The 55,941-nt window shown below is 59.3% G+C and carries 56 protein-coding genes (2 of these 56 cut by a window edge); 27 read left to right on the forward strand and 29 right to left on the reverse strand.

What is annotated here, in order from left to right:
• Positions 1–487, reverse strand: partial view of an ABC transporter permease gene (locus CTT34_RS03110; protein ID WP_368027059.1) — the 5' portion only. Its footprint begins 473 nt before the window's first position; only the first 487 of its 960 coding nucleotides appear in the window; it begins with the start codon at positions 485–487; its stop codon lies off the left edge, out of view.
• Entirely contained in the window at positions 484–2,019 is a 1,536-nt protein-coding gene (locus CTT34_RS03115; RefSeq protein WP_159341118.1) for an ABC transporter substrate-binding protein, read from the reverse strand. The genes CTT34_RS03110 and CTT34_RS03115 overlap by 4 nt, the downstream gene beginning before the upstream one ends.
• 207 nt (positions 2,020–2,226) lie before the next feature.
• Here CTT34_RS03115 and CTT34_RS03120 point away from each other — a divergent pair, with 207 nt between their 5' ends.
• From CTT34_RS03120 to CTT34_RS03145, 6 genes are all read left to right on the forward strand, one after another.
• Complete coding sequence (locus CTT34_RS03120; RefSeq protein WP_159341120.1) at positions 2,227–3,000, forward strand: pseudouridine synthase; 774 nt, start codon at positions 2,227–2,229, stop codon at positions 2,998–3,000.
• A gap of 8 nt (positions 3,001–3,008) precedes the next feature.
• Positions 3,009–3,857 carry a tRNA cyclic N6-threonylcarbamoyladenosine(37) synthase TcdA gene (tcdA, locus tag CTT34_RS03125; protein ID WP_159341122.1) on the forward strand — a complete coding sequence of 283 codons (849 nt, stop codon included), beginning with the start codon at positions 3,009–3,011 and terminating at the stop codon, positions 3,855–3,857.
• Complete coding sequence (locus tag CTT34_RS03130) at positions 3,854–4,072, forward strand: DUF1653 domain-containing protein (protein WP_159341124.1); 219 nt, start codon at positions 3,854–3,856, stop codon at positions 4,070–4,072. The genes tcdA and CTT34_RS03130 overlap by 4 nt, the downstream gene beginning before the upstream one ends.
• 167 nt (positions 4,073–4,239) lie before the next feature.
• Positions 4,240–5,148 (forward strand): MBL fold metallo-hydrolase, encoded by a 909-nt coding sequence (locus CTT34_RS03135; RefSeq protein WP_159341126.1) that lies wholly within the window; start codon positions 4,240–4,242, stop codon positions 5,146–5,148.
• 29 nt (positions 5,149–5,177) lie between these two features.
• Positions 5,178–5,606, forward strand: coding sequence for a protein tyrosine phosphatase family protein (locus CTT34_RS03140; protein ID WP_159341128.1), 429 nt, complete (start codon positions 5,178–5,180; stop codon positions 5,604–5,606).
• A gap of 69 nt (positions 5,607–5,675) precedes the next feature.
• Positions 5,676–7,409: a SulP family inorganic anion transporter gene (locus tag CTT34_RS03145; protein WP_159341130.1), complete on the forward strand. Its 1,734-nt coding sequence runs from the start codon at positions 5,676–5,678 to the stop codon at positions 7,407–7,409.
• A 52-nt stretch (positions 7,410–7,461) separates the two neighbouring features.
• Here the strand turns inward: CTT34_RS03145 and CTT34_RS03150 are convergent, their stop codons facing one another.
• The 6 genes from CTT34_RS03150 to CTT34_RS03175 all read right to left on the reverse strand — a co-directional run bounded on the left by CTT34_RS03150 (position 7,462) and on the right by CTT34_RS03175 (position 12,919).
• The gene (locus CTT34_RS03150) at positions 7,462–8,883 is read right to left on the reverse strand and encodes an FAD-dependent oxidoreductase (protein WP_159341135.1); all 1,422 of its coding nucleotides are present in this window, start codon (positions 8,881–8,883) and stop codon (positions 7,462–7,464) included.
• The gene (locus CTT34_RS03155) at positions 8,883–9,830 is read right to left on the reverse strand and encodes a polysaccharide deacetylase family protein (RefSeq protein ID WP_254436446.1); all 948 of its coding nucleotides are present in this window, start codon (positions 9,828–9,830) and stop codon (positions 8,883–8,885) included. The genes CTT34_RS03150 and CTT34_RS03155 overlap by 1 nt, the downstream gene beginning before the upstream one ends.
• 4 nt (positions 9,831–9,834) lie before the next feature.
• Positions 9,835–10,788, reverse strand: a complete 954-nt coding sequence (locus CTT34_RS03160) for a polysaccharide deacetylase family protein (RefSeq protein ID WP_159341136.1) — start codon at positions 10,786–10,788, stop codon at positions 9,835–9,837.
• A gap of 15 nt (positions 10,789–10,803) precedes the next feature.
• On the reverse strand, positions 10,804–11,469 hold the full coding sequence (locus tag CTT34_RS03165; protein WP_159341137.1) for an isochorismatase family protein: 666 nt from the start codon (positions 11,467–11,469) through the stop codon (positions 10,804–10,806).
• A gap of 71 nt (positions 11,470–11,540) precedes the next feature.
• Positions 11,541–12,461 (reverse strand): isocitrate lyase/PEP mutase family protein, encoded by a 921-nt coding sequence (locus tag CTT34_RS03170; RefSeq protein WP_159341138.1) that lies wholly within the window; start codon positions 12,459–12,461, stop codon positions 11,541–11,543.
• 44 nt (positions 12,462–12,505) lie between these two features.
• Positions 12,506–12,919, reverse strand: a complete 414-nt coding sequence (locus tag CTT34_RS03175; RefSeq protein ID WP_159341139.1) for a nuclear transport factor 2 family protein — start codon at positions 12,917–12,919, stop codon at positions 12,506–12,508.
• Positions 12,920–13,090: 171 nt separating this feature from the next.
• On the opposite strand from CTT34_RS03175, the gene CTT34_RS03180 reads away from it, so the two are divergent.
• From CTT34_RS03180 to CTT34_RS03205, 7 genes are all read left to right on the forward strand, one after another.
• Positions 13,091–13,897 carry a GntR family transcriptional regulator gene (locus tag CTT34_RS03180; RefSeq protein WP_159341140.1) on the forward strand — a complete coding sequence of 269 codons (807 nt, stop codon included), beginning with the start codon at positions 13,091–13,093 and terminating at the stop codon, positions 13,895–13,897.
• 146 nt (positions 13,898–14,043) lie between these two features.
• Positions 14,044–15,477: a 3-isopropylmalate dehydratase large subunit gene (leuC, locus tag CTT34_RS03185; protein WP_159341141.1), complete on the forward strand. Its 1,434-nt coding sequence runs from the start codon at positions 14,044–14,046 to the stop codon at positions 15,475–15,477.
• Complete coding sequence (gene leuD / locus CTT34_RS03190) at positions 15,474–16,112, forward strand: 3-isopropylmalate dehydratase small subunit (protein ID WP_159341142.1); 639 nt, start codon at positions 15,474–15,476, stop codon at positions 16,110–16,112. Before leuC ends, leuD begins: the two co-directional genes overlap by 4 nt.
• A 113-nt stretch (positions 16,113–16,225) precedes the next feature.
• Entirely contained in the window at positions 16,226–16,699 is a 474-nt protein-coding gene (locus CTT34_RS18390; RefSeq protein ID WP_254436447.1) for a type 2 periplasmic-binding domain-containing protein, read from the forward strand.
• A complete protein-coding gene (dctP, locus tag CTT34_RS18395; RefSeq protein WP_254436448.1) occupies positions 16,606–17,223 on the forward strand; it encodes a TRAP transporter substrate-binding protein DctP in 618 nt (205 codons plus the stop codon). Before CTT34_RS18390 ends, dctP begins: the two co-directional genes overlap by 94 nt.
• Before the next feature lie 61 nt (positions 17,224–17,284).
• Positions 17,285–17,791, forward strand: a complete 507-nt coding sequence (locus tag CTT34_RS03200) for a TRAP transporter small permease (RefSeq protein ID WP_159341143.1) — start codon at positions 17,285–17,287, stop codon at positions 17,789–17,791.
• Positions 17,791–19,104: a TRAP transporter large permease gene (locus CTT34_RS03205; protein WP_159341144.1), complete on the forward strand. Its 1,314-nt coding sequence runs from the start codon at positions 17,791–17,793 to the stop codon at positions 19,102–19,104. Before CTT34_RS03200 ends, CTT34_RS03205 begins: the two co-directional genes overlap by 1 nt.
• Before the next feature lie 79 nt (positions 19,105–19,183).
• Here CTT34_RS03205 and zigA read toward each other — a convergent pair whose 3' ends face one another.
• The 4 genes from zigA to CTT34_RS03225 form a co-directional block, all read right to left on the reverse strand.
• A complete protein-coding gene (gene zigA, locus CTT34_RS03210; RefSeq protein WP_159341145.1) occupies positions 19,184–20,410 on the reverse strand; it encodes a zinc metallochaperone GTPase ZigA in 1,227 nt (408 codons plus the stop codon).
• 133 nt (positions 20,411–20,543) lie between these two features.
• A complete protein-coding gene (locus CTT34_RS03215; protein ID WP_159341146.1) occupies positions 20,544–20,819 on the reverse strand; it encodes a TIGR03643 family protein in 276 nt (91 codons plus the stop codon).
• Between the two features lie 132 nt (positions 20,820–20,951).
• A complete protein-coding gene (locus CTT34_RS03220; RefSeq protein ID WP_159341147.1) occupies positions 20,952–21,566 on the reverse strand; it encodes a class I SAM-dependent methyltransferase in 615 nt (204 codons plus the stop codon).
• Positions 21,567–21,764: 198 nt separating this feature from the next.
• Positions 21,765–22,127 (reverse strand): helix-turn-helix domain-containing protein, encoded by a 363-nt coding sequence (locus CTT34_RS03225; protein WP_167520870.1) that lies wholly within the window; start codon positions 22,125–22,127, stop codon positions 21,765–21,767.
• Between the two features lie 511 nt (positions 22,128–22,638).
• Here CTT34_RS03225 and CTT34_RS03230 point away from each other — a divergent pair.
• Together CTT34_RS03230 and CTT34_RS03235 are read left to right on the forward strand one after the other, a co-directional pair.
• Positions 22,639–25,440, forward strand: coding sequence for a bifunctional diguanylate cyclase/phosphodiesterase (locus CTT34_RS03230; RefSeq protein ID WP_159341149.1), 2,802 nt, complete (start codon positions 22,639–22,641; stop codon positions 25,438–25,440).
• 207 nt (positions 25,441–25,647) lie between these two features.
• Positions 25,648–27,399 (forward strand): PilZ domain-containing protein, encoded by a 1,752-nt coding sequence (locus CTT34_RS03235; protein ID WP_159341150.1) that lies wholly within the window; start codon positions 25,648–25,650, stop codon positions 27,397–27,399.
• Between the two features lie 95 nt (positions 27,400–27,494).
• Here CTT34_RS03235 and CTT34_RS03240 read toward each other — a convergent pair whose 3' ends face one another.
• Entirely contained in the window at positions 27,495–28,439 is a 945-nt protein-coding gene (locus CTT34_RS03240; RefSeq protein WP_159341151.1) for a helix-turn-helix domain-containing protein, read from the reverse strand.
• 212 nt (positions 28,440–28,651) lie between these two features.
• On the opposite strand from CTT34_RS03240, the gene CTT34_RS03245 reads away from it, so the two are divergent.
• From CTT34_RS03245 to CTT34_RS03270, 6 genes are all read left to right on the forward strand, one after another.
• Positions 28,652–30,058, forward strand: coding sequence for an ethanolamine ammonia-lyase subunit EutB (locus CTT34_RS03245; RefSeq protein ID WP_159341152.1), 1,407 nt, complete (start codon positions 28,652–28,654; stop codon positions 30,056–30,058).
• 1 nt (position 30,059) lies between these two features.
• Positions 30,060–30,902 carry an ethanolamine ammonia-lyase subunit EutC gene (gene eutC / locus CTT34_RS03250; protein WP_159341153.1) on the forward strand — a complete coding sequence of 281 codons (843 nt, stop codon included), beginning with the start codon at positions 30,060–30,062 and terminating at the stop codon, positions 30,900–30,902.
• Positions 30,903–31,033: 131 nt separating this feature from the next.
• Positions 31,034–32,467, forward strand: a complete 1,434-nt coding sequence (gene eat / locus CTT34_RS03255) for an ethanolamine permease (RefSeq protein ID WP_159341154.1) — start codon at positions 31,034–31,036, stop codon at positions 32,465–32,467.
• A gap of 96 nt (positions 32,468–32,563) precedes the next feature.
• A complete protein-coding gene (locus tag CTT34_RS03260; RefSeq protein ID WP_159341155.1) occupies positions 32,564–33,088 on the forward strand; it encodes a CIA30 family protein in 525 nt (174 codons plus the stop codon).
• A gap of 83 nt (positions 33,089–33,171) precedes the next feature.
• Positions 33,172–34,938 carry a bifunctional isocitrate dehydrogenase kinase/phosphatase gene (aceK, locus tag CTT34_RS03265; RefSeq protein WP_159341156.1) on the forward strand — a complete coding sequence of 589 codons (1,767 nt, stop codon included), beginning with the start codon at positions 33,172–33,174 and terminating at the stop codon, positions 34,936–34,938.
• 32 nt (positions 34,939–34,970) lie between these two features.
• Positions 34,971–35,684, forward strand: a complete 714-nt coding sequence (locus tag CTT34_RS03270; RefSeq protein WP_159341157.1) for an SIR2 family NAD-dependent protein deacylase — start codon at positions 34,971–34,973, stop codon at positions 35,682–35,684.
• Between the two features lie 44 nt (positions 35,685–35,728).
• Here CTT34_RS03270 and bioA read toward each other — a convergent pair whose 3' ends face one another.
• From bioA to bioB, 6 genes are read right to left on the reverse strand one after another with little or no spacing between them, the layout of a single operon-like run.
• A complete protein-coding gene (gene bioA, locus CTT34_RS03275) occupies positions 35,729–36,997 on the reverse strand; it encodes an adenosylmethionine--8-amino-7-oxononanoate transaminase (protein ID WP_159341158.1) in 1,269 nt (422 codons plus the stop codon).
• Complete coding sequence (gene bioD / locus CTT34_RS03280) at positions 36,994–37,716, reverse strand: dethiobiotin synthase (RefSeq protein ID WP_159341159.1); 723 nt, start codon at positions 37,714–37,716, stop codon at positions 36,994–36,996. Before bioD ends, bioA begins: the two co-directional genes overlap by 4 nt.
• Entirely contained in the window at positions 37,713–38,498 is a 786-nt protein-coding gene (locus CTT34_RS03285) for a methyltransferase domain-containing protein (protein WP_159341160.1), read from the reverse strand. The genes bioD and CTT34_RS03285 overlap by 4 nt, the downstream gene beginning before the upstream one ends.
• Positions 38,495–39,214 (reverse strand): alpha/beta fold hydrolase, encoded by a 720-nt coding sequence (locus CTT34_RS03290; RefSeq protein WP_159341161.1) that lies wholly within the window; start codon positions 39,212–39,214, stop codon positions 38,495–38,497. Before CTT34_RS03290 ends, CTT34_RS03285 begins: the two co-directional genes overlap by 4 nt.
• The gene (gene bioF, locus CTT34_RS03295; protein ID WP_159341162.1) at positions 39,211–40,356 is read right to left on the reverse strand and encodes an 8-amino-7-oxononanoate synthase; all 1,146 of its coding nucleotides are present in this window, start codon (positions 40,354–40,356) and stop codon (positions 39,211–39,213) included. Before bioF ends, CTT34_RS03290 begins: the two co-directional genes overlap by 4 nt.
• Complete coding sequence (bioB, locus tag CTT34_RS03300; protein WP_159341163.1) at positions 40,343–41,431, reverse strand: biotin synthase BioB; 1,089 nt, start codon at positions 41,429–41,431, stop codon at positions 40,343–40,345. The genes bioF and bioB overlap by 14 nt, the downstream gene beginning before the upstream one ends.
• A 171-nt stretch (positions 41,432–41,602) precedes the next feature.
• Here bioB and CTT34_RS03305 point away from each other — a divergent pair, with 171 nt between their 5' ends.
• On the forward strand, positions 41,603–42,364 hold the full coding sequence (locus CTT34_RS03305; protein WP_159341164.1) for a tRNA-uridine aminocarboxypropyltransferase: 762 nt from the start codon (positions 41,603–41,605) through the stop codon (positions 42,362–42,364).
• A gap of 5 nt (positions 42,365–42,369) precedes the next feature.
• Here CTT34_RS03305 and CTT34_RS03310 read toward each other — a convergent pair whose 3' ends face one another.
• The 8 genes from CTT34_RS03310 to def all read right to left on the reverse strand — a co-directional run bounded on the left by CTT34_RS03310 (position 42,370) and on the right by def (position 50,763).
• Positions 42,370–43,275, reverse strand: coding sequence for a DMT family transporter (locus CTT34_RS03310; RefSeq protein ID WP_159341165.1), 906 nt, complete (start codon positions 43,273–43,275; stop codon positions 42,370–42,372).
• Positions 43,272–44,525: a TraB/GumN family protein gene (locus CTT34_RS03315; RefSeq protein WP_159341166.1), complete on the reverse strand. Its 1,254-nt coding sequence runs from the start codon at positions 44,523–44,525 to the stop codon at positions 43,272–43,274. The genes CTT34_RS03310 and CTT34_RS03315 overlap by 4 nt, the downstream gene beginning before the upstream one ends.
• Before the next feature lie 34 nt (positions 44,526–44,559).
• Positions 44,560–46,008, reverse strand: a complete 1,449-nt coding sequence (locus CTT34_RS03320; RefSeq protein ID WP_159341167.1) for a TrkH family potassium uptake protein — start codon at positions 46,006–46,008, stop codon at positions 44,560–44,562.
• A 48-nt stretch (positions 46,009–46,056) separates the two neighbouring features.
• The gene (trkA, locus tag CTT34_RS03325; RefSeq protein WP_159341168.1) at positions 46,057–47,430 is read right to left on the reverse strand and encodes a Trk system potassium transporter TrkA; all 1,374 of its coding nucleotides are present in this window, start codon (positions 47,428–47,430) and stop codon (positions 46,057–46,059) included.
• Between the two features lie 111 nt (positions 47,431–47,541).
• Complete coding sequence (locus CTT34_RS03330) at positions 47,542–47,748, reverse strand: dodecin (protein ID WP_159341169.1); 207 nt, start codon at positions 47,746–47,748, stop codon at positions 47,542–47,544.
• Between the two features lie 45 nt (positions 47,749–47,793).
• Positions 47,794–49,125, reverse strand: a complete 1,332-nt coding sequence (gene rsmB / locus CTT34_RS03335) for a 16S rRNA (cytosine(967)-C(5))-methyltransferase RsmB (protein ID WP_159341170.1) — start codon at positions 49,123–49,125, stop codon at positions 47,794–47,796.
• On the reverse strand, positions 49,122–50,114 hold the full coding sequence (gene fmt, locus CTT34_RS03340) for a methionyl-tRNA formyltransferase (RefSeq protein ID WP_159341171.1): 993 nt from the start codon (positions 50,112–50,114) through the stop codon (positions 49,122–49,124). The genes rsmB and fmt overlap by 4 nt, the downstream gene beginning before the upstream one ends.
• 136 nt (positions 50,115–50,250) lie before the next feature.
• A complete protein-coding gene (gene def, locus CTT34_RS03345) occupies positions 50,251–50,763 on the reverse strand; it encodes a peptide deformylase (RefSeq protein ID WP_159341172.1) in 513 nt (170 codons plus the stop codon).
• A 176-nt stretch (positions 50,764–50,939) separates the two neighbouring features.
• Here def and CTT34_RS03350 point away from each other — a divergent pair, with 176 nt between their 5' ends.
• The 5 genes from CTT34_RS03350 to aroE all read left to right on the forward strand — a co-directional run bounded on the left by CTT34_RS03350 (position 50,940) and on the right by aroE (position 55,578).
• The gene (locus CTT34_RS03350; protein WP_159341173.1) at positions 50,940–51,986 is read left to right on the forward strand and encodes a LysM peptidoglycan-binding domain-containing protein; all 1,047 of its coding nucleotides are present in this window, start codon (positions 50,940–50,942) and stop codon (positions 51,984–51,986) included.
• A 33-nt stretch (positions 51,987–52,019) separates the two neighbouring features.
• A complete protein-coding gene (gene dprA / locus CTT34_RS03355; protein ID WP_159341174.1) occupies positions 52,020–53,141 on the forward strand; it encodes a DNA-processing protein DprA in 1,122 nt (373 codons plus the stop codon).
• 48 nt (positions 53,142–53,189) lie between these two features.
• On the forward strand, positions 53,190–53,747 hold the full coding sequence (tsaC, locus tag CTT34_RS03360) for an L-threonylcarbamoyladenylate synthase type 1 TsaC (RefSeq protein WP_159341175.1): 558 nt from the start codon (positions 53,190–53,192) through the stop codon (positions 53,745–53,747).
• 70 nt (positions 53,748–53,817) lie between these two features.
• Positions 53,818–54,750: an oxygen-dependent coproporphyrinogen oxidase gene (gene hemF, locus CTT34_RS03365; RefSeq protein ID WP_159341176.1), complete on the forward strand. Its 933-nt coding sequence runs from the start codon at positions 53,818–53,820 to the stop codon at positions 54,748–54,750.
• 9 nt (positions 54,751–54,759) lie between these two features.
• Positions 54,760–55,578, forward strand: a complete 819-nt coding sequence (gene aroE / locus CTT34_RS03370) for a shikimate dehydrogenase (RefSeq protein ID WP_159341177.1) — start codon at positions 54,760–54,762, stop codon at positions 55,576–55,578.
• Between the two features lie 69 nt (positions 55,579–55,647).
• Here the strand turns inward: aroE and CTT34_RS03375 are convergent, their stop codons facing one another.
• Together CTT34_RS03375 and CTT34_RS03380 are read right to left on the reverse strand one after the other, a co-directional pair.
• Positions 55,648–55,905 carry a hypothetical protein gene (locus CTT34_RS03375; protein WP_159341178.1) on the reverse strand — a complete coding sequence of 86 codons (258 nt, stop codon included), beginning with the start codon at positions 55,903–55,905 and terminating at the stop codon, positions 55,648–55,650.
• 18 nt (positions 55,906–55,923) lie between these two features.
• A protein-coding gene (locus CTT34_RS03380; protein WP_159341179.1) for a M48 family metallopeptidase crosses the window boundary here: on the reverse strand, positions 55,924–55,941 show its 3' end. Its footprint extends 786 nt past the window's final position; only the last 18 of its 804 coding nucleotides appear in the window; its start codon lies off the right edge, out of view; its stop codon occupies positions 55,924–55,926.

A 55,941-nucleotide genomic window follows, 5' to 3' on the forward strand; every position in this document is an offset into this window, starting at 1 on the left:
ACAGCCCCACGGCAAAAGCGGGCAGGGCGCGCAAAACGCTGGCGGCCACTTCACTCACGCGATCCAATACGCCACCGGGTTTGCGCCCTGCGGCCAGGCCCAGCGGTGGGCCAATCAGCAGCGAGAGCAGCACCGCGATCACGGCCAGGCTGAGCGAGTGGCCTAGCTGGTGGTAAAGCTCCTGTATCACCGGGCGGCCGCTCACCAGCGAGCGGCCTAAATCCAGCTGCAGCAAGTCCCACAGCCAGCCTGCATACGCGCTCAGCCCCGGCTGGTCGAGCGCCAGCTCCGCCCGCACGGCTTCCGCCGCCGCTCCGTCGACCATATCGTGACCATAGCGCCCGGCCGCAATGCGGTAGGCCATATCCCCCGGTAGGGTGCGGGTGAGAACGAAGGTCAGCGTGCCAACTAGCCACGCCACTAACCCCGCCTGAAAAAGCCGCGACAGCAGCAGGTGGCTAAGCCCTTGGTTTGCGCGTGAGATCACTCTGCCCACTCCAGTTGGTCAATGCGGTAGCTGCGCTCTAGCGGGTCGATAGAGAAGCCCTCCAACTGCTGGTTCACCGCCGCCGTCTGCTGATACCAGGCGATGGGAATGAGCGGCATTTCTTGATGCAGGCGTTCGGCCACGAGCGGCGCTAGATCCATAAGCGTCTGCTCATCGGTGGCTTGGCGAAGGGTGTCGAGCCACTGAGCAACGTCTTCATCGCGCCAGTTCATGGTGCCCCAGTCGCCGCCCATGGCGTCTGGGTCGCTGCCAATATCGTCTAGCAGCGAGCCCAGCGGGTTCGGTACCAAGCCATAGTTGCGGCCCGATAGACCCACTTCCAGGCTGTCGTCGTGGTGGCCAGAGGGAATCTCGCTGGCGTTGGTCACAGCGACTTCCAGCGCCACGCCAATCTCCTGCCACTGGCTTTGCAGGGCGGTGGCCACCAGCGGAAGCTCAGGACGGTCGGCGTAGGTGCGCAGGGTCAGCGCGAAAGGCTCGCCATCGCGCTCCAGCATACCGTTGCTGCCCGTCTGCCAGCCGAGTTCTGCTAGCAGCACCTTGGCGCCCTCTACATCTTGGGCAGTGCTGGCCTCTAGGCCCAGGTGCCACGGCCCTAGGCTGGCTGGAAAGAGTTCAGCCGCGGCAGCCTCTGGCGTGCGCAGCAGGCCGGCGGCAATGCCTTGCCGGTCAATCGCCATGCTCAGCGCTTGGCGGGCGCGGGCATCGTCCAGTAACGCGTGTCCGGCGTTGAGCTTCAGCATGATCGTGCGCGGCAGCGGTTCGCTATGCAGCGTTAAGCGGGCATTGCGGGAGAGCCGCGCTTGGCTGGCGGGGTCGATGGTAAACACGATATCCGCATCGCCGCTCTCCGCCATTAACGCGCGGGTTTCGCCACGGCTCACGGCGAGATAGCTGGCGCTGGCAATGGCGGGCGCGCCGCCCCAGTAGTTATCAAACCGCGTCACGGTCAGGCGTTGGGGCGGGCTTAGCTCCTCGACTTGGTAAGGGCCGCTGCCGATCATAGCGACGACATCGCCCTGCGCATCGAACGCAGCTTCCGCGAGAATCAGCGCCGTCGAGTGGGCCAGCAGCGCAGGCAGCGGCGAGAAGGGGCTATCAAGCGCGATCACCACGTCACGTCCATCCGCGCTCATTTGGCGAATGGGGGCGCTGTCGAGAATGCCGGGCTTGGCCAGCGCGGCTTCCAGGCTCGTCAGCACCGCGTCAGCCGTAACCGCGCTGCCGTCATGGAACGTCGCGCCTTCACGAAGGGTAAAGCGCCACGTCAAACCGTTATCCGATACCTGCCACTCAGTGGCAAGCCCCGGGGCAAGCTGGCCGTCGGCATCGGTGTCCACCAAGGTTTCCGCTACGCGCATACGGCCAAATACGTAGCCGGAGGTGGCTGGGTTGGCGCTCTTGATTTCCCAAGGGGCGACGATATCCAGCCGTTGGTCAGCCGCCCAAAGCGAAGAGGCGGTCGGCAAAGCAAGCAGTAGGGTAACCCCCGCAGCGAAGGCGCGCTTCATAAGGAACTCCTGATGGGTTTAAAAAGTTATTTTATAACGTAACGATTAGCTTGGGTAGGTTTGTGAATGTCATTCTCATTTACCCAGTGGATGACATTAGCGCGCCAAGTCGCGACAATAGCCCGCGATTCCACATCTCTGTTTTATGCCCCTTTTTCACGTTTCTGTTTCATGCCCAAATGCTCTGCCTATGTATCAAGGAGTTCCATGCAGCCACTCAACATCCTTTATCAGGATGAGCATCTTGTAGCGGTGCATAAGCCGTCAGGCCTGTTAGTGCACCGCTCAGCGCTGGCGCGTGGGGAAACCGAGTTCCTGCTTCAGCGCCTGCGCGACCAGCTCGGCAAGCGGGTCTACCCGGTGCACCGGCTGGACCGGCCCACCTCCGGCGTGATGGTGTTTGGCCTCTCCTCCGAGGCGGCCGCCCTGCTGAGCGAAGGGTTTAGCGAACGCCAGGTAGAGAAGCGCTACCTAGCGGTGGTGCGCGGCAAAGCACCGGAGCAGGAGCGGTTGGATTACCCGTTACGGGAGGAGGACGGCACGCGGCCCAAGGCGGAAATGCCCGCCATGCCCGCGATGACCGATATTCGCCGCTTGGATAGCGTCGAGCTGCCGGTACAGGTAGACCGCTACCCCGTCGCGCGCTACTCGCTGGTGGAAGCACGGCCGCTGACTGGGCGACGGCACCAAATTCGCCGCCACTTATCCCGCCGTGGCTACCCGATCATTGGCGACGCCAAGCACGGCAAAAGTGTCCACAACCGCTTTTTTGCCGAGCAGCTGGCCGCCCCGCGGCTGCTGCTCGCCGCGACCTATTTAGCGTTTGATCACCCGCTGCTGGATAAGCGCATTCAGCTCAGCTGCGCCGTGGATGAGACGATGAAAAATCTGTTCGAGCAGTTTGGCTGGCAGGGGCATTTACCTCTAGATAGCGTGCGAACGCCGCCCATTGCCACGCCTTCTGCCCTGCAAGCACTGTGAGCCTGCCCATGTCATTGAATGAATCCACGACGTCTTCTAGCGATTATGACTTCCGCTTTGGCGGTATTCGACGCCTCTACGGCCAGCGTGCGGCGCAGGCATTTCGCCGTGCCCATGTGGTGGTGGTTGGGGTTGGCGGCGTGGGCAGTTGGACGGTCGAGGCGCTCGCCCGCTCGGGCATCGGCAAGCTTACGCTGATCGATTTGGACGACGTGTGTGTCTCTAACGTCAACCGCCAGCTCCACGCGCTGGATGGCACGATTGGCCAGCCTAAAGTAGACGTGCTGGCCGAGCGCTGCCGCCTGATTGCCCCCGAGCTCGAGGTCATCGCGGATACCGCCTTCGTCACGCCCACCAATCTGGCCGAGCGCATTCCTGAGGATGCCGACCATGTGGTGGATGCCATTGATAGCGTGATTGCCAAAGCGGCGCTGATCGCTTGGTGCAAGCGACGCAAAATCCCGATTACCGTGACCGGCGCAGCGGGCGGACAAACCGACCCCACGCGTATTCAAGTGGCGGATTTGACCCGCACCGAGCACGACCCGCTGCTCTCCAAAGTGCGCTCGCGGCTGCGCCGGGATTACGGCTTCTCCCGCAACCCCAAGCGGCGCTTTTCGGTGGAGTGTGTCTACTCCGACGAGCAGTTGATCTATCCCGGCGCCGACGGCGAAGTGTGCCTGCAAAAGCCTGGCAGCAACGAGGTTACACGGCTGGACTGCGCCTCCGGCTTTGGCGCGGCGACCTTTCTCACCGGCACCTTTGGCTTCGTGGCCGCCTCCAGAGTACTGGAGCGCCTCGCCAAAAAAGCGAATCAGCCCGCCGCCACTCAAGCCATTCAAGAGGAAAACGAATGACCACTCCCGTTCCCGGTATTTACCGCCACTACAAAGGCAGCCTGTACGAAGTGGTGGGCACCGCCCAGCACAGCGAAAGCGAAGAGCCGCTAGTGGTCTACCGCGCGCTCTACGGTGACTACGGCCTCTGGGTGCGCCCGCTAGCGATGTTTACGGAGAGCGTGACGAAAGAGGGGGACACCCAGCCGCGCTTTGCGTTGGAGAAGGCGTTTTAGCCCGTATCGATTGCGCCACTAGTGCTCTTATGGATTGCCGCCCCCTGTTGTCAGGGAGGCGGCATTTTTATGGTGGTGATTGCTTATATTTCATAATAATCTATCTTTATAACAATAATTGGCGCGTAGGCGTCAAGCATACATACTCACGTATCTAGGAGATAAGCATGAAGACCTTCGCCCTATCTCAAAGCACCGGTGCGGGGTCACCCGACGTGGCGGGCTTTTTTGATCCGCGCACTTTCAGCGTTCAATACATCGTCAGCGACCCCGCTACCCAGCAGTGCGCGATTATTGACCCGGTGCTGGATTTCGACGAGAAATCCGGCGCAACGGCGACTTTCTGCGCTGATGCGTTGCTGAAATATATCAAGGAAGAGGGACTGACAGTGGCGTGGATTCTGGATACGCACCCCCACGCGGATCACTTTTCAGCAGCCCAGTACCTAAAAGAAAAAACCGGCGCGCCGACGGCGATTGGCCAGTACGTCACCCAAGTGCAGGCCCTGTGGAAGGAGATTTATCACTGGCCCGAGATGCCGACCGATGGCCGCCAGTGGGACACGCTGTTTGTGGAGGGCGATACGTTTGCCATTGGAGAACTCAGCGCCTGCGTGCTGCACTCGCCTGGTCATACGCTGGCCTCCATCACCTACGTCATCGGTGATGCTGCCTTTGTGCATGACACCCTGTTTCAGCCTGATTTTGGGACGGCGCGCGCCGATTTTCCCGGTGGGGATGCCAAGTCTCTATGGGACTCCATTCAGCAGATTCTCACGCTGCCGGACGATACGCGGCTGTTCACCGGCCACGACTATATGCCCGATGGCCGTGAGCCAACGTGGCAGAGCAGCGTCGATGAGCAGCGAGCCAACAACCCGCACTTGGTTGGCAAAAGCGAGGAGGCGTACATCGCCCTGCGCCACCAGCGGGATAGCGAGCTACCCATGCCCAAGCTGATTTTGCACGCGCTGCAGGTGAATACTCGCGGTGGCCGTTTACCGGAACCAGAAGCCAACGGCAAGCGCTATCTGAAAATACCCCTGGATGCCCTGGAAGGTGCGGCCTGGGATTGAGGTTATCCAAACCAAGAGGAGGTGTGGTCATGCAAACGAAGCCATTGGAGCCAAGCGTTGAGATCACCTCAGCGCTGACAGTGGATGAGTTGGAAGAGGTAAAAGCCCGTGGTTTTCACGCGGTGGTGTGTAACCGCATGGAGGGTGAGAGCGAGGACTTTCCCGACGAGGCGCGCTACCGCGAAAAGGCCGAGCAGCTTGGGCTTGCCTGGGTGCATATCCCCGTGAAGCCAGGCGAGTACAGCGAAGCTGACATTCGCGCCTTTGCTGAAGCGCTCCAGCAGCTGCCGCGCCCGCTATTGGCATTTTGCCGCTCAGGTAAGCGGGCCACGCACCTGTGGGCCTACGCCAAGCGTCAGCACGAGCAGTGCGATTTGGCGGAGCTGTTTGCGGCGGCCCATGCGGCAGGGGTTGACTTGGAAGATCAGCGCCATGGCCTTGAACGAAGCGCCCAATAAAAAGCGAAGACGCGTGAAACCCTAGTACGAAGGCCCCGTATCAGCAGATACCTATTATGAGACTGCATCATGATCATTGAGCGATGGGTGCCGCTAATCGGCTGGCTGCGAACGTATCATCGGGGCTTGCTCACGCGGGATGTGCTTGCCGCAGTCATCGTCACGCTGATGCTGGTGCCGCAAGCGCTGGCCTACGCCATGCTGGCAGGGTTGCCGCCGGAAATGGGGCTCTATGCCAGCATGCTGCCGCTGGTGCTGTACGCCATCTTTGGCACCAGCGCGAGTTTGGCCGTAGGGCCGGTGGCGGTGGCAGCACTGATGACGGCCTCGGCGCTGAGCAGTTTTGCCGCGCCGGGCAGCCCGGAATATATCGGTGCGGCGCTGGTGCTGGCCGCGCTCTCTGGACTGATCCTTATCGCCATGGGCGTGCTTCGGCTGGGCTTTTTAGTCAACTTTCTCAGCCATCCGGTGATCTCCGGGTTTGTGACTGCCTCGGGGATTTTGATCGCGATCAGCCAGTTGAAGCACCTTTTTGGGGTCGAAGCATCCGGCCATAACGTGGTGGAACTGCTGCAAGCGCTATTGGGCCAGTGGCAGCAGGTGAATGTCATAACGCTGCTCATTGGCCTTGGCGTTTGGGCGTATCTATGGGTGTGTCGCAAGCACCTGAATGGCTGGCTGACCAAGCTGGGAATACCTGCCAGTTGGGCAGGGTTAATGGTGAAAGCCGCGCCTATTTCGGCCGTGGTAGTGACCACGCTGTTGGCATGGGGTTTCCAACTAGAGCAGCGCGGGGTCGATTTGGTGGGCTTTGTGCCTAGTGGCCTGCCTGCCATGACGCTGCCGAGTCTGGATCAATCGCTGTGGCTCGGTCTGCTCCCGGCGGCGCTGCTGATCAGTTTGGTAGGGTTTGTAGAGTCGGTGTCCGTGGCGCAGACCCTGGCCGCCAAGCGCCGTCAGCGTATTGACCCTAACCAAGAGCTGATTGCGCTCGGCATGGCGAATCTTGGCGCTGGCGTTAGCGGCGGCTCGCCGGTGTCGGGCGGTTTTTCGCGCTCGGTGGTCAATTTTGAAGCCGGGGCAGCAACGCCGCTGGCGGGGGCGTTTACCGCGCTTGGGATTGTGTTGACCACGCTGCTACTCACTGACTTACTGGCCTTTTTACCCACCGTCACGCTGGCCGCCACGATTATCGTGGCAGTGGGGACATTGATTGATTTGCCTGCGGTAAAGCGGACCTGGCAATACTCCCGCAGCGACGGGGTGGCGATGGTCGCTACTTTGCTGCTGACCCTTCTGCACAGCGTGGAAGTGGGCATTATCAGCGGGGTGGTGCTCTCGCTGGGGCTACACCTTTACCGCACCAGCCAGCCCCATAGTGCGGTGGTAGGGCGGGTACCGGGCACCGAGCATTTCCGTAACGTGAAGCGCCATCAGGTCGAAACCGACGATCATGTCGCCATGCTGCGCATCGATGAAAGCCTCTATTTTGCCAACGCCCGCTATCTTGAAGATACCGTCATGGCGCTGGCCGCCCGCTCGCCGTCGATCAAGCACATTGTGCTCACCTGTCAGGCAGTGAATGTCATCGATGCTTCGGCCCTGGAGAGCCTGGAGGCGATCAACGGTCGGCTGAAAGACGCCGGTGCCATGCTCCACTTGGCCGAAGTGAAAGGCCCGGTGATGGATCGCCTAACGCACACGGCGTTCTACCACGAGCTCACCGGCCAAGTGTTCTTTACCACCTATGACGCTTGGCAAGCGTTGGCGCATCCGAGGTTGGATAGTGCGGTATCGGTTTGACAAAATGTGCCGCACACCACCCGGGAAGCGAGTGGTGTGCCATTCATGCAGGTTAAGGCAGTGCGGCGGAACTGAGCTTTAAGTGCAGCAGCTCGGCGGCGCTTTTGCCGGCCACTGCGCCCAGCACCACCGCACTCAGCAGCCCGTTGCCGGAAAGATAGCCACTGTCGTTGGAGCCCGACACCCCACGCGCCGCGCCACCTGCGGCAAACAGGTTCGGCAGCGCCTGCCCCTGTGTATTGAGCACGCGGGCCTTGCGATTCACTTCTAAACCGCCCTGGGTATGGAATAGTGCCCCGGTGACGCGAATGGCGTAGTAGGGGGCTTTAAGCAGGTTGGCGGGATCAAAGCGGCGGCCAAACGCATCGGCCGTTTGCTGCTCAGCGTGCTGCTGCATTTGGGCAAAGGTGGCTTGCAGTGCGCCAAGGGGAAGTTTCAAGCCAGTGGCCATCTCTTCCAGGGTTGAGAAGCTGCGTACTGCGCCGCTCTCCTGGGCGTTGCGGTAATCTTCGAACGCCTGGGCAGACTCATGAATGCGGGCATCATAAAGATTCCAGGCCACTTGCTCTGGCTGCGCCAGCACCTTGGCGGCCTGTTCGGAGTAGCCGCCGTGCTCATTGGAGAAGCGCTCGCCCTTGATGTTGACCTGAATGCCCCCTTGCATCATCAGTGCCCAGCTAATCAGCGTTTGATGAGGGGTGGCGAGCGAGCCGTGGCCTTGGCAGGCACCTAAGTCTTTGGTGCTCGCGCCCATTTCCTGACCCCACAGTAAGGCGTCATCCTGGTTGCCCTCGTGGCCGTAATACAGCGCGTGTCTCAGCGTGGGCAGATAACGTGCCACCAGCTCTGGGTTACCGCCATAGCCGTTGCAGGCCAGAACCAGCGCATCGCAGCCAATGCTTTCGCGGCTGCCGTCTGGGCGCTCCAGGGTGACGCCGCGCACGCGTTGGGTGCTGTCCACGTGTAGATCCACTACCCGGGCCTGGGTCAGAATGTCGATCCCTGCCGCTTCGGCGGCGTTAAGTAGCGCGCCCATCAACTCTTCCCCGGTGCGCCGGGGCGTGGCGTGCATGCGCAGGTGGCGGTGGCCGGGGTAGAGAAAGCCTTCCACCAGCTCAAAGGGCACGCCATGCTGATCCGCTAGCCATTCGATGGTTGGGCCGGATTGGCTGGCCAGCAGTTCGACGATGCTCGGGTCGGCCTCAAAGCCATTCTTCTTTTGAATATCCTCTGCCATGGCCTCGGCAGAGTCCGTGACGCCCAACTCATGCTGAAAGCGCGTATTGGCGGCAGGAATAAACCCCGACGACATCGCCGTGCTGCCACGGGGCAGGGCGTCGCGCTCTAAAACAGCCAGCTCAACGCCCGCTTCCTGGGCGGCCAGGGCCGCTACCAGGCCGCAGGCCCCCGCGCCGATAATCAGCAGCGGAAGGTGGGCATCAAAGCCTTCCTGTGTGTAGGGAATGATCGCCATTACGCCTGCTCCGCAGCTGGGTGGAAGGCATCTAGAATTTCACCCGCCGGGGCCTGCCAGATGTCCGGGTGCCCGCTGATATGCGCCAGCACGTCTTCCAGGCAAGCAATCCGGTGAGGCTGGCCGACCAACCAGGGGTGCAGGTTCAAGGCAAACAGTCGCCCGCCCTGCTCGCGGGACTCTTCCAGCAGAAAATCAAACGCGTCTTTTACCTGAGTTACCCAGGAATCTTCCGAGTGCAGGTTCTGGCTCATTACGAACTGATCTTCAATCTCGGTGGCCAACGGCATCATGGTCAATCTGCCGGTGTTGGTGTCACAAGCATACGGCATGTCGTCGTTCACCCAGTCGGCGCAGTACGCAATGCCGTTGTCTGCCAGCAGGTCCAGTGTGTTGAAACTCTGGTGCTTGGCGGGGCTTAGCCAGCCGCGAATAGGTTGGCCGGTCACTCGACGCAGGGTGTCCACGGAGCGTTTGACCAGCTCGGCTTCCTCTTCAATCGGTTGGCCGCCGTAGTGCAGGTGATCCATGTTCCAGCCGTGGGCGATAAATTCACCGCCGTGCTCTTTCAAGCGCTGCACCAAATAGGGCGTCTGCTCAGCTAGTTGCGCGTTAATCGCAAAGGTAGGCGTGATGTTGTGCGCGGCCAGCGCTTTCAGCACGCGATAGATACCCACCCGGTTGCCGTAATCCCGCAGCGAAAAGTGGCGCAGGTCCGGATAGGGCATGGTCATGCCGTTGGGTACTTTGAACGGCTCGCCGCGCTGGTTGAGCGGATAGAACTGCAGCGAAATATTGATCCACACCGCCAGGGTTTTACCCTCGGGCCAGGTGACCGGTGTACGTTCACTTAGCATCGACCATGCATAGCAGTCGTGGTCGTAGCCGTGGCGGCGCAAGGGGTAATCGAGGTAGTCGTCGTTGAGCGCCATGTCTTTGGATGCCATAGGATTAGCCCTCCCTGCGTGCGGTGGCGGCCTGGGCCTGGATGCTGTCGAGGGCGGCATCGTAATGGTGTTCGAGATAGTAATCGGCGATTTCTCTGCGCGTGGCGACCCATACATCCGGGTGCCCGGTGATGTACTCCAGTGCCTCTTCAAACGCCTTGATGCGATGGGGGCAGCTCACCTGATAGTTGTGAGTGGGAATGCACATCACCGTGCCGGACTCCGCGCCCTCTAAATACAGGCGATCAAAGTGGCGCTTGAGCATGGTGGCGTACTGACGCGGCTCCACTTTGTTCACCGCGTAGACGATGGTGTCGTTCATCTCCAGCGAGTAGGGCATGGAGATAAAGCGCTTGCCGGAGCGAACGCTCACCGGCGTTGGCTGATCGTCATGGAACAGGTCACAGGTATAAATCCCGCCTTTATCGCCGAATAGCTCTTCGCCCACTTCGGCAAATAGATCCAGAGTGCGCTCAGAGTGAGAGAGCGCAGGGGCCAGATAGCCCGCGCAGGCCTGGCCGGTATGGCGGTGAATGGTTTCCATACTGTCGCGAATCATTGCCCGCTCTTGGGCTTCGCTGAGCCCATAGGTGTAGCGGGTGTTGTAGATGCCGTGGCTAAAGAACTCCCAGTCGCGCTCTTTGCACATCTGGATAATCTCGGGATGGTGCTCGCAGAGCGCTACGGAAAGCGATACAGAGCCACGAACCCCGTATTTATCCAACAGGGCCATTTGGCGCTGGTGGCCCACCCGGTTGCCGTAATCGCGAATGCTGTAGCCGGGTACCGATGGGTGAGGGTGCGGCCACGGCTTTCGGCTCGGGTTCTGCGGCGGATCGAGTTCGTAATACTCGATATTAGGGGCGACCCAGAAGGCTACCTTTGCTCCGCCGGGCCAAGTAATTTTAGGGCGCTGGTCGTAGGCCCAGTAATCGTAAACGCCAAGTGACTCTTTCATCGCTAGCTCCTCGCCTTATGCATCGCCCTCAAGCCACGCCAGCACGTCAGCAACGGGCATGACGTCGGCGTATTTGAGGTGCAGGTCGGTCAGGTTGGCGTAGTGGTAGCTTTCGTGCTTATCGGCGACGCACTCCATCGGCACGATGGTGCGGTAGCCACGGGACAGGCTCTCCACGGCAGTGGCGCGAATGCAGCCTGAGGTAGAGCCACCGGTGATGATTACTGTGTCGACCTGGTGCCATACCAGCAGGGACTGCAGCGGCGTTTCAAAAAAGGCCGAAGGCATGCGCTTGGTGTAGATCACGTCGCGGCTGCGGTCGATTTCGCAGCGCTCGTCGAATTCGGCGCGCTCGGAGCCGTACTTGATGTTTTGCAGTGAATCGGGAGTGTCGGTGCGGGTGCCCCACACGCCCGCATCTTCGGCGGAGTCCAGAAAGGCGACATGAGTCCAGACCACCGGCCAGCCCTTCTCCCGGAAGCCGCGCGCCAACTGGTTCGTATACTCCAGCTGTTTGGGGTCGGTTTCGTAGGCGGTCTTGAAGAGATCGGTACGGGTGTAGGCCTTCTGGGGGTCTACATTGACCAGCACAGCTTTTTTGCCAAAGCCAAAGGGCACCCGCTGAGGGTTGGCCATCACGTCGTGAAAGATCTCTTTTGCCGTTTTATCGGTGGTCTGCATGGTTGTCTCCTGACTCATCATTGTTAGTGGCTAAGCGGTGAGCGCCTGGATGGTGCCTTGGTAGTGTTTGATTAGCGATTGTCGTACTGCTCGCCAAGCTCCAGCATCGCTTGGGTGCCTAGGTAGTCGTTGAGCTGTTTAAAGTCGAGCATCTGGTCACGGAAGGCGTCGGTGGTGCCGTCCTGTTTCAGCGTGGCAAAGAAGCGACTGGCCATGTGGGTAATCGCTCGCACCAACGCGCCAGGGAAAATCACCAGCGAGAAACCCAGCGCTTCCAGCGCCTGGGCGTTCTGCAGCGGTGTGTCTCCACCCTCGACCATATTGGCCATGATCGGCACTTTGCCTTTGAACTGGGCCATGATCTTGCTGATATCGTCGTCGGTGCGGATACCTTCGATAAACAGCATGTCCACGCCCGCTTCATAGTAAGCCTGGGCGCGCTCGATGGCGCTGTCGGTGCCTTCCACGCCTAACGCATCGGTGCGGCCAATAATAAGCGTGCTATCATTTTCTCGCGCATCCAGTGCTGCATGCAATTTACCGACCATTTCGCTCTTGGAAACCAGCGTTTTGCCACGCAGATGGCCGCAGCGTTTAGGGTAAGTCTGGTCTTCCAACTGAATGGCGTTGGCGCCTGCGCGCTCTAGCAGACGCACGCTGCGCATCACGTTCATGGCGTTGCCAAAGCCGGTGTCGCAATCCACCACTACGGAAAGATTGGTGCGTTCGCGGATATGCGACATGGCGGTGCAAATTTCGGTAATGCTCAAAAGGCCAATATCGGGCCGCCCCAGTTGGGTGTACGCCAAGCTGGCACCCGAAAGGTAGACGGTATCAAACCCAGCCTGTTCGGCCAGTGACGCGCCGAGTGCGTCAAACACGCCGGGAGCGACCACAATGGGGGGAGCCTGCAACAGCTGTTTAAGTTGAGCGGGCTGGTGTGAAGCCTGTGGAGAAGCAGCCTGTGGTGACGTAAGGTGTTGGCGTGTCATAGCGGTCTCATCATTGTTGGGTAAGCGTTTGCATCTGATGGGTATTAGCGGCGTACGAGCGCCAAGTCGTTCCACACTTCCTGGCGGGTAATCAGGCCATCGGTTAATTCAAAGCGGTCAATAAAGCGCACGCCGTTCGACGTGCTGCCATCCAGCCACTCCACTGATAATTCTCCGTGGCACACCACTACGCAGTGGTCTGCATTGGCACATCGTTGCTGGTCACTGCAAAGGTCTACTGCGTGAATTGTTTTGTGCACTTGGCGATAGCGTGCCTGTGCCCACTCCACAACTTCACTCAGTCGGCTCATGGTCGGCGAGCCGGGAAAACGGATGGTGACCGTTGCTGCCAGGTAGCGCTCGGCACGAGGCAAATCGCGGTCTTCCATGGCGCTTAAAAAAGCACGCACCTGTGCAATGCCATGGTGCTCTTTGGTTCCACTGTGCAGGTTAAGCATCGTCGACTCTCATGCTGCCGATTTCTGTAATAATGGCTTTCAAGCGGCAGTAATTGTGTTATTTATTGGCTGTTGATATGTATTATATGTAATACATTTTTATGTCTATTATTGTCCCTTCGTCAAGCCTGATACGAATTTTTTTGAACAACATCCTGAGGAGAGGCATGGATGAGTGAGGCACAACCCTCTGCGGTGGGCGGCACCAAATCACACCGGATTTATCTGCTGTTGAAAGATGCGATCTTGAGCGGACGGCTGCCTGCCGATAGCAAGCTGCCTGGGGAAAACAAATTGGCAGAACAGCACGGCGTTTCACGCGTGACTGTTCGAAGAGCGATGGAAGCGCTTCAAACCGCAGGTTTAGTGACCCGTAAGGCAGGGGTCGGCACGGTGGTGCTGGAGCAGCCGTTGGATGCCACGGTGATGACCGCCAGTGTGTCTAACCTGATGCCCAATATGGTCAAGATGAGTCAAGCCTCTCAGGTGCGGCTACTGGAGTTTGCTTATGTGCCGCCGCCGGAAATGATCCGTGAGCGGTTGGGCATGGCTCAGGGCGGAAAGGTGCAGCGTTCAGTGCGTGTGCGAATGGTCGACAATAAGCCGTTTTCTCATTTGGTAACCCACGTGCCGGAAACTATCGCCCTGCACTACAACGAGATGGATCTGGCGAATACACCACTGTTCGTGCTGTTGGAGCGCAGTGGCGTGAAGGTGGATCACGCTTCCCAATCCATTTCTGCGACGCTTGCGAGTCATGAGGTCGCTCAAGCGTTGGATGTGGCGGTTGGCTCGCCGCTGATCTCGCTCACTCGCGTGGTGTATGACGAGCAGGGGCGTGGGGTGGAGTATCTCGATGCGCTCTATCGCCCGGATCGTTACCGCTTCCAGATTGACCTTGAGCGAAACGGTGATGACAACTCTCGTTATTGGGAGCCGAAGGTTGGTGGAATGCCCACCGCTGGGAAAGACGAGTAGCGCAATAGGCTATATTTTTAATGTATTAAATTTAATACAGATTTAAAATTGTAAAAAATACATTTGACCTGTGTTGTCAAATTGCGCTAGTTGTATTGGGGTGGTGATGACAAGTCTAACGAAGGCCGAGGCAACGAGCGAAAACCATGAGTACCCCAACAACGCTGTTTGACAAAGTTTGGCGCGCCCACGAGGTCCACCGCAGTGAAAGCGGTCAAAGCCTGCTGTGGATTGACCGTCACTTTGTCCATGAAGGCTCCTTTCACGCCTTCAATAAACTCGCTGAGCGAGCCCTGCCCGTTGCCCGGCCCGATTTAACCTTTGGCATTGCTGACCATTATGTCCCGACGCTAGCCCGTGATTTGGCAGGCGTTGCTGATCCCAAAGTGCGCTCAATGATCGAGCAGCTCTCCCACAATACCCAGCAACATGGTGTGACGCTGTTTGGCCTGGATGACCCTCGCCAGGGCATCGTGCATGTGCTCGGGCCGGAGCAGGGGCTCACTCAGCCCGGGATGGTGATGGTGTGTGGCGATAGCCATACCGCTACCCACGGTGCCTTTGGCAGCATTGCCTTTGGCATTGGCGCATCAGAAGTCGCCCACGTGCTGGCTACTCAAACGTTGTGGCAAAGCAAGCCCAAGGTGATGCGCATCACGGTGGAAGGCCGTCTGGCCGAAGGCATTACCGCCAAGGATATCGCGCTCACCTGGATTGCTCGGTTGGGTGCCGATGGTGCACGGGGCTACGCCATCGAGTACGCCGGTGAAGCGATTCGCTCGCTCTCCATGGAAGCGCGCTTAACGCTGTGCAACCTCTCCATTGAGGGCGGTGGCCGTTGCGGCATGATCGCTCCCGATCAAACGACTTTCGACTATCTGCGCGAGCGCCCCTGGAGTCCGAAAGGCGATGCCTTCGAACAAGCCTGTGCGTACTGGTCCACGCTGCACAGCGACCCGGATGCTCCTTTTGACCTAGAGGTAACGCTGCATGCCGATGAGATTGCGCCGACAGTAACCTGGGGTGTTTCACCCGAAGAAGCGCTGCCGATCGACCGGGCGGTGCCTGATCCTGACCAGTTGAACGATCCGGCGAAAGCGCGCCAAGCCCGGGATAGCTTGTCCTATATGGGACTAACGGCGGGGCAAAAGCTCACTGATATCACCATTGATCGGGTATTTATTGGCTCCTGTACCAATGCACGTATTGAAGACTTGCGTGCTGCGGCGGCGGTGCTGGCGGGCCACAAAAGCCGCGTGCCCGGTATGGTCTCGCCCGGCTCCACGCTGGTGAAGGCTCAGGCAGAAGCAGAAGGGCTGGACCGCATTTTTATCGATGCCGGGCTTGAGTGGCGCCACTCTGGCTGCTCTATGTGTGTCGGGATGAACGGTGATCTGGTGGCGAGCGGCGAGCGCTGTGCTTCCACCACCAACCGCAACTTCAAGGGTCGCCAGGGGCCAGGGGCGCGTACGCATTTGATGTCGCCAGCCATGGTGGCCGCTGCCGCCATACACGGCCACTTAGCGGATGTGCGCCAACTAACAGTGCCCAAGCGGATGCAAACAGGAGCGCACTCATGAAGCCGATCACTGTATTAGACACTCTGGGCGTAGCATTGCCCACTGCGAATATCGATACCGACCAGCTTATTCCCGCGCGCTTTATGAAAGAGCCGCGCAGCGTAGGTTACGGCCAGTTCCTGCTGTACGACGTTCGCCATGATGAGCAGGGCACTGCCCATTCTGATTTTATTCTGCACCGCCCCGGTGGGGAGAGCGCAGAGGTGATGGTTAGCCGCCGTAATTTCGGTGCTGGCTCCTCCCGTGAAGCGGCGGTCTATGCGCTGGTGGACTACGGCTTTCGCTGCGTCGTGGCACCGAGTTTCGGCGATATCTTCGCCTCTAACGCCGTCAATAATGGCCTGCTGCCAGCGGTCGTGGAGGAGGAGGACGCTGAGCGTTTGCTGGCAGCCCTTGGCAATTCTCCTGCCACTATCTACGTCAATTTGGAGCAACAGATTATTCGGGTTGCTGAGGTGGAAGTGGGCTTTACGATTAGCCCGGTGTGGCGAACCAAGCTGCTGAATGGCTGGGATGATATCGATATGACTCGACAGCACGCTGACACGATCAGTCGGTTTGCAGCAGATTATGAGGAGCAGTTCTCCTGGGCAATTCCTAAGCCTCCAGAGAGTGACATCATCAGCAAGGGGTAAGCTCAGCACTCTAGGTATTTAAAAAAATAACAGCACGCTTGCATCAACAGGTTTCAAAAATAGATCAACACAACAACCGCTATAAAAGATCACCTTGTGCAGGAGACAAACGAATGAAAAAAGTAACACTCACCCTGGGCATGCTTACCGCCTTGGCTTCGACTCACGTATTGGCGGTTGATCAAATCAATGCCGTTCATGCTTTTCCGCCTTCCTTAATCTACACGCAAAGCTTTTTAGAGTTTGTTGATAAGGTAAACGAGCGCGGTGAAGGGGTGGTACAGATCAACGTGCGTGGCGGTCCTGAAGTGATTGGCCTTTCCGAGCAACCTGATGCGGTGCGTAATGGCGTGGTGGATATGGCGTATACCGCTGCCAGCTTTTACGCCGGTACCGTGCCGGAACGCGATGCCATGGTGGCGTCTAATACCAATGCCATCTATGCCCGTGAAAATGGTGGTATCGACCTGCTCAACCAGATCCACCAGGAAAAATGGGCACCTATTATCTGGGTTGGTTCGATAGCGGGGTCAGCTACAACCTCTACACCATTGACGAGCCTAGTATGGACGAAGAAGGCAATCTGAGTATTTCAGGCCTGCGCCTGCGCAGTAACCCTGTTTATGATGCCTTCTTCCAGGACTATCTGGGAGCGCAGCCGATTAGCTTGCCGACCACTGATGTGTATGCCGCCTTGGAGCGTAGCGTGGTTAATGCCACCGGTTGGACTCAGATTGGCCTGAAAGACCTCAACTGGGACCGTTTCCTGAACTACCGGGTGGACCCTGCCTTCTTCTCCACGGACATGGGCGTTATCGTCAACCTGGATAAGTGGAACCAGCTGAGCGAAGAGTCCCAGCAGATCCTTCAGGAAGTGGCAATTGAGCATGAGCGTGAAAGCGCTGAAAAACTGGCTGAGCTAGCCGAGGAACAGCAGGCGCAACTTGAAGCCGATGGTATGCAAGTGGTGACACTGGAAGGCGAAGCGGCACAGCGTTTCTCCGATGCGGCCCGTGATGCCACCTGGGAACGCATGCGTCGCCAGATGGAGCGTCATCCCATGGGGCTTGAGCACTACGATACGCTGATCGAAAAATTCAACGATCTATAAAACGTAGGGGGCGCCGAGTAATCGAGCGCCCCGTTTGTGTGGCTATTTTCCAGGGTTTCTTATGCGCTACGCACAACGCGGCTACCTGCTGCTGCTAAACGGCATGGCCCTACTGGCCGCCATCATGCTGGTCTGGCTGATGGTGGCAGTGGTGCTCTCGGTGATTATTCGCAACTTAGGGCTTCAGCCATCGGCTTGGTTCTTTCTTTCCACCGAGTACGCCATGTTCTACCTCACGCTATTAGGAGCACCGTGGTTGGTGCGCCAAAAAGGCCACGTACATATTGAATTGCTAACATCGGTGCTGCCGCCGCCCGTACTGAATGTGCTCAGCCGAGGCGTGTCGCTACTGTGCGTAGTGGTCTGCGGCGTTCTGGCGTGGAAGGGGTTGGACTTAGTGTTCATGAATATAGAGCGTACCGATTATGACGTGCGTGCTTACTTTGTGCCTAAGTGGATCTTGACCATTGTATTTCCCATCAGTTTTACACTGATGGCGATTGAGTTTGGCCGCTTTGTGGTCGGTCATGACATTCTTCACAGCGGCGAAGCGGGGATTAAAGAATAATGGAATGGTACTTTGCGCTCGCCTTTTTACTCTCGCTCATCCTGATCTTTATGGCGATTGGTACGCCCATCGCCCTGGCATTTTTAGCCGCCAATGTGATTGGCGCGTGGCACTTTATGGGCGGACAAACGGGCATTCTACAGATGCTCAACAACGGTTTTGGCGCGCTCTCTAGCTTCAACTTAGTGCCGATCCCGCTTTTCTTGTTGATGGGTGAACTGTTCTTCCGCACCGGTTTGGGCATGAAAATGTTCAATGCCGTCGACCAATTGATGGGCAAAGTGCCGGGGCGTTTATCTTACGTAACGGTCGTGGGCGGCACGGCATTTTCCACTTTAAGTGGTTCTTCGATGGGGTCCACCGCCTTGATGGGGTCGCTACTGGTGCCTGAAATGGAGCGCCGAGGGTATAAAAAGAAAATGGCCATTGGGCCGATCCTGGGCACTGGCGGTCTTGCGATTATTATTCCGCCTTCTGCACTAGCGGTACTATTAGCAACGTTGGCAAAAGTAGATATCGGTGCGCTACTGATTGCGGGTATCTTACCGGGGCTGACGCTGGCAGGTTTCTATATCGCCACTATCTTTATTCAAACGAAGCTGGACCCCTTGGCGGCGCCAAACTATGAGCTTGAACCGGTACCACTGAAGGCTAAGTTAAAACTGATAGTGACCGATATTCTGCCGATGCTGAGTGTGATGGTCGTTATTGTGGCGTTGATGCTGATTGGTTTTGCCACGCCTTCTGAGGCAGCCGCGTTTGGAGCGTTGGGCGTCATTATTTTGGCGTTTATCTTCCGTTGCATGACATGGGAAGCGTTCAAACTATCGGTCACCGGGGCATTAAAAGTCACCTTGATGGCCTACTTGATTGTGTTCGGCTCGGCCACGTTCAGCCAGTTGCTCGGTTTCTCAGGAGCTTCGGGTGGGCTGATTAGCTGGGCTACCAGCTTCGACCTATCGCCTATCCTAATGCTGCTGGCGATGTTTGCGGTGCTGCTGGTGCTAGGCACTTTCATGGAGCAGATCTCTATTATGATGCTGACCGTACCGATCTTCTTCCCGCTGGCTCAAGCGTTAGGGTTCGATCTAGTGTGGTTTGGGGTAGTGGTCTTGCTAGCGTTAGAGATCAGCTTCTCGACGCCTCCCTTGGGGCTATTGCTCTTCGTTATGAAAGGCGTTGCGCCCGCTGGGACCACCATGCGTGAAATATACTCAGCAGCGATACCTTATATTCTCTGCTCGATGTTGCTGGTGGCGGTGCTGATCGTCTTTCCCGGCTTGGCCACCTGGCTGCCCAGTATGTTGCAGTAAGTTGCATGCGGTTTATAAAAAGAGAGGCCTAGGCCTCTCTTTTTTTATGCGGTATCAAATAGCAGACAGTGAAGTCGATTCACTCCCAGGCTGGGAACGGATCGGGCAGTTGCTGCCATACTTCCATGCCCTCCATTAGTTCGGCCTCGCTGAGCAAACAGCCGTCCAGCGCTTCACGCATTCTGGGCTCATCTAGGTTTTGGCCGATAAATACCAGCTCCTGGCGCATATCGCCAAACGGCTCTTGCCACTTCTCCATAATGAATTGGCGATACTCTGGGTCCTCTGGCCAGTCGGCTTCAGGAATGGCTTTCCAGAACACTCCTGCCGGGCCGTGATGGGCAATGCCACCTGCCTGGCTCCACTGGCCCGCATAGCGAGGGCGAGTCGCCAGCCAGAAGAAGCCTTTCGAGCGCAGCAGGCCTTTGCCAAACCATTCGGCGTTTAACAGGTCGTGAAACTTTTGAGGGTGAAAAGGGCGGCGAGCGTGGTAGGCGAAGCTGCCAATGCCGTACTCTTCGGTTTCGGGGATGTGTTCGCCACGTAGCTCTTTCAGCCAGCCGGGCGCTTGCTGCGCGTGTTCAAAGTTGAACTTGCCTGTATTCAGCACTTTTTCTAGCGGCACGCCACCTTGGGTGATGGGCACGATGTCTGCGTCGGGATTGAGCGAGCGTAGAATCGCTTTCAAAGCCTCCAGCTCTTTCTCAGTGATCAGGTCGGTCTTGCTGATCAGTAGGACATTGCAAAATTCAATTTGGTCGACCAACAGGTCTGCGACGTTACGTTCGTCCTCTTCGCCCAGGCTCTCTCCGACCTCTTCAAGGCTTTGCGCTTCCTGGTATTGGGCGAGGAAGTTAGCCCCGTCCACCACCGTCACGAGAGTGTCTAGCCGGGCAACGTGGGAAAGGCTTTGACCACTCTCATCTTCAAAGGTGAAGGTTTCGGCGACAGGCAGCGGTTCAGAAATGCCGGTCGACTCGATCACCAGGTAATCAAACTTACCTTCACGGGCCAGTTGGCTGACCTCGACCAGTAGATCTTCACGCAGGGTGCAGCAGATGCAGCCATTGCTCATTTCGACCAAGCGCTCGTCTGCGCGGTTGAGCGCAACATCACTGTCGAGCGTTGACTCGCCTGGGCCGCCGCGTACCAGGGTACCATCGATATTGACGTCGCTCATGTCATTGACGATCACCGCCACCCGGAGGCCTTCACGGTTCGCCAGGATATGGTTGAGCACGGTGGTTTTGCCGGCACCTAAAAAGCCGGAAAGCACGGTCACGGGTAAGGGAGAAAGCAACGACATTGCCAAGACCTTTCATAGTATATGTTATGTGATAATATAACATTATTGGGGCGCTGAAAATGGTCTTCGCCTCTCTGTTCCTTCCTAATGAGTAAGATATTAGAAGAGAGAGTGGGACAATAAGACAGTGGCGTTAACGTTTGTACTGGGTAGGGCAGTAGCCTCTCATCACATCGGGCGAGCGAAGCGACTGATGTTTGGTAGTGCGGCTCGTGACCCGCTTGCGCCATAGGCGGAATGAGCCTGGGGTCATCTGGTAGCGCATGACCTCGATCACATCGGGTTCCCCTAAACCAAATAGCCGTTCGATCGCTTCAAAAGGCGTGCGATCTTCCCAGGCCATTTCGATGACGCGAGACTGTTCGTCCTCTGGCAGGCGACGAAAGCGCTTTACGGCGGCTTTGGGCATGGCGCGTCCTCATCATTGACGTTTTCGAATAGAGAGCAGGCAAACCCCAGTGCCCCACGGGTTGTGCAACGTAAGCTATACACATTAATTTTATTGTATAGGTTTTTGCAAGCGATGAGCAATTAAACAGCGCTATTTGACGGCGAGCAGGGCACGAAACAGACCGTTCATGAGTACCGGCTCGTCTCGCTGAATACGAAAGCCAGCATGTTGGATCATGGGGCTGGCTTGACGCGTGATATCGGTCGCAATGATCGAAGTGAATACGTTCAACGTGCGGCGCCCCCACCCGGCAGGTTGGGTGTCGGGTTGGAATTTATCCATGACGCACAGTTGTCCGCCGGGTTTCAGTACGCGATAGGCCTCTGCCAAACCCTGCTCAGGGCGAGGCATGACCGCCAAAATCAGGTGCATGATGACGACATCGAAGTGTTCATCAGGATAGACGAGTTGGGTGGCGTCCATGACATGACAAGCCACATCACGCTGATAGCGCTCGGCCCTGGCGCTGGCGCGCCGGACCATCGCAGGGGTGAGATCGGTCAGGTGTATTTCTAACTCGTGGGGCAAAAAGGGGAGGTCCAGCCCCGTCCCTGCTCCCACCAAGAGAACGCGCATACCGGGTTCCCAGTCCACATGGCTGAGCGCGACACGTCTTGGTCTGCGCAACGCGGGCGCTACAATCGCATCGTAGAGAGGCGCGTAGGCGCTGTAGCGAAGACGATTCCAGGAAGTCGTGTTCAGCATAGGGCCTCGCAAGGTGGGAGTGAGCTGGGCACCAGGACGGCGTCGAGTGTTGGGGCTGCCATGCTGAATGCAGCGCTCACTACCTATAGCACGAACCGTAGAGAAGCACCAAAGGTGCTGGCAACCCCGCCAGTCGCGTTGGGGGGAGCGGATACGTTAGGCAGTGATAGCTCAAAAGAGTCGGGATAGTCGTGTTGGTTACTCTTCGGTGGAGGAATCTTGTCGAAAACGCGTGGCCAAGCTTTCTATGAGTTCTAGCATCAATTGTCGATCATGCGGCTTTAGGGGGGCTAATAACGTTTTAATGCGCTGTGTTTGATCATCGACATGAACACTTGCTTGACCTAAAAGCTCGGCGGCTTCGCAATTGAAAATCTCGGCTAATTCTAATAAGCGGACGATGTTGGGAATGACACGCCCCCGCTCGATTCGAGAAACGGCTTCATTGCCAACCCCAAGGCGTTCGGCCACCTCTTCCTGGGTCAACTGGCTGCGTATTCGCTGTTTGGCAATGGCTCTGCCGATGTTGCTAGCTAGCCGTTTCTGTTCGATTTTATTCACACGATCCTCCATATAGCCCTGAATGGTTGGGGAACGGCCTATTGACATGAAGGACTGTTTAGGTTGAATATCAACCTGATAGGTTGATAATGAGCGGCGTAAACTGTTTTTTTGGCCGCGCGCGGAAAAAGCATATAAATAGTGCAGTTAAATCTATTTAAATCGGTCATCTAAAATAAATTTATGGTTAAGTTCATTAAAATTTAAAGGCCGTGTGTTATTGGCCTTAAGCGTTATTGCTTAAAGCATTTGCTTGAAAGATAGAGAGCGTGAGCTGTGCATCATGCGTTAAGCAATAAAAAAGACATGCCTTTTAAGCGCCGCTGCTCAAATGGCATCAATGGGCATAGGTAGCAAGGACGGGCGATGCTTTTTAAGGTGGCTGCTCACATGCAGCAGAGACAATCACTGTATGACTCAGGGATGATCACACAGCGGTCAATTCGGCTTTGATCAAAGCATTTGGCTTGCCAACGTGGCTGACCTATCAAACCCGAAGGCGCTTAATATCATGTCTCCTACGACGGCACCAGAAATTTTCCAACAGCTCGCCGAAGGATTGTCCCGCGTCAATAAAGGCGGGTTCTTTCACCATTTAGCCCACACCTTGGCGCATTTGCTCAGTGCCGACCATGCATTGGTCGCCAGTATCGATCGTAGCGGTACTGCGACGCCGTTGGCCATGTGGTCGGAAGGTGAATTCGTCGACGCCGCGCCCTATACACTTTCTGGCACCCCGTGTGAGCGAGTTAAGGAGCGCACCTGCTTCCACATCACTTCTCAGGCACGTGCCTGCTTTCCTGACGATGCTCGTTTGGCCGCGCTGTCCGTGGAAAGCTATCTCGGGGTGCCCATGGCCGATGCCTCGGGACACTGTCACGGTATTCTCGTGCTCATGCATTCGCGTCCGCTGCAGCTGCCTAACTACGCCAATGAGGTCATGCGCATCATTGCCTCGCTGGCAGGCGTCGAGCTGTCCCGTCAGCTCGTCGGACAGCAGGCCGATCAGCAAATCGCCTGCAAACAGCGAGCGCTGCGGCTGTTGAGCAGAGGTAATGACGCGCGCTTTCATGCCAGTGATGAAACATCGCTGCTTCAATCCGCTTGTCGCGTGCTGGTGGACGTCGGAGGGTACACGGCCGCTTGGGTGCATCACATCGTGCCTGGGATGGAGAACCCTGAGGGGGTGTTACAAGCCTGTGCGGATAGAGAGGCCGACGTTCTCGGTTGGTTGAGCCCCAAGCAACTGCTCGTAGCGGGCTATAGCCGCGATATCATCCGCCAAGCAATATCGCGCCGTGCCCCTGTGGTGTATAGACCGCAATGCGATCCCAATGCCTCGGGCAGTGATACCACGCTAGTGGCCTTGGAGGTCGCCGTGTTGGTGGCGCTACCGCTGATTTACCGAGGGCAGCTACTCGGTGTCATCACCCTTTACCAGAGCGACGATGCGCCCATGACCGCTGCCGAGGTACGTTTATTGAGGGAGTTGGCCGATGACATTGCCTTTGGTATCGACAGTCTTCGTCATCGTAAGGCCGAACAGCGTATCCAGCATGCCGTCACGCAAGTAGCCACAGCCGTTTCCGCACAGCACGGCGAAGCGTTCTTGACGCAGCTGACCGACCATATGGCCAACGCGCTAGCCGCTGATGTTGGCTTTATCGCCACGCTAGACGAGCAAGATCCCAACATCGCCAATGTCTTGGCGCTTTATGTCAACGGCGTTCGCCAGTCCGCGTTTAGTTACCATCTAGCAGGAGTGCCTTGCCAGGACGTTTTAACCCAGCGTGAGTGTATCGTGCATGAAAACGCCGGCATTCGCCTTCCAGTAGAGTCCAACGGTGCTCTGGCATGGGTGAATGCCTACGTTGGCCGACGGCTAGACGACGCCAAAGGTCGCCCCATCGGAATTATTGGGGTGATGTTCAAGGCACCGCTCTTCGAGACCCAAATCGTGAGCACGGTACTGCAAATATTTGCGGCAAGAGCGGCATCCGAGCTGGGCCGCCAACGGGATGAAGCGCGTATTCGTCAACTGGCCTTTCGTGATGCTGGGACGCAGTTACCCAACCGTACGGACTTCATGCAGTGTCTTGAAGAGTGCGTCAATGATCATCCGCCAACCCCTTTTGCATTGCTGCTACTGGATCTCAACCACTTCAAAGAGATCAACGACACCGCGGGCCACGATGTAGGCGACTTGGTGCTCAAAGAGGTCGCGCAGCGTTTTCGAAGCGTGCTGCCTGCTGACGACTATTTAGCCCGTCTGGGCGGTGACGAGTTCGTGGTGATCTGCCGGGGAGTTCACGACGATGTTAGCGCCATGCAAACGGCCGACATCCTCTGTGCCAGCCTGCATCAACCGATGGTGATAGAGCAGCACTCGTCCGAACTGTCCGTCAGCGTGGGGATCTCGCTATATCCCGACCATGGCCAGTCGGCTCAGGCGCTACTGAAGCATGCTGATATTGCCATGTACCAAGCGAAGCGTCAGAAACTCACGATGCGCACCTTTGAACACTGGATGGGCCATGCCGTCGCTCAGCAGCTGCATATTGCCAAGCGCCTAGCGATGGCGATTGCTCATCAGTCGCTCTACCTCCATTTTCAGCCGCAAGTCGATATGCGCAGTGGCCAACTCATTGGGGCGGAGGCGTTGTGTCGTTGGTGGGATGAAGAGCTGGGAGAGGTCTCTCCTGTGCAGTTTATCGCCATTGCCGAAGAGCGAGGCATGATTGCGGCGTTAGGGAACTGTGTCATCGATCAAGCCTGCCGCCAGTTAGCCGATTGGCAGCGCCAGGGTGTCGAGCTTCGAGGGCAGCTAGCCATTAACATCGCCGCCGATCAGTTCGAAGATAGCGATTTGGTGACGACGCTCCTCGCGAGTTGCCAAGCGCATGGCATCTCTCCTCAGGCGTTGAGTATCGAGATTACTGAAAGCGGCATCATGACGCATCCCGACGATGCCATTGCCATCACGGAAGTGCTCAAAAGCCATGGGATGGGGTTGTCGATTGACGATTTCGGTACCGGTTATTCCTCCTTGGCGTATTTGAAACGCTTTGCTGCGGACAAGATCAAGATCGACATTTCATTCGTACGCGACATGCTCACCAGCGAAAATGATCGCGCTATCGTGAGAACGATCATTGCGATGGCCAACGCGCTAGGCTTACAGACGATCGCTGAAGGCATCGAGTCGAAGGAGCAGTGTGAGGCCCTCATCGCGATGGGCTGTACCCAAGCCCAAGGCTACTTTTATGACCGACCTTTAACCGCTGACCATTTTGCGAATAAGTGGCTCGTATAGAAGTTTGAAAATGATTCTTTTTGTGATGTTTTCTTTGACCAGTGATTAGCACTCGCCTGCCCCATTGTCGATCAATACGTTTAATATTTAACGTTTGTTCACATTCTTTTTAAGTTTACAAAATAAAACATACACTTAGCCACCTAAGTATTAAAATGCAGTGGTAGGTTGCTACATTATAATTAAAAATACTTAAATGGTGGTTCTATGCCTGCTTCCGCTCCTGTACAAAACCCAACAGCTCATGTTGTACAATCGTTTCTTAAGCATCAGTATGAGATTTGTGTATATGCGAAAGACATGCCGTATGCTTTACAAGCGAATATCATCGATCTTAATGTCGAGGCCGGCCTCTTAGTTATCGAGGTAGAGTGTCACGGAGAAATTTTTAATAGTTATGTCCGAGATGGAAAAGTTAGTTTCGATATTGAAACGCTAAATCCACTAGATGGCTCAGTGAAAAACTCAGCGCTAACGCGTGATATTCATAGTGTTAGTAACATTCCTACAAAGGCCGTCAAAGTAGACAGCTCGACATATCGATTAGAGTGTCAACTGCCTAGCTCAGTGTTTTTGCTAGAGCAACGAGGCGCCGTTCGTATTCCTTTCATACTGGGTATGCGGGCAAAAGTGAGCGTCGAGGTGTATCTGGATGGATTGATCGTGGCGGGAAGTCTACGCAATATATCCGTGGGGGGATGCTTGGTAGATGTCGCGATTGAAGACACCGTCCCCATTACCGTCGGTCAGCAGCTTCCTGGCGTCACCATTGAGTTTCCGAATGGTGCCAGTTTCTTTTCCGAAGGAGTCATCAGACATATGCGTCCTTTTGGTAACCACGGATATGCAGCACTCGGAATCGAATATGTCAATTTAGAGCCTCATCAGACAGAAGAGCTTTTTTATATCGTGAACGAGGCAGAGCGAGAAGCCGCTTACCGCTCGGGTAGCAACGATCGCGTAGTTGGCCACTCTCCCTTATTTATACCTGGCGCAGTCGAAAAAGCGGCGATACAGCGTGAAGAAAAGGAACAAAAAAAGCGCCTGAGGCAGTCACCAATGCAGAGAGGCGTCTTGGAGCTGGCTCACCAGCTTCAATACTCTTTGATGTATATAAAAAGCCGCGATCACTTTCCTGAAAAGGTGATCTACGATTGCGCCGACGCCATCCTCTATTTGTTGAGACAAGATAGGAAAGCGCTTTTGTATGCGCTTGCGTTTTTACACAACGAGCCTGACTGGGTTCGGCAGGCTGTTCGAGTTGCGGTGCAAATGGCCGATATCCTGTTGATTAGGGACCCTCATTCCATACACGTCAGAGAGGCTGTGGTGGGCGCCCTGTTACATACCATGGGCAAACCGTTGCTGGTCAGTGAAGAGCTGCCCACGCTAAAAGCGAACATGTCGCCTCGACATAAAGAGATCCTAAAGCAGCATGTGGTGACCCTAAGGAGTAAGCTGCTGTCGCTCGGCTGGAAGCCAAGTGCCACCTGTGAAGATATTATGTTGCATGCCAACGAGTTATTGGATGGAACGGGGTATCCTTTCAATCTTAAAGGGTCACAGATATCTGATAATGTGCTTGTAGTGTCTATCATTAAAGCGGTGAGCAAGTTGATGTATGGAAGAAATGGTGTTAGGCCGCTGACACCGTTAAATGCGTATCGCTTAATTAGTGAGGCACCACAATGTTATGATAAAGCGACCTTGGTCGAGTATATTCAGTGCTATGGGCTTTACCCTATTGGAAGCCTTGCGAAATTTTCCGGTGGTTTTTTGGCCTGGATCATTGATATCGACGGTAAAGGTATGCCGATTAAAGTCAATGTCGTTAAAAACTTGGCTTTTATGGATACCAATATCGATAGTGTTTTAGAGCAAGGCGACTTTTCGCAAATTGGTCGACTAGAGGGCGTCGTCGACCCGAATGACTATGGTGTTATATTTCACAAGGTATAACGGGCTTATGGGGCTGCTGTCTCAGCAGCCCTTTTTTAAGAAGGTAAACAGTGTCGTCAATGCATCCATTCTCATATATAAGATAAACGGCGATGCTAGGCTGGCCCCTGTAGTGTTTGCGAAGGGCACTCACCAAACTGCTGTTTATAGTCGTGGGCGAATTGTCCTAAATGCCAAAATCCCCAATACGTTGCAATCTCGGTCACTGTTTGTGGCGGTTCAGCGGCGCGCAGGGCGCGCCGCACTCGGTTAAGGCGCGTCAGCCTCAAAAACTGCAATGGGCTAATGCCTAAAATCGTCGTAAAGCTATTTTGTAGCGTGCGTCGGCTCACATGGGTCAGTTCACACAGCGCGTCCATGGTGATGGGGGCGTCTACATGCGCGTCGACGTACTGCTTGACCCGGTCGACCACGGCTTTGCGATGCGCGTAGCTGGGAGGCAGCTCGCCACTGGGCTGTTGGGCATCTAAAAGCTCTAGCAGGCCGGTTAAAAGAATATCCTGATGCAGCTTTTCAGCAATGGCTCCCTGCTGTTGGCCTAACAGCCGCTCCAATAGAAACAGTAGGGCGCGCAGCGTGGCAGGGTTCACATGTCGGCGGGGCGCGGTCATCCACTGCTCATCCAGCGTGATGCCCTGGCGTTCGGCGGCGGCATGTAGTACTGGCAGACGTATCACCAGCCCGTAAATATCGAAGGCTTCCGGGGTCACCAATTCGAAATCGCGCCCGCCGGGGCGGCACATCACTTGCTGCGCGTCGAGCGGCTGCCCATTGATACGCGAGCCCGCTGGCCGGGTTGGAATGCCCAACCATAAAGAGTCCTCCCACACCCGGCAATCCTGACGCAGCGCTTGGCCGGTGTGCTCTTTGAACACCTGAATGGCAGGCAACGCAATTTCATCCAGCCGCCCATAAAACCGCCCTGGGGTCAGCTGATCATACTGCTGCTGCCAGCGGGTGAGGTTTTGCGCATGCTCATCGGCATCAAACGCTTCTTGAATGCACTTTTTTGGTGCGCTTTGGGTAGGCGTCAAGGTCATCACCAGCTCCTGACAGCGTGAATCAACCGCGTCCACGCCTTGTTGTCGTTATTAACCAGCTGTTTCTTATTGGTTTTTATAGCCTTGGTGTGTTTTGCCAAAACTCGATACTCCCCGTTAAGTGATAGCGCTATTGTGAAAACAAGCAAGTTTTGTTCCTCAACGCGCATACCGCGCCTTGAGTATCGAACAGGTAAGAGAAGGGAAGGCCCATGGCGCAGACCTATCACACCACGGTGGGGAGCCGCCGCTATCGCTTTAGCGGGCTCGCCGAACTGATGGCCAAAGCCACGCCGCCGCGCTCAGGCGACCGCCTTGCCGGGGTGATGGCAGAATCGGTAGAAGAGCGGGTCGTCGCCCAAATGGTGCTGGCGGAGCTGCCGCTTACCACCTTTTTGAACGAGGCGCTGATCCCCTACGAGCAGGACGAAATCACCCGTCTGATTATCGACGACCACGATGCAGAGGCGTTTGCGCCGTTGAAGCACCTGACCGTAGGCGATTTTCGCAACTGGCTGCTTTCGGACCACGCCACCAGTGAAGCGCTGGCCGCTGCCCGGCCCGGCATTACGCCGGAAATGGCCGCGGCGGTGAGTAAGCTGATGCGCAACCAGGACCTCATGCTGGTGGCGAAGAAATGCCACGTGACCACGGCATTTCGCAATACCATTGGGCTGCCGGGGCGGCTTTCGACCCGCTTACAGCCCAATCACCCCACCGATGACGTCACCGGCATCGCGGCGAGTATTCTCGATGGTCTGCTGTATGGCAGCGGCGATGCGGTGATTGGTATCAACCCGGCTACCGATAACGTCGCCCAGAGCATCAAGCTGATGCGCCTGATGGACGACGTGATCCAGAAATACGAGATCCCTACGCAATCCTGCGTGCTGACCCACGTGACCAATACGCTAGAAGCCATTGAACAGGGCGCACCGGTGGATCTGGTGTTTCAGTCCATTGGCGGCACCGAAGCCACCAACCGCAGCTTTGGGTTCGATTTGAGCACCCTGGCGGAAGCTGAAGCCGCCGCGCAAACGTTGAACCGAGGCACCGTGGGTCGCAACGTGATGTATTTCGAAACCGGCCAAGGCAGCTCGCTCTCCGCCGACGCCCACCACGGGCTGGATCAGCAAACCTGCGAAGCCCGGGCCTACGCCGTGGCGCGCAAGTTCAATCCGCTGCTGGTCAACACGGTAGTGGGGTTTATCGGCCCCGAGTACCTCTACGACGGTAAAGAGATCACTCGCGCTGGCCTTGAGGATCACTTCTGCGGCAAGCTCTTAGGTGTGCCGATGGGGTGCGACGTGTGTTACACCAACCACGCCAACGCCGATCAAAACGATATGGATAATCTGCTGACGCTGCTGGGCGTGGCGGGCTGCAACTTCGTGATGGGCATCCCCGGCTCTGACGACATCATGCTCAATTATCAGACCACGTCGTTTCACGATGCGCTCTTTGCCCGTCGGGTGCTCGGGCTAAAAGCCGCGCCAGAGTTCGAGCAGTGGCTGGCCAAGATGCAGATCTTCCAAGATGTGAGCACCCATCGTCTTAACGACCAACTGCCCGCCGCCTTTGCCAACAGCCTGCGCCACTTGCCGAAGGGGAGCGACTAAGATGCCTAAGCAACCCACGCAGGAAACCACTGCGCCGATCGTCATTGAAAACCCCTGGGAGCGCCTGCGCGCCTTTACCGACGCGCGCATTGGGCTGGGGCGCGCAGGGGTAAGCCTGCCCACCAAGCAGCTGCTCGCGTTTCAGCTCGCCCATGCCCAGGCCCAAGATGCGGTTCACTGCCCGCTGGAGTGTGAGGTGCTCGCCGATGAGCTGACCCAGGCGCTTGGCTTGAGCACCGCACCGCTTGCGGTACACAGCCGTGCAGAGGACCGCGCGATGTACCTGCAGCGGCCCGACTACGGCAGACGCCTCAACGAGGCATCCCGGCAAACGCTGCAGCAGGCGGCAGAGAGCGGCCAACGGTTCGATCTGGCGGTAGTGATCGTCGATGGCCTCTCGGCGCTGGCGGTGCAGCAAAACAGCGTCCCGTTTCTTACCGCGCTGTATGACGCACTCAGGCGCGACAAGAACGAATGGCAGCTCGCACCGCTGACACTGGTGGAACAAGGGCGCGTGGCGATTGGCGACGAAGTAGGCGCGCTGCTCAACGCAGATGCAGTGCTCGTCATGGTTGGCGAGCGCCCTGGCCTTAGCTCCCCAGATAGTTTGGGGCTGTACATGACCTGGGGCCCCGAAGTGGGGTTAAAAGATGATCGGCGTAACTGTATCTCCAACGTGCGGCCAGCCGGGCTTGCGTATGAAGAGGCGGCCCGGCGCTTGTTGCTGCTGTTAACCGAGGCGCGGGAGCGCAAGCTCTCCGGCGTGAAGCTAAAAGACCGCAGCGAAGACAGCGTCTTGGAGGGCAGCAGCGGTTCAACTCGGAATTTTCTTGTGGCTGATTGACGATCACCACGCGCAAAACGCGGACGACACTTTCAATAACACCGCTGACGACTCTCCCAATAACAAGACGGAACCAGGATCACAGCACGCCGCTGACACCCATTGCGTTCCACACTGAAAAGGGCAAAACGATGACACAACCAACGGTTGATCAGGCGTATCTGGCCAAGCGCCAGCTGCGTAAAGGTACGGCAGGCTGGATGCTGCTCGCGGGCCTTGGGGTCTCCTACGTGATTTCCGGTGACTTTGCGGGCTGGAACTTTGGCATTGCCGAAGCGGGCTGGGGCGGCTTTGCGATTGCCGCCTGTTTGATGGCGCTGATGTACCTAGCGCTAGTGCTGGCGCTGGCAGAAATGTCCGCCGCCATTCCCGCGGCAGGGGGCGGCTACAGCTTTGCCCGCCAAGCCATGGGGCCTGCAGGCGGCTATTTGACCGGGCTTGCGGTGTTGATCGAGTACGCGCTAGCCCCAGCGGCCATCGTGATTTTTATTGGCTCGGCGGTGGAAGCGTTATTAGGCGTTAACGGGCCGCTGGTGTATCTGCTGTTTTATGCGGTGTTTATCGGCATTCACCTAGCGGGTGTGGGGGAAGCGCTGAAAGTGATGATGGTGATTAGCGGTTTGGCGGTCTTTGCCATTTTGGCCACCGCCGTGGCGCTGATTGGCGATTTCGATTCGGCCAACCTGTTTGATATTGCACCCACCGATGCGGCGGGGGCGAGCACCTTCATGCCATTCGGCTGGTACGGTATTTGGGCGGCGCTGCCTTTTGGCATGTGGCTGTTCCTGGCGGTAGAGGGTGTGCCGCTGGCGGCCGAAGAGGCGAAAGACCCCGCCCGGGATATGCCTAAAGGCATCATTGGTGCGATGCTGTTTTTGCTCTTCACCGCCCTGCTCGTAGTCGTGCTGCTGGCCGGTGCGGCGGGCGCTGAGATGATTGGCCAAAGCGGCGTGCCGCTGGTAGATGCGCTGAATGCGGCGGGTAATCCCACGCTGGCGACCCTGGTCAACGTGCTGGGCTTAGCGGGTTTGATCGCGTCGTTCTTCTCGATTATTTATGGCTATAGCCGCCTGGTATTCGCGCTCTCTCGGGCGGGTTATCTACCCAAACCGCTGTCGCTCACCAGCGAGCGTAAAGTGCCTTACTTAGCGCTGATTGTGCCCGGTATTTTGGGCTTTCTTGCATCGCTGAGCGGGGAAGGCGATCTGATGTTAGGCATGGCGGTCGTCGGTGCGACTATCTCTTATGCGCTGATGGCGCTTAGCCATATTCTGCTGCGCGTGAAACAGCCCGACCTGCCGCGTCCCTATAAAACGCCGGGAGGCGTGGTGACCTCCGGCATCGCGCTGGTGCTCTCGCTCGTCGCGTTGACCGGTGTCTACGCGTTTGACCCTCGCGCCTTCAACTACACCATCGTGCTGTTCATTGCCGGAGCGGCTTACTACTTCCTCTACAGCAAAAATCATTTAGTCGCGAAAACCGCAGAAGAGGAGTTCGCGCTGGTCACCGCAGCACCTGAGGATATCGACCCTGTCGCACCGAAGGCCGCTTCCGCGAAATTGTAATCACCGCGGCAGATCGCCTAGTCTGAACCACGGCAGTGCGCCTCTGGGCTTTCGCTCAGAGGCGTTGTTATTGGCAGGCAAGGAGGAGCTTGAAGGATGTTGAACTTTACCGAATCGAACATGGCCGAGGCAGAGCAGCGGCGCTGGTACGCCGTGGACGATGGTGTGATGGGCGGCGTGTCTCAAAGCGGCTTTTGCGTGGAAGCGGGCGCTGGCTGCTTTTGTGGCGAGGTATCGCTGGAAAACGGCGGTGGCTTTGCCTCGGTGCGCCGTGAACCCAACGGCTTTGAACCGACCCTGGCTCATGGCCAAGGAGTTACGCTTCGCGTGCGCGGCGATGGTCGCACCTATCAGCTACGGCTCAAAAGCAGCGCGCTGGACGAAGCAAGCGCCTATCGCGTCGCCTTCACGCCTACAGCTCACCAGTGGGAAACGCATCAATTCACCTGGGCACAGTTCGAGGCGGTGCGCCGGGGCACGCTGCTTTCCAGCGCACCGCCTCTCGACCCGCACTCTATTCACCAGCTCGGTTTCTTGATTGCCGACCGCACCGCCGGGCCGTTTCGCCTGGAGGTCGCCTCTATTGCGCCGTACCCACAAGATTCACACTCACAGGGCTGACACTTACAGTACTAAGGTCGTCTCGTATGTAGTGTGCCGTTCACGGAATCTGAGAAGCTCTTTTTTCGACGTGAGCCAGCGTGATGAAACACTCTCCCGCGTATCGCCTAGCGGCCACTGTGCTGCACGGTTTCGATGAGTACCGTGCGCGTTTCAAGCAGATCACCTCAGATGCCAGCCGCCGTTTTCACGACGCCGCCTGGCGTGAAGCGCAGCAAGCCTCCGCCGCGCGGATCAACCTGTACGGTGAAAAGGTCGAGGAGACGCTCGACCGATTGCAGCGCACCTTTGCCCAGGACGTGCTGGCCCACTGTGAGACATGGCGGGAAGCACGAGGGCACTACGCTCAGTTGATTAGCCAGCGGCTGGATTACGAGCTGGCGGAAACCTTCTTTAATTCGCTGTTCTGCTCGGTGTTTCAGCATCGACATATCCGCAACGACTGGATGTTTGTCTACAGCTCCCGGGAGGATGCCGCGCACCGTTCGGGCATTGAGCTGTGCCGCAGGCATTACGTCAACGGCGACTGGGCGGGGGCACTCGCTTGGGCGCTGAGTGAAGCCCCGTTTGAGTCCTCCTTTGCCAGTTTGGAACGCGATAGCCAGCTCGGCGCTAGCCTGCTGGAAGCCCAGCTCCCTGCCGCGATTTGGCAGGCGGAGGATGCCCAGGTGGAGCTACTCAACAGCGTTTTTTACCGTAACAAAGGGGCGTATCTGGTCGGGCGTATGTTAGGCGGCGGCGAGCAGGTGCCGCTGGTGCTGCCTGTTCTGCATGGCGAGGGGTACGGCGAGCAGCAGGGCGGCGACCCCTGCCTGCATTTGGATACGGTCCTCACCGAAACCGATGAAGTGTCGATCATCTTCTCGTTCACCCGCGCCTATTTTCAGGTAGAGGTGCCGGTGCCGGGGGAGTTCGTCGCCTACCTAAAACAGCTCATGCCCCACAAGCCTGAGGGCGAGCTGTACGCCGCCATTGGCTTTTTCAAACACGGCAAAACCGAATTTTTCCGCGCGCTGAACCAGCAGGTGGCTAAACGCGAAGAGCAGTTTATGATCGCGCCGGGGGTGCGGGGCATGGTGATGGCGGTGTTTGTGCTGCCGAGCTTTCGCACCGTGTTCAAGATTATTAAGGATAAGTTCGACCCTGCCAAAGAGGTCACCCACGCCATCGTGCGGGAGAAGTACCGGCTGGTAAAACGCCACGACCGGGTGGGGCGGATGGCCGATACCCAGGAGTTCTCCAACTTTATCGTCCGCCAGGACCACTTCGAGCCGGAGTGTTTGGCCCACCTGCTAGAGGTTGCGCCCTCCACGGTGTCGCTGAAAGAGGACAAAGTGATCATCAAGCACTGCTACACCGAGCGAATGATGACGCCGCTGAATATTTACCTGGAGCAGTGCAGCGCCGATGAGCGGGTAATGGTGCTAAAAGATTACGGCAACGCCATCAAACAGATGGCGGCGGCGAATATTTTCCCTGGCGATATGCTGCTGAAGAATTTTGGCGTCACTCGCCACGGGCGGGTGATTTTCTACGACTACGACGAGGTGAGCTATCTCACCGAGTGTCGCTTTCGCCATATACCCAAGTCTCAAGGGTACGACAGTTACATGGATGGCGGGGCCAGCCTTTCCATTGGCCCCAACGATATCTTTCCCGAAGAGTTTGGCCCGTTTATGTTTGCCAACCCGGAACTACGCGCACTATTTATGGAGCAGCACCCGGAGCTGTTCGACCCGGACTACTGGCTGGCGCTACAGAGGGCGATTCTGGATGGGCGGGTGATTGACGTTTATCCGTATCGCAACAAGCAGCGGTTCGCGGGCACCGTGGGGCAACTGGTACATTAGGCGTTTACTGGACGACGTAAGCCGAGGACAGCATGACTTCAGCCCCGCACTTGGTGGTATTTACCGGCTCGGGAATCAGCGCGGAGAGCGGTATCCAAACCTTCCGCGCCAGCGATGGCCTCTGGGAGGATCACCCGGTGGAAGAGGTCGCCACGCCGCAAGGGTGGCGGCAAGACCCGGAGCGGGTGCTGGCGTTCTATAACCAGCGCCGTGAGCAGATTCGTCGTGCAAAGCCCAATGCCGCCCATAAAGCGCTGGCGGCGCTGGAGCAGGATGGCTTTCAGGTCAGCGTGATCACCCAGAACATCGACGACCTGCACGAGCGGGCAGGCTCCCGCCACGTGCTGCACCTGCACGGTGAGATTTTGAAGGCGCGCTCATCGGTGGATGCACGGCTGCGCTACCCACTGTTAAAGGGGGGTATTGCCCTGGGCGATGTGTGCGATAAGGGCAGTCAGCTGCGCCCGGACGTGGTGTGGTTTGGTGAGGCGGTGCCGCTGTTCGAAGAGGCCTGCGAGCTGGTGAGCCAGGCGGATTTCCTGCTAGTGGTCGGCACCTCGCTGGCGGTGATGCCCGCCGCATCGCTGCTTACCTATATCGATTACGACACCCCCTGCGCGCTGGTGGACCCCGACGCCGATGAGCTCAGCCCCCCCGGCGTGCTGGCGATCAATACCACGGCGGGGGAAGGCGTGCCGGCGCTGGTTAACCAGTGGCGTAAGCAGGGGAATTTGATACTGCCTTGATCGGCAGGATTCCTCACCTGACCTGTTCATGACGTTGGATGACGCTACTCTAAAAACCACGCTTTCATCACCCCGGTAATCTGGGTGAGCTCGGCGTCCGTCGCGATATAGGCGGGCATGGTGTAAAGCCAGCGGCCAATGGGGCGTAGCCACACGCCCCGCGCTCGGGCAAACGCGGCAACGCCTTTCAGCGCTTCGCTGCTGTGGGCTTCGATCACCGCCGTTGCGCCTAATACGCGCACGTCCGCTACGGCCGGATGTGCGCGCAGCGCTACGTCTTCTAATAGCTCGCGCTGTAACGTTTGGCTGAGCGCGGCAATTTTCTCCAGGTAGTGCTCCTCTTCGAACACCTTCAGGCTCTCCAGCGCCACGCGGCAGGCCAGGGGGTTGCCCATAAAAGTGGGGCCGTGCATGAAAGCGTGGTGCTCACTGTCGCCAATGAACGCCCCGTGAACCCGGTCGGTAGCCAGCGTGGCCGCATGGCCCAAGTAGCCGCCGGTCAGCCCTTTGGAGAGCACCATGATGTCTGGCGTGACGCCCGCGTGGTCGGCGGCAAACAGCTTGCCGGTGCGGCCAAAGCCGGTAGCGACTTCATCAAAAATCAGCAGCACACCAAACTCATCGCACAGCGCTCGCGCGCCGCGTAGGTAGTCCGGCGAGGTCATGTTCAGCCCGCCCGCCGCTTGCAGCAGCGGCTCCATCAGTAGCGCGGCAATCTCATGGTGGTGGCGCGCTAGCACCTCCCGCAGCCCGGCGAGGTCCTGCTCCACCTGCTGCTGCGTCGCGTCGAAGGGCCCCGTGGGGGCTGGGGCAAAGTGGTGCTGAGGCAGCAGGCTGGCGAACAGACTGTGCATGCCCTCTTCGGGGTCGCACACCGCCATGCAGCCGGTGGTGTCGCCGTGGTACGCCTTCATGAGCGAGAGCATTTTGCGCTTGCTGGGGTGGCCGCTCAGCACCTGGTACTGCAGCGCCATCTTCATGGCCACTTCCATACCCACCGAGCCGCTATCGGAGAAGAACACATGGTTCAGCCCCGGCGGAGTGATGCGCACCAGCGCTCTTGCCAGCTGGTCGGCGGGGTCGTGGGTCAGACCGCCCAGCATCACATGGCAAAGCTCCCCGGCCTGCTCGCGGATGGCGGCGACGAGGCGCGGATGGCCGTAGCCGTGAATCATGCACCACCAGGAGCAGGTGGCATCCAGCAGGCGCTCGCCGCTGTCTAGCGTAAAGTAGCTGCCGCTGCCGCCGACCACTTTGGGCGCAGGCGTTTGGGTTTTGAGATGGGCGTAGGGGTGCCAAACGGGGGAGTTCATGGCGTCGCCTCCTGGGTGGCGAGGGGGAGCAGAGCATCAAGGGAGAGGTAGCGCTGCGCGGTGGCCGCATCTGCCGTGGCCAAATGAGGAATGATGCCCAAGCAAGGGGCGGGCAGAGCGCGTTTTAGCAGCGCCACATTGGCTGCAAAGCGCGGGCTGTCGTCGGCAAAGGCTGAGTCCACTACGCTGCCTACCCAGCCCGCCAGCATTAAGCCATCGGCGGCGATGGCCTCGGCGGTGAGCCTTGCATGGTTCAGGCAGCCCAGTTTCAGCCCAACCACCATAATCACCGGCAGGCCCAGCGCGCGGGGCAGGTCGGAAAAGTCCTCCTCCTCGTTCAGCGGTACCCGCCAGCCGCCTGCGCCTTCGATTAGCGTTAGATCCCGTGGCGTGCTGGTTAACGTCTCGCTGAGCGCCTGAGTAACCCTTGCCACGTTAAGCACCGCACCTGCTTCCAGGGCGGCGAGATGCGGCGCAATGGCGGGAGCAAAGGCCCACGGGTTGACCGTTGGGTACTCCACCGGCGGGAAGCTTTGCGCCTGTAGCGCCAGGGCGTCGCGGTTGCGCAAGCCGCTGGGCGTTGCCTCGCTGCCGGAGGCGATGGGCTTTAACCCCAGCGTGGTGAGCTGGCGCTGGCGGGCAGCGCACAGCAGCGCGCTGGTGGCCAGGGTTTTGCCCGCGTCGGTGTCGGTACCGGTGACAAAATAGCTGTTATTCATATCGCGCTTTCCAGTTGTAGCGTCAGGCAGTGGTAGCTCACCGGTAGCCCCTGCGGCGTGCGTAGCGACTCATAGCGGGCCTGGGCGATGGCAAGCGCTTGGCGGGTCAGCCGAGCATTGGGTCTGGCCACTTGGGCTCCCACGCCTTTGATGGAGGCCATGACGGCATTCAGGTCGGGGTAGAAAAAACGCCGCTGATCGCAGGCGTGCTGGATGAGACGCAGGCCGCTTTGCTGAATCGCCCTCTGCACGGCGCTGGCATCCGGCGTTTGCAGCAGTGCCTCGGGCCGCTGCCAGGCGGTGGCGACTTCGTTCAGCGTGCCGGGCAGCAGCGTGGTGATGCGCGCCTGCCCGCCAGGGGCGAGCACCCGCGCCAACTCCCGCATCACCGCGCCGATATCCGGGCACCACTGAATCGCTAGGTTAGAGAACACGAGATCCACGTTTGCGTCGTCCAGCGGCAGCGCGGCGGCATCTCCCTGTTGCCAGCGTATGGCATCGCCATACTGCGCCTGGGCGTGGGCGAGCATACCCGGCGCCAGGTCGAGCCCAGTGATGGTGGCGTTTGGGTAGTGGCTCGCCAGCCGCTGGGTCCAGTAGCCGGTGCCGCAGCCAAGGTCGAGCACGTGCTGGGCGCTCTGCGGCAGCGTTTGCCAGAGCGTTTCTCCAATGTCGCGCTGGGCGCTGGCGAGATCATCGTAGCGTGGTGCCGCTCGGGAAAAGGCCCGAGCAACACGCTCCTGCCAGTGGGGGAGTGGCAGCGAGGGGGCCGGTGTGTTCATCGCGACTCCTGGAGCGCGCGCGTGGCCTGCTCGGCCAGCCGTGCCGCCAGTGGGGCGGGCTGGGAGAGCATGGGGCAGTGCCCTGCGGCTTCCAGCCGAAGCGCTTGCTGGCGAGTGCTGTTTGGTAGCAGCGGGTCGTGAGCGCCTGCCAATCGGCGGATAGGGCAGGGAGGGGTGGCAAGCAGTGCCCGGTTATCCAGCGTCTCTAGCCACATGAGCCCTTGCGCGAGCGTGTCGGTATCGGCGTGGGGAGTCTCACCTAACTGTGCTCGTAGCTGGCGGTGGGCCTCGCGGGCATTAGGTTCACCTTGGGCCTGCCAGCGCAGAAAGTGCCGCCACGTGGCAACGGGGTCACGGCGGAAGGCTCGCTGAAAGCTGGTAAGCTCCTGGCTCGTCACACCGCCATTTTCCCCGTCACTGCAAAAACGGCTGCCTGCGCCCAGTAGCAACAGGGCCTTGGGCGGCGGCAGATGATTGAGCAGCGCCGTGGCCAGCAGCCCACCCAGCGACCAGCTCACCCAGACGGCATCGCTGGGTAGCTTGGGTGCCATACGCTCGGCGAGCGCGTCAATGCTCGTGGGGGTAGGTAGCGCTGGAGATTCGCCGTAGCCGGGCCACTCCACTGCGCTGGGTTCGACATTGCCGGGCCAGTACTCCGAAAGCGTCTGCCATATACGGCGGTCGACGCCCCAGCCCGAGAGTAGGATGAGCTTCATCGCTGCTCCTCGTTCAGGCAGGCGGCGGCGACTTCCAAGAGCCGGTCAATATCCCGTTGCGTATGGCGGGCGCTTAACGTGATGCGCAGCCGCGACTCGCCGTTGGGCACCGTGGGTGGTCGAATCGCCCCTACCTGGATAGCGTGCTCATCGAACGTGGCCGCCCAGGCCAGGGTGCGCTGCTCACTGCCCAGCAGCAGCGGTTGAATCGGCGTGTGGGAGTGTCCGAGGGGCAGCCCCAAGGCGATGGCTTGCTGGCGGAAGTAGTCAATATGGCGAGCGAGCCGTTGGCGGTGCTCCGGCTCCCGCTGGACAATGGTGAGTGCTTCTAGCGTGGCGGCGGCAATCGCGGGCGGTTGGGCGGTGGTGTACACATAGCTGCGGGAAAACTGAATCAGGTGCTCAATGAGTACGGCGTCCCCCGCCACAAACGCGCCTGCGGTGCCCAGCGCTTTGCCCAAGGTGCCGACCAAGATCGGCACGTCCTGGCTATCAACGCCTTCCACGCAGCCCGCGCCGTTTTCTCCGAGCACGCCGAGCCCGTGGGCATCGTCGATCATTAGCCAAGCGCCGTGCTGCTGGCTGATGTGGGCAAGTTCTCCGACGTCAGCAATATCACCATCCATGCTGAACACGCCGTCGCTCACCACCAGCTTGTGAGTGGCCGTGCTGCGCGCCAGTAAACGCGCCAGATCATGACCATCGCGGTGGTGGTAGCGCCGCGAGCGGGCGCCGCTCAGCGCGCCACCGTCGAGTAGCGAGGCGTGATTAAGCCGGTCCTGAAATATCGCGGTGTGGGGATCCGCTAGCGCCTGCAGCACGCCTAGGTTCGCCATATAGCCCGTGGAAAATAGCAGCGCCCGCTCCCGTCCGGTCCACTCCGCCAGCGCCTCTTCCAAGGCATCGTGAATGCCCAGATGCCCGCTGACCAAATGCGACGCGCCGGCCCCGGCGCCAAAGCGTTTCGCGCCTTCCGCCTGAGCCGCCTGAACCCGTGGGTCTTGGGCAAGGCCCAGATAGTCGTTGCCTGCAAAGTCGAGTGCCCCGTGGGCAGAGACGCGGCGGTTGCGCCAGCGCTGCTGGCGCTCGCGCTCATCGCGGGCTGCCGCTAGTCGCTGGTGCCACACCTCAGACACTGGCATCCACCGCCAGCGCCGCAGCGCGTTCGGCTTGGGCGTTACGCTGCGCCTGTTGGGCCAGCCGCTCGGCGCGCTGTGTATCGTCTTCGCAGGTATCGCGGCGCTCGGGGTGCAGGCCCAGCTTGGCAAACAGCGCACGGTCGCGCTCTGCCTGGGGGTTGCTGGTGGTCAGCAGCTTGTCGCCGTAGAAAATGGAGTTGGCACCGGCCAAGAAGGCGAGTGTTTGAGTGGATTCGCTCATCTGCTCCCGGCCTGCGGAGAGGCGCACGTGGCTCTGGGGCATCATGATGCGCGCCACGGCAATGGCGCGGATGAATTCCAGCGGGTCTAAATCCTCCACGTTCTCCAGTGGCGTTCCCGGCACTTTGACCAGCATGTTGATAGGCACGGATTCGGGGTGCGGAGAGAGCTTAGCCAATTGCTGCAGCAGCGCGCTGCGATCCTGTGCGCCTTCGCCCATGCCCAAAATACCGCCAGAGCACACTTTCATACCGGCGTCACGCACGGTGGCTAGGGTCTCTAAGCGGTCGCTGTAGGTGCGGGTGGTGATGATTTCGCCGTAGTAATCGGGGGAGGTGTCGAGGTTGTGGTTGTAGTAGTCCAGCCCGGCCGCCGCCAGCCGGGTGGCCTGCTCGCCGTCGACCATACCCAGCGTCATGCAGGTCTCAAGCCCCAGCGCTTTCACCTGGCGCACCATCTCTTCCACCACCACTAAATCTTTATCCCGTGGGCTGCGCCACGCGGCCCCCATGCAGAAGCGGCTGGCACCGGCCTCTTTGGCCGCCTGGGCCTGGGCCACTACCTTCTCGATTTCTAGCAGCTTCTCTTTTTCCAACTGGGTGTTGTAGTGGCCCGACTGGGGGCAGTATTTGCAGTCTTCCGGGCAGGCCCCGGTTTTGATCGACAGCAGCGTAGACACCTGCACCGCGTTGGCATCGAAATGTGCCCGGTGCACCTGCTGGGCTTGAAACAGCAGGTCGTTAAAGGGCAGCGCAAACAGCGCGTTGATCTCGTCAAGCGTCCAGTCGTGGCGCGGCGCGGCATCCGCCGCGTGAGAAGCAGTCGAGTTAGCGGTCACGGGTAAACCTATATTCTTTTGAAAGTTGACAGGACTCTAGCGGGGCTGCGCTGAAGGTGTCAACTTTTTGAAGAATGTTGGTTTACCATGGAGCTTGACTGTAGGGAGTATTCGTCAGGATGTATGGCCTGCTTTATACTCTGCGCCCTTTGACGACCCACTGGAGCGCAGATGCCTGACGCGACCTCGCTGCCCCCCGAGCACGATGCATTGACCGACCGCGACCCGGCCACCGGGCATCCGCGCCCGCCTCGGCGTGAATTCAAAGCGCGGGGCAGCTTCGTCAAACGCTGCGAAGGCTGCAACTTGCCCGAGCTGAACTGCCTCTGCCCGTATCAGGTCAAGGCGGAGAGCGACGCCCAGGTGTGGCTGCTGACCCACTCTATTGAACACTACAAACCGACTAACACCGGGCGCTTGATTGGCGACGTGCTCACCAATACCCGCGTGTTTACCTGGTATCGCACCGCGCCGGACGACACGCTGGCGGCGCTGCTGGAAGACCTGCGCTACGCGCCGTTCGTGATTTTCCCGGACGACCAGCCGGATTACGCCGACCGCGTGGTGGATATCGGCGCGGTGCATGCCGCCAAGCAGCAGGCGCGCATACCGGTATTCATCATTTTGGATGGCACCTGGCGTCAGGCGCGGCGTATGTTCCGCAAAAGCCCTTACCTGGATGTACTGCCGGTACTGCCGCTGCGCACCGAGCGGGAGACCCGCTATCGGCTGCGCAAGCCCGCCTCGAAAGCGCATCTGTGCACCGCCGAGGTGGCCATCGAGCTACTACGCCAAAGTGGCGATGAAACAGCGGCGAACGTGCTGGATGATTACTTTGACGTGTTCAACGATAGCTATGCGGAAAGCCGCTACTATCGCAAGATCGAAGAGCCCACCGCTGCGATGCAGCGGCTGCTAGACAGACAACAGTAGGAGCGTTAAGGGGTTTGGCCCGGCAACCAGCGTAACAGGACTTTGCGCACCCAATACCAGCGGTTGATCAGCAGCGCGGCGAAAATCAGGCTGCAGCCCAGCAGCTGCAGCGAGGTCATGGTTTCGCCAAACCACCAGGCGGCAAACAGCGCGGTCCAAACGGCTTCCAGCATGAGAATCACCGCCGCATGGCTGGGAGTCGTCATGCCCTGCGCCTTGATCTGCAGAAAGAAGCGCAGCGAGCTGGCCAGCAGCACGCTGGCCATGAACCAGCCGAGAATCGACGGACTCAGTGCCAGCGGCTGGTGTTCCACTACCAGTGATAGGCTGGTCAGCACCACGCCCACTGAGATGAGTTGTAGCGTGGTGAGAGGTAGTGCGGGAACGTTACGCACCACCCGGGTATTGACGTTGATCAGCAGTGCAAAACAGAGCGCGGCGCACACCATGAGCAGCTGGCTGGCTTCCACTCGAAACCCCGCATTGAGCGAGAGCAGGGCAAAGCCGAGCAATGCGATGGGCAGCGCGATCCAGGTGCTGCGCGGTGGGCGGTCGCCAAACAGTAGCCGGGCTACCACGGGCACCAGCAGAATGCCCAAGCTGTTGATGAAGGCGCTTTCTCCCAGGTGGTCGGAGTAGTGCAGCCCGAGCACCCAAAACGCGATGGCGGCGCTGAACAAAACGCCGACCAGCAGGCCGCGGCGTATTCGGCGTATCGGCATACGTCGCAGAGCAGGCCAAGAGAATCCCAGCAATATCAGCCCGGCGAGTAAGAAGCGCGTGCCGATAAACAGCAGCGGCGGCATGCCCGCAAGCGCCTCCTTGGAAAATATCCAGCCGCCAGCGGCCACAACCGTGACCAGCAGGAGCAGTGCATCGGCCTGCCAGGGGGCTTGTTTGATCGTACTCACGCAGCACCGCTGCCGAACAAGGCGCCGGCGATTCTAAAGCCCGCGACCCAGGTGCCCACCGCCGAGCCGAGCGTGGCGAGAATGAACACCAGCAGGGTGCGAGAGACGCGGTTTTTCCACCAGCCCTTGAGCTGCGTCACATCGTGGCGCAGGGTCGAAAAGTCGCGCACTTTGGGCTTGCGCATGTAGAGCTCGACTCCCGCTGCCACAAAGCCTGCGCCAATCGTCGGGTTGAGGGAAGTGAGCGGCGCGGCAAAGAAGGTCGCGATGACCGTCACCGGGTGGGCGAGAGCGGCAATGGTAGCCCCGCCGGATAGAATCCCGTTGATCAAAAACCACTCGATGACCAGCTGCCAGCCCAGATCGGTATTGCGTGAAAAGCCCACCACGAAACCGGTAATGACGAGCGCCGTAATCAGCCAGGGGGCGGCTTTCCACAGTTTGGAAGGCGGCGGTGTGGCTTCGAGAGACTCCCGCTCCACCGTGGGGTTGTCCGGCAGCGGTGTTTCCAAGTGCTCACCCGTGCCTTTCAAGTGTCCGGCGCCCAATACCACCAGCACGTTCTGGTAGCGCCCAGGCGGCGCTTCCTCCGCCAAACGCAGCGCCATGTAGCGATCACGCTCACGGATCAGCGGAGAGTAGAGCGCTTCGGACTCGGCAGCAAACTCGCTGAAGGTGGCCTCTAGCATGTCACCCTCTTTGAGCTTTTCGATGTCTTCTTTGGAGACATCCTGACGTGAGAGCACGCTGCCAATCAGCCCTGAAAACAGCGAGAAGCGCTGCCACCAGGGCACGTTGCGGTAAATCCGTTTCAGGGTAATGCCCACATCCCTATCGACCAGCAGCAGCGGCAGGTTGCGGGTACGGCACTCTTCCACCGCCGCACGCATTTCGGCTCCCGGCTGAATGCCGGACTGCTCAGCAATCCGCTGCTGAAACGCGCCCAGCGCGAGGCTTGCCGCGACCATCCCCGCTTTGCCCTGCTTGAACACCTGAAACAGGTCCTGCTCACCCATGGCGTCGGGGTTGTCCATGCTGTGGTGGCGGGCATCGCAGAGTTCGATGGCCACCGCATCGAAGTGGCCGCTGTCGATCAGCCGACGAACGTCGTCTGCGCTCTCGGCAGAGACGTGGGCAGTGCCCAGGAGCGTGTAGCGGGTCGCGCCCACCTGAATGGTTCTCAGCGGGCCGCTGGTCGTCGGAAGCGTGCTGTTCTCTTGCGCCAGCGGTGTTGCGTCATCGTGAGTCATTAAAAAATCTCAAAAAAAGTCACCAGCAGTGCGTTTAACGCCGCCAAAACGCCGGGGTAAACAGCACCAGTACCGTAAAAATTTCCAAGCGGCCCAGCAGCATGGCCAGCACTAGGATCCATTTGGCGAGGCTTGGTAAATCGCCATAGTGGCTGCTGGCCTCACCGAGTGCCGGGCCCAGGTTGTTCAGCGCAGAGCCCACGGTAGACCACGCCGTTACCTGATCGACGCCCGTTGCCATCACGCCCACCAGCATTAAAAAGAACAGCATCACATAGGCGGAGAAAAATCCCCACACGGCCTGGGCGATGCTATCGGGCACGCTCACTTTGCCGACCTTGACGGCGATGACCGCGTTGGGGTGAATCAGACGCATGACCTCACGCATCCCCTGCTTCAGGATCAGGATGATTCGGATGACCTTCATCCCCCCGGCGGTAGAGCCCGAACAGCCGCCCACGAACGCTGCTACGAACAGCAGGAACGGCAGTGCCCCTGGCCAGCCAGAAAAGTCTGCTACGGCAAAGCCGGCGGTCGTGGCCACCGAGACCACCTCGAAGAGCGCATGACGTAGCCCCACGATGTCGTCGTAGGTGTCGGTGAGCCATAGGGTGATCACGGTAATGGTGGTGAGCCCGGCTAAAAACAGCATCAGAAAGCGGGCTTCCGGGTCTTGGAAGTAGTGCAGCAGACGCTTTTCCCGCCAGGCAATGAAGTGCAGGCTAAAGCTGAAGGCCGAAATCAGCATGAAGCCGATGCAGATCAACTCGATGGCGGCGCTATTGAAGTAGCCGATACTGGCATCGTAGGTGGAGAACCCGCCGATGGCGACGGTGGAGAAACTGTGGCCTAGGGCATCGAACCAGTTCATCCCCGCCAGCATGTAGGCGACCATGCAGGCAAACGTGAGCGTCGCGTAAATGTACCAGAGCGCTTTGGCGGTTTCGGTAATCCGCGGCGTGAGCTTGGAGTCCTTGAGCGGCCCCGGAATTTCGGTGCGATACAGGGCCATGCCCCCGACGCCGAGGGTGGGCAGTATGGCCACGGCCAGTACGACGATCCCCATGCCGCCTAGCCACTGGAGCTGCTGACGATAGTAGAGGATCGATTCGGGCAAAAAGTCGATACCGGTAATCACCGTGGCCCCGGTGGTCGTCAGGCCAGAAAACGACTCGAATACCGCATCGGTCATGCTCAGCGAGCCTTCGCCAAACAGCATCAACGGCAGCGAGCCGAACAGCGCGAGTACGGTCCAGAACATGGCCGCGATGATGAACCCGTCGCGGATGCGTAGCTCTTTGTGAGCACGGCGGTTGGGCAGGTAGAGAAACAGCCCCGTCATGACGGTAATCCCAATGCCGCTCATGAACGCGTGCCAGACGCCGTCTCGAAACCAGAGCGACATGAGCATGGGGGGCAGCATCGTCAGGCTGAAAAGCATCAGCAGCAGGCCCAAAATACGTAGAATGACCCGCAAACTCATAGCGCTGTTGATCTCGGTGGTGGCTGTGTCATCACGCTGGCGCGCTCCTTAGAAAAACGTTAGCCCGACCTGGAACAGGCGCTCCACGTCACGAATGCGCCGTTTGTCGATCACGAACAGAATCACGTGGTCGCCGCTCTCCACCCGCACGTCACCATGGGCGATGAGCACTTCTTTACCGCGTACGATGGCACCGATAGTGGTGCCGTCGGGTAGGTCGATCTCGCGGATCGTGCGGCCCACCACTTTCGACGACTGTTTATCGCCGTGGGCGATGGCCTCGATGGCCTCCGCCGCGCCCCGGCGTAGGGAGTGGACATTGACGATATCCCCCCGGCGCACGTGGGTCAGCAGGCTGCCAATGGTGGCCTGCTGAGGGGAAATGGCGATGTCGATATCGCCGCCCTGGACTAAATCGACGTAGGCCGCGTTGTTGATCAGCGTGAGGACCTTCTTAGCCCCCAGCCGCTTGGCCAGCAGTGACGACATGATGTTCACCTCGTCGTCGTTGGTCAGCGCGCAGAAGATATCGCAATCCTCGATATTTTCCTCTTCCAGCAGCCGCTTGCTGGTGGCGCTGCCGTGGAGCACCACGGTGCGATCCAGCCGCTCGGAAAGCGTGGTGCAGCGCTCCAGGCTGTGCTCGATGATCTTCACCTGATGGCTGTGCTCTAAGTGCTCTGCTAGCCGTTCGCCGATATTGCCGCCCCCGGCAATCACCACGCGGCGGAAGTCCCGCTCCACCTTACGCAGCTCGCTCATTACGGCGCGGATATCCCGGCGGGCGGCCAAAAAGAACACCTCGTCGTCGGCTTCAATCACCGTGTCGCCTCGGGGAATGATTGGCCGGTTGCGGCGATAAATCGCCGCCACGCGGGTTTCCACGTTGGGCATGTGCTTGCCCAAAAAGGCCAGATCCTGACCCACCAGCGGGCCGCCGTAGAAGGCTTTCACCGCCACCAGCTGCACTAAACCGCCGGCAAACTCCAGCACCTGCAGCGCGCCGGGATGTTCGATCAAACGGCGCACGTGGTCGGTGACCACCTGCTCGGGGCTGATCAGCACGTCGATGGGGATCGCTTCATGGGCGAATAGCCCTTTACGAGTGAGGTAGGCGGTGGAGCGCACCCGGGCAATTTTGGTGGGCGTGCGAAACAGCGTGTGGGCCACCTGACAGGCGATCATATTGATCTCGTCGGTGTTGGTCACCGCGATCAGCATGTCGGCGTCTTCACAGCCCGCTTGGCGAAGCACGATGGGGTAGGAGCCCGCGCCGGTCACCGTGCGGATATCCAGCTTGGTGTGCAGTTCGCGCAGTTTTGCGCCGTCGGTATCGACGACGGTGATGTCGTTCTCCTCGCGGGCGAGGTGCTCCGCAAGGGTGCCGCCGACCTGGCCGGCGCCAAGAATGATGATTTTCATCGCTGAGCATCGGTTCCGTTATAAGCGCCAGCGCATGGCCGCTTGGCGGTGTGCGCTGCAATAAAGACGGCGGCCAGTGTAAACCAGCCGCCGTCGAAAAGCAGGTAGGGATTATTCCAGCGTGAAGCCCACCTTCACGGTGACCTGCCAGTGGGCCACGCGGCCATCTTCGATGTGGCCGCGGGTGTCGGTGACTTCGAGCCAGCGCATGTTGTGAACGCTCTCGGAGGCTTTCGCCAGAGCGTTCTGCACGGCGTCCTCGATCCCTTTTTCGGATGAACCGGTGAGCTCGATATGCTTATAAGTGTGATGACTCATGCTATCTCCTTGCGTGTCATGAACAGGTGGCACAGGGCGAAACGCCTAGGCCGGTCGCTTCTCTAGTCTGGCATAAAAAAAGCCATCGTGACTGTTCTGAGCGGGAAACAGCTGGCGCCCCTGGCCACTCTGTTCGCCCCAGGCCACGTCATGGGGTGTGGTGGCGTGGGCATCCGGGGTGCGGGCCAAAAACGCATCGATCTGTGCGGCATTCTCTTCGGGGAGCACCGAGCACGTGGCGTAGAGCAGCGTACCGCCGGGCCGTAGCAGCGGCCAGAGATTATCCAACAGCTGTTGCTGCAGCTTGGCGAGCTGGCGGATGTCCTCTTTGCGGCGTAGCGCTTTGATGTCCGGGTGGCGACGAATCACGCCGGTGCCGGAGCAGGGGGCATCCAGCAAGATGGCGTCAAACGGCGTGCCGCTCCACCAGTCGCGGGTGGTGGCATCGGCATGTTTCAGCTCGGCACTGAGCCCTAAGCGACTGAGCGTGTCGTCGACGCGGGCCAGCCGCTGGTTATCGCTATCCAGCGCGGTCAGCGCAATATCGAACTGCTCCAATAAGTGGGCGGTTTTGCCGCCGGGCGCGCAGCAGGCATCCAAGACGTGGGCACCCGGCCGTGGGGCGAGCGCTGGGCCAAGCAGCGCGGCGCAGAGCTGTGCGGCTTCGTCCTGCACGCTGACATGGCCCTGGTCGAAGCCAGGCAGCACCGAGACATCGCAGGGATGAGTCAGCGTAATGCCATCGGGGGCGTGCAAGCAGAGCTGGCCGTTCAAGCCCTGTTCAGTGAGCTGCTGCAGGTACGCTTCACGATCATTGTGGCGCTGGTTGACACGCAGCGTCATCGGTCCCGGCTCATTGTTGGCCCGGGCAATGGCGCGCCACTGATCTGGCCAGGCGTTACGCAGCTTGCCTAGCAGCCACTGAGGGTGCTCCAAGGCCACGCTCTCATCCCGGTCGACTTCGGCCTGCAGAGCGTCGGCTTTGCGCTGTAGGCGGCGCAGGCAGCCGTTGAGCACGCGGGTGGCCCACTCTTTCTCCAGCAGACGCGCAGCGCCAGCGGTTTCCCCCACGGCGGCGTGGGCAGGCGTACGCATGTAGAGCAGCTGATAGATACCGATCAGCAGCAGCGCCTGGACATCCGCATCGCGCTTTTTGAAGGGTTGCTTCAACAGACGGCTGGCCAGCGCTTGAAGACGCGGCAAGCGTCGGCAGGTGCCGTAGCAAAGCTCTTTGAGCAGTGCGCGGTCTCTAGCGATGACGCTGTGCTCATCGAGCCCGGCCAGGGAGCCTTTATCGGTGAGAACCGGCACCAGACTTCTGGCCGCCGCCGCGCGGACGTCCAGGCCGCTGCCGCTTTTGGCGGGTCGCTCGCTCATGGGCGCGCTCCTTGCGAGGATGGCTGTGAGGGCTGTCCAAGACGAACACCTTCGCTCAAGGGCGTTTGGCGGGCATTCAAAAGATCACGCACTGCCATGGCTTTGCCGCCGGGTAGCTGGGCACGGCTGACGCACAGCACTTCCTGGCCCTGGGCACCGCAGGCAATGCGCAGGTGTTCGTCGCCATGTGCCAACAGCGTGCCAGGCGCGGCTGGCGGCTGCTCCCCAGGTTCGACGCTGGCCATCAACAGCCGCAAACGATCGTTCCCCAGGGGGCACCAAGCCACCGGCCACGGGTTGAAGGCACGAATTTTACGCGCCAGCTGCTCGGCGGGCTGGCTAAAGTCGAGCTCGGCCTCGGCTTTGCTGAGCTTGGCGGCGTAGGTCACGCCCTCGTCGGGCTGCGGCGTTGCCTCCAGGCTTCCGCTGTCCAGTTGGTCGAGCACGGTCACCAGCGCATTGGCGCCTTGAATGGCCAGCCGGTCGTGGAGGTCGCCACCCGTGGTGCGGGAGGTGATCGGGGTGCGTACTTCGTACAGCATGGCGCCGGTATCCAGCCCCGCATCCATTTGCATGATGGTGACGCCGGAGGCGCTATCACCGGCTTCGATGGCGCGCTGAATCGGCGCCGCGCCGCGCCAGCGGGGCAGCAGCGAGGCGTGCACGTTAATGCAGCCTAGACGTGGCGTATCCAGCACCGCTTGGGGCAGCAGCAGCCCATAGGCGACCACCACCATCACATCGGCATTCAGCGCCGCCAGTTCGGCTTGCGCATCGGCGTCTTTCAAGCTGACAGGTTGATACACCGGCAGACCGTGCGCTTGTGCCAGCTGTTTGACCGGGCTGGGCGTGAGCTTGCGGCCTCGACCAGCAGGGCGGTCGGGCTGGGTGTAAACCGCCACCACTTCGTGTTCGCTGTCGAGAACGGCGGCAAGGCTGGAGGCGGCGAAGTCTGGCGTGCCAGCAAAAACAACGCGTAACGGTGACATGGTGGAGAACCCCTAAGAGAAGAGAGAAAGTGCCATCTATGAAACGCACAAAGGCCGAGAGGCAGCGCTATCGTGCAGGCAGAAGCCTGCGGGGCAGCGTGTCAGCTCGGCCAGTGGCCAGGTGATGAGGTGCCGGTTAGGCGTCGTTCATCAGCTTGTGGCGCTTCTGCATTTTTTTCATCACCCGATCGCGCTTGAGCGGCGAGAGGTAATCCACAAACAGCACACCTTCCAGATGGTCGTACTCATGTTGAATGCAGTGGGCCAGTAGGCCATCTGCTTCCAGCTCGTAGGGCTCCCCGTGACGGTCCAGCGCATTGAGCTTCACTTTCAGGTAGCGCGGCACTTCGGCGTAGTACTCAGGGATCGACAAACAGCCCTCAGAGAGCGGCTCTTTGGCATCGCCAATGGGCTCGTAGCGCGGGTTGATCAGCACCAGCGGTTGGGAGTTATCGTCGCTGACATCCATCACCACCACGCGGCGGTGGACATCGATTTGCGTGGCGGCAAGGCCGATGCCGCGCGCGTCGTACATGGTCTCCAACATATCGTCGACGAGCTGGCGGACCTCGTCGTCAACGGTTTCCACCGGTACCGCCTTGGTGCGCAGGCGCTCGTCGGGGAATTCGAGAATAGGAAGTTTGGCCATGGCGTTACAATCACCGTTATGCTGAGTCTTTAAGATGAGTTAGCGGCGAACCTGTGTCAGCGCGCCTAACTGCTTTACTATGGGCCACTATAACATGCTGATAGCGTGACAGGGCACGCGCGACACCGTGTGGCCCTCTTCCACTGCTTCACCAACGACTGCCTGGAGAGAACCGGATGGTGGCCCGAAAGCCTCTTTATTATAGCGTCTTTGGCGTGCTCTTAACGTGGGGGCTGCTGACCAGCCAACTTGTCTGGGCCCTGGAAGGCTTACGCCGCGATGCTCCGCAGCGCTACGAAGTGGTTCCTGGCGACACCCTATGGGACATCTCGGCCCGCTACCTTCACTCTCCTTGGCAGTGGCCGTCGCTGTGGCGGGCAAACCCTCAGGTGCGCAATCCTCACCTCATTTATCCTGGGGACGTGCTGCTACTGGGCACCTGCGAAGGCCAGCCCTGCGTCACGTTGGAGCGTGGCCAGGGCGTCGTCAAACTCTCGCCGCAAATGCGCACCGTGCCGGAGCGCGAAGCCATTACGCCGATTCCGATGGACCTGGTGCGCGCCTTTTTGCGTGAGCATCGCGTGGTCGAGCCAGATGAGAACCTACAGGCGCTGGCCTACGTGGTGGGCGGCGACAACCAGCGCCTGATTAGCGGGGCAGGCGATACGCTGTACGTGCGTGGAGAGCTGCCGGAGCGCACGCGCTTGGGGATCTATCGTCCGGGCGAGCCCTATGTCGCGGCCGATGGCACGCGATTGGGCGATGAGTTGATCAATATTGGCGAAGCGCGCTACGTCAGCAGCGAGGGCGATATCGCCCGGGTCGAGGTGCTCAGCGCCTATCAGGAAGTGCGTAACAACGACATTCTGCTGCCGCTTGAGGATCATGAGCTGAGCGACGCGTTCGTTCCCCGCGCACCGTTGAATGACGTATCGGGCCAGATCGTTGCGGTACCGGGTGGGGTACTTTTTATTGGACGCCTACAGATCGTTGCGCTGGACCTAGGCACCCAGGATGGCTTGCAGCCTGGGCATGTACTGCGTGTCGATCAGCAGGGCGAGCTCGTCACCGATCCTCGCACCCAAGAGCTACTGCGCCTACCCGATACCGAAGCGGGTCTGGTGATGGTTTTTCGGCCTTACAATCAGATGAGTTATGCCCTCGTCATGCAGGCGTCACGGGTATTGGCCATCGGGGACAGCGTGCGCTCGCCCGCGCGCTAACGAACGAATCATCCGTTACAAGAGGGAACAGCGATGGATGCCAAGGAGTGGCTGGCAGTGCATGCACTGCCTGGAATGGGGGCAACGCGCATTGCACAACTGGTGGCGCGTCAGCCGTCGTGGCCGCAAGGCTGGTTAGCGGCGCTGCCCAGCAGTGCCGCCAATGCGTTACGCCTGTGGCTCGCTCACCCAACGCGCAGCCCTCTGCAACACGCGGTGGACGACACCTTGACCTGGCTGCAAGGCGCGCCCGATCGTCATCTGCTGCACCGCGATCACCCCGATTGGCCTGAGTTACTCAATCAGCTTCCTGACCCACCGGTGGTGCTGTGGGCGCAGGGGGATTTACGCGCCCTGAGCGCTCCGGGCATCGCTATGGTCGGTACGCGGCGGCCCACGTCGGAGGGTAGCCGTAACGCTCAAGCGTTTGCCCGTGAATTGGCTGGGCGCGGCTGGTGTGTGGTGAGCGGTATGGCCTTGGGTGTCGACGGGGTTGCCCAGCGTGCAGCGCTGGAGGCGGGTGGAACCTCCATTGCCGTGCTGGGAAGCGGCATCGATGTCATTTATCCCGCGCGCCATCGCGATCTCTACGAACAGCTCAGTACCCAGCCCGGCGGTTTGGTGCTGTCCGAGCACCCGCCGGGCACGGCTGCCCGTCCCGCCTTTTTTCCTCGCCGTAACCGTATCGTCACCGGGCTATCACTCGGCACGCTGGTGGTCGAAGCCACCGAGAAAAGCGGCTCACTGGTGAGCGCTCGCCTAGCGGTAGAGCAAGGGCGTGAGCTATTCGCGCTGCCAGGCTCGCTGCACAATGTACAAGCCCGTGGCTGCCTACAGCTCCTGCGTAGCGGGGCCACGCTGGTGCGCCATGTGGACGATATGCTCGAAGAGTTGCAGCAATGGGCGCCCCACTACCTGCCCGTAGAGACGACGACGCACGGTGAGACGACGTCTCACGGACCCGACAGCCCTTCGACGGCCAGCGGTGATCCGTTGCTCGATGCGCTGGGAGCCTCGCCAACGCCGATCGATCTGCTGGTGCAGACCACCGGTCTCTCGGTGAGCGCCTGCCAACAGCGGCTGTTAATGCTGGAGCTGGAAGGGCAGGCGACGCAGCAGGCGGGCGGCTGGGTGAGAATGACGGCCCCGTGGTAAGATGCAGCCTCCTTTGTTGGATTGGCTGAGAGCTTATCAGGAGTGTCTATGAAACCGGCGGTTGACGTGAAAGCGGCGGTAGATGCGCTGCGCGCAGGTGGTGTGATCGCATGCCCTACCGAGGCGGTATGGGGGCTGAGCTGTGATCCCGATAACGACGAAGCGCTGGCGCATTTGATGCGCATGAAAGAGCGCGACCCGGCCAAGGGCGTGATCTTGGTGGCGGCGAGCATTCAGCAATTTCAGCCCTGGCTGACCCAGCTACCCCTTGCGCTGCATGCCCCGCTGGCCGCCAGTTGGCCTGGCCCTAATACTTGGCTAGTGCCCGATAACGGCAGAAGCCACGGCTTAGTGCGTGGTGCTCACCAAAGTGTCGCGTTACGCGTGACCGACCACCCGCTGATGAAAGCGCTGTGCGAAGCGTTTGGTGGCCCACTCGTCTCTACCTCCGCCAACCGAGCCGGCGACCCTCCTGCCATGAGCGCAGGCGAGGTCGCTACCATTTTTGGGGAGGAGGTCGCCGCCATCGTGGCTGGCGAACTGGGCGGCAATGCCAAACCCAGCACCATCCGCGATTTGGTGACCGGCAAAGTGATGCGTGACTAGCCGTCCGACTTCGTCACACTGCCATCGATTCACGATTCACGATTCACGATTCACCTCACCAGGAGTTACCGTGGCCCACGAGCACCTAGACGACGTTAAAGCGTACCTTCTCGATCTTCAGGAGCGCCTTTGTGAAGGGCTTGCCGCCGCCGATGGGCGGGCCGCGTTCAAAGAGGATAGCTGGCAGCGCGAAGAGGGCGGCGGAGGCCGCTCGCGGGTGATGGAGTCGGGCGCTATTTTTGAAAAAGGCGGCGTCAATTTTTCCCATGTCCACGGTGCGCAGCTGCCGCCGTCTGCGACCGCAGCCCGGCCCGAGCTGGCCGGGCGCAGCTTTCATGCGGTGGGCGTCTCTTGGGTCATGCACCCAGAAAATCCCAACGTACCCACCAGCCACGGCAACGTGCGCTTTTTCATTGCCGAAAAAGAGGGCGAGCCGCCGGTGTGGTGGTTTGGCGGCGGCTTCGACCTAACCCCTTACTATCCGGTGTTCGAGGACGTGGTGCACTGGCATCAGGTCGCGCGTGACGCCTGCGCGCCCTTTGGTGAGGGCGTTTACGAGCGCTACAAAGCGTGGTGCGACGACTACTTCTATCTGAAGCACCGCGAGGAGACCCGCGGCGTTGGCGGACTCTTTTTTGATGACTTGAACGAAGGCAGCTTTGAAGAGTGCTTTGCGTTTCAGCGCGCGGTAGGCGATAGCTTTCTGGACGCTTACCTGCCCATCGTCGAGCGCCGTAAGCAGGACGCCTGGGGCGAGCGCGAGCGCGACTTTCAGCTCTACCGCCGCGGTCGCTATGTCGAGTTCAACCTGGTATGGGACCGTGGCACGCTGTTTGGCTTGCAGAGCGGCGGTCGTACGGAGTCCATTCTGATGTCCATGCCGCCGCTGGCCCGCTGGGAGTACGCCTTTACCCCTGACGCAGGCAGTCGTGAGGCCGCGCTGCACGACTACTTGGTGCCCCGCGATTGGCTGGCCGAAGCCGCCCAGCAGAGCAACGCCTAAGGAGCGTCGATGACTGATCGTTACTGCGTATTTGGCAACCCTATTAAGCACTCGAAATCCCCGCTGATCCATGGGGAATTTGCCAGTCAAACCCAGCAAGCCATGCGTTATACCGCTGAGCTCGCCCCTGTGGAGGGGTTTGCTGATGCTTGGCGAGCATTCGTCGCCGACGGCGGCCGTGGTGCGAACGTCACCGTGCCCTTCAAAGGCGATGCCTTTGCACTCTGCGATACGCTGAGTCACCGCGCCAAGCGCGCCCAGGCGGTGAATACGCTGATTGTGGGCGGTAACGGGCGTACCTATGGCGATACCACCGACGGTATTGGGTTAGTGCGGGATTTGGCCTATCACCGCGTCCCTCTGGCGGGTAAGCGTGTGCTGGTCATCGGCGCAGGCGGCGCGGTGCGCGGCGTATTGGAACCGCTGCTGGCGGAGCAGCCCAGTGAGGTCGTCATCGTCAACCGCACGGCGGAGAAAGCCGAGCAGCTGGCCCACGCGTTTGCCGACCTGGGCACTCTCCAGGGCGGCGGTTTTGCCTCCATCGACGGGCAATTCGACTTGGTGATCAACGGCACCAGTGCCAGCCTTTCAGGCGAGCTGCCGCCGCTGCCGGAGATGCTGTTTGCCGAAGGCGCCTGGGCCTATGACATGATGTACGGCGCTGAGCCGACGGTGTTTCTTCAGTGGGCGGAACCGCGCGGGGCGAAACGGCTGGATGGCTTGGGCATGCTGGTCGAGCAGGCGGCCGAATCGTTCTTTCTATGGCGCAACGTTCGACCGGAAACGGCCAGCGTGCGCTCGCTGCTCCGCCAGTCTCTCAATGAGTGAGCAGGACGATGGGGGCGAGTGCCCCCATCCTGTCGTCGTGAGCTCACGAGAGCGAGAGAAAGGGTCGGTCTAACGCGGTTTGGTATAAAAGCCCACCATGCACATCACCAACCCCACCACGGATAGCAGCATGCCGCCATTAACCAGCAGCGGTGAACGCTCGAGCCACGACACGAAGGGCTGTGGTGTGTCGTAGCAAGCCCCCTCCAGGTAGTTCCAGTAGCCGCCATCGAGCTGGCAGGCGCGAACGTCCCCCAACTCCCAAAAGTAAACGCCTAGCAGCACCAGAATCGGCAGCACTAACAGCAGTAAACCCAATCGGATCATGAAAGCCTCGAATGGCCGCTACGGTCGCGGACAGTT

Source organism: Halomonas meridiana, assembly GCF_009846525.1.
Taxonomy (GTDB): domain Bacteria; phylum Pseudomonadota; class Gammaproteobacteria; order Pseudomonadales; family Halomonadaceae; genus Vreelandella.

Coding starts and splice junctions, on each gene's coding strand:
- CTT34_RS03115 (WP_159341118.1), bottom strand. CDS start 2,019: ATGAAGCGCGCCTTCGCTGCGGGGGTTACCCTACTGCTTGCTTTGCCG.
- CTT34_RS03120 (WP_159341120.1), top strand. CDS start 2,227: ATGCAGCCACTCAACATCCTTTATCAGGATGAGCATCTTGTAGCGGTG.
- tcdA (WP_159341122.1), top strand. CDS start 3,009: ATGTCATTGAATGAATCCACGACGTCTTCTAGCGATTATGACTTCCGC.
- CTT34_RS03130 (WP_159341124.1), top strand. CDS start 3,854: ATGACCACTCCCGTTCCCGGTATTTACCGCCACTACAAAGGCAGCCTG.
- CTT34_RS03135 (WP_159341126.1), top strand. CDS start 4,240: ATGAAGACCTTCGCCCTATCTCAAAGCACCGGTGCGGGGTCACCCGAC.
- CTT34_RS03140 (WP_159341128.1), top strand. CDS start 5,178: ATGCAAACGAAGCCATTGGAGCCAAGCGTTGAGATCACCTCAGCGCTG.
- CTT34_RS03145 (WP_159341130.1), top strand. CDS start 5,676: ATGATCATTGAGCGATGGGTGCCGCTAATCGGCTGGCTGCGAACGTAT.
- CTT34_RS03150 (WP_159341135.1), bottom strand. CDS start 8,883: ATGGCGATCATTCCCTACACACAGGAAGGCTTTGATGCCCACCTTCCG.
- CTT34_RS03155 (WP_254436446.1), bottom strand. CDS start 9,830: ATGGCATCCAAAGACATGGCGCTCAACGACGACTACCTCGATTACCCC.
- CTT34_RS03160 (WP_159341136.1), bottom strand. CDS start 10,788: ATGAAAGAGTCACTTGGCGTTTACGATTACTGGGCCTACGACCAGCGC.
- CTT34_RS03165 (WP_159341137.1), bottom strand. CDS start 11,469: ATGCAGACCACCGATAAAACGGCAAAAGAGATCTTTCACGACGTGATG.
- CTT34_RS03170 (WP_159341138.1), bottom strand. CDS start 12,461: ATGACACGCCAACACCTTACGTCACCACAGGCTGCTTCTCCACAGGCT.
- CTT34_RS03175 (WP_159341139.1), bottom strand. CDS start 12,919: ATGCTTAACCTGCACAGTGGAACCAAAGAGCACCATGGCATTGCACAG.
- CTT34_RS03180 (WP_159341140.1), top strand. CDS start 13,091: ATGAGTGAGGCACAACCCTCTGCGGTGGGCGGCACCAAATCACACCGG.
- leuC (WP_159341141.1), top strand. CDS start 14,044: ATGAGTACCCCAACAACGCTGTTTGACAAAGTTTGGCGCGCCCACGAG.
- leuD (WP_159341142.1), top strand. CDS start 15,474: ATGAAGCCGATCACTGTATTAGACACTCTGGGCGTAGCATTGCCCACT.
- CTT34_RS18390 (WP_254436447.1), top strand. CDS start 16,226: ATGAAAAAAGTAACACTCACCCTGGGCATGCTTACCGCCTTGGCTTCG.
- dctP (WP_254436448.1), top strand. CDS start 16,606: ATGGGCACCTATTATCTGGGTTGGTTCGATAGCGGGGTCAGCTACAAC.
- CTT34_RS03200 (WP_159341143.1), top strand. CDS start 17,285: ATGCGCTACGCACAACGCGGCTACCTGCTGCTGCTAAACGGCATGGCC.
- CTT34_RS03205 (WP_159341144.1), top strand. CDS start 17,791: ATGGAATGGTACTTTGCGCTCGCCTTTTTACTCTCGCTCATCCTGATC.
- zigA (WP_159341145.1), bottom strand. CDS start 20,410: ATGTCGTTGCTTTCTCCCTTACCCGTGACCGTGCTTTCCGGCTTTTTA.
- CTT34_RS03215 (WP_159341146.1), bottom strand. CDS start 20,819: ATGCCCAAAGCCGCCGTAAAGCGCTTTCGTCGCCTGCCAGAGGACGAA.
- CTT34_RS03220 (WP_159341147.1), bottom strand. CDS start 21,566: ATGCTGAACACGACTTCCTGGAATCGTCTTCGCTACAGCGCCTACGCG.
- CTT34_RS03230 (WP_159341149.1), top strand. CDS start 22,639: ATGTCTCCTACGACGGCACCAGAAATTTTCCAACAGCTCGCCGAAGGA.
- CTT34_RS03235 (WP_159341150.1), top strand. CDS start 25,648: ATGCCTGCTTCCGCTCCTGTACAAAACCCAACAGCTCATGTTGTACAA.
- CTT34_RS03240 (WP_159341151.1), bottom strand. CDS start 28,439: ATGACCTTGACGCCTACCCAAAGCGCACCAAAAAAGTGCATTCAAGAA.
- CTT34_RS03245 (WP_159341152.1), top strand. CDS start 28,652: ATGGCGCAGACCTATCACACCACGGTGGGGAGCCGCCGCTATCGCTTT.
- eutC (WP_159341153.1), top strand. CDS start 30,060: ATGCCTAAGCAACCCACGCAGGAAACCACTGCGCCGATCGTCATTGAA.
- eat (WP_159341154.1), top strand. CDS start 31,034: ATGACACAACCAACGGTTGATCAGGCGTATCTGGCCAAGCGCCAGCTG.
- CTT34_RS03260 (WP_159341155.1), top strand. CDS start 32,564: ATGTTGAACTTTACCGAATCGAACATGGCCGAGGCAGAGCAGCGGCGC.
- aceK (WP_159341156.1), top strand. CDS start 33,172: ATGAAACACTCTCCCGCGTATCGCCTAGCGGCCACTGTGCTGCACGGT.
- CTT34_RS03270 (WP_159341157.1), top strand. CDS start 34,971: ATGACTTCAGCCCCGCACTTGGTGGTATTTACCGGCTCGGGAATCAGC.
- bioA (WP_159341158.1), bottom strand. CDS start 36,997: ATGAACTCCCCCGTTTGGCACCCCTACGCCCATCTCAAAACCCAAACG.
- bioD (WP_159341159.1), bottom strand. CDS start 37,716: ATGAATAACAGCTATTTTGTCACCGGTACCGACACCGACGCGGGCAAA.
- CTT34_RS03285 (WP_159341160.1), bottom strand. CDS start 38,498: ATGAACACACCGGCCCCCTCGCTGCCACTCCCCCACTGGCAGGAGCGT.
- CTT34_RS03290 (WP_159341161.1), bottom strand. CDS start 39,214: ATGAAGCTCATCCTACTCTCGGGCTGGGGCGTCGACCGCCGTATATGG.
- bioF (WP_159341162.1), bottom strand. CDS start 40,356: ATGCCAGTGTCTGAGGTGTGGCACCAGCGACTAGCGGCAGCCCGCGAT.
- CTT34_RS03305 (WP_159341164.1), top strand. CDS start 41,603: ATGCCTGACGCGACCTCGCTGCCCCCCGAGCACGATGCATTGACCGAC.
- CTT34_RS03315 (WP_159341166.1), bottom strand. CDS start 44,525: ATGACTCACGATGACGCAACACCGCTGGCGCAAGAGAACAGCACGCTT.
- CTT34_RS03320 (WP_159341167.1), bottom strand. CDS start 46,008: ATGAGTTTGCGGGTCATTCTACGTATTTTGGGCCTGCTGCTGATGCTT.
- trkA (WP_159341168.1), bottom strand. CDS start 47,430: ATGAAAATCATCATTCTTGGCGCCGGCCAGGTCGGCGGCACCCTTGCG.
- CTT34_RS03330 (WP_159341169.1), bottom strand. CDS start 47,748: ATGAGTCATCACACTTATAAGCATATCGAGCTCACCGGTTCATCCGAA.
- rsmB (WP_159341170.1), bottom strand. CDS start 49,125: ATGAGCGAGCGACCCGCCAAAAGCGGCAGCGGCCTGGACGTCCGCGCG.
- fmt (WP_159341171.1), bottom strand. CDS start 50,114: ATGTCACCGTTACGCGTTGTTTTTGCTGGCACGCCAGACTTCGCCGCC.
- def (WP_159341172.1), bottom strand. CDS start 50,763: ATGGCCAAACTTCCTATTCTCGAATTCCCCGACGAGCGCCTGCGCACC.
- CTT34_RS03350 (WP_159341173.1), top strand. CDS start 50,940: ATGGTGGCCCGAAAGCCTCTTTATTATAGCGTCTTTGGCGTGCTCTTA.
- dprA (WP_159341174.1), top strand. CDS start 52,020: ATGGATGCCAAGGAGTGGCTGGCAGTGCATGCACTGCCTGGAATGGGG.
- tsaC (WP_159341175.1), top strand. CDS start 53,190: ATGAAACCGGCGGTTGACGTGAAAGCGGCGGTAGATGCGCTGCGCGCA.
- aroE (WP_159341177.1), top strand. CDS start 54,760: ATGACTGATCGTTACTGCGTATTTGGCAACCCTATTAAGCACTCGAAA.
- CTT34_RS03375 (WP_159341178.1), bottom strand. CDS start 55,905: ATGATCCGATTGGGTTTACTGCTGTTAGTGCTGCCGATTCTGGTGCTG.